The sequence below is a fragment of the Halomonas litopenaei genome, from assembly GCF_017303055.1.
GTDB lineage: Bacteria > Pseudomonadota > Gammaproteobacteria > Pseudomonadales > Halomonadaceae > Halomonas > Halomonas litopenaei_A.
The window spans coordinates 338,529-396,199 of sequence record NZ_JAEKJT010000001.1; the positions used below are offsets into that span (position 1 = coordinate 338,529).

Below are 57,671 nucleotides of genomic sequence, written 5' to 3' on the forward strand. Positions count from 1 at the left end.
CGTGTAAGGGACGCCCTGCTCGGTGGCATAGTCGCCGAGATCATTGGTCAGATAGGTGCCGATGCCAAAAAAGGTCTGGGTCCTGCCCTGGAAGTGTTGGGCGATGTCGAGCGCTCTATCGAAGGTCAGGGAGTCGCTGAAGGTCAGCGTTCGCTCCATCGGATCGATACCAAGTCGCTCGAAGTGAGAGATGAATTTTTCGCCCCAGCGTATCGGGTCGCCGCTGTCGTGGCGCACTCCCTGGTACTGCTGGCTGCGTCTGGCGTCGAAGTCCTTCAGGAAGGCATCGGATGAGATGGTATCGGTCAGCGCCACGGCAAATTGGCCGCGATAGACATCGCTCCATACATCGAGGGCGCGTCTCTGGCTTTCCTGCGCGGGCACCAGTGCCTGGTGCGCCATGATGAATTCGTGGGCCATGGTGCCGATGGCCGGCAGCTGAAACTCCCGGGCCAGATGGTAGTTCGAGGTGCCCGCGAAGTGCTCGGGAATCTCGTTGACCATGTATTCGACGACTTCACGTTGGATGGCATAGGAGAAGCGTCGACGCGTACCAAAGTCGGCGAAACGGAACTCGGTCAGACCCCTTCGCTGCACTTCCGTCTTGAGCCGCTCGACCTTGTGGCGCAGGGTGCGTCCGATCGCCTCCTCAGGGACCTCTCCAAAGCGCCGACGGTTGCGTATCTCGCTGACGATGGCCAGGACCGGTATCTCATAAAGAATGGTGTCTAGCCAGGGCCCCTCGACCTCGATCGCCAGTTGGCCGGCGTCGATGGCTACTGTGACGTGTCGCGCCGGGTCGAAGCGGAAGCGCTTGAGGTAGTCGACAAAGGCAGGCTTGATCTCGCCGCGTGTGCGCAGGTAACGCAGTTGGTCATCGCTGAAGCGAAGTCGCTGGAGCTTGAGGATCGCCTGTCTGACGTCGTCGGCGTAGGCGGCCAGGTTTTCCTGGCTGCGGCAGTGAAAGCGGTACTTGACCCAGGCAGTGGGGTAGCGCTCGAAGACCACCTGCATCATGTGGATCTTGTAGGCGTCTGTGTCCAGTAGGCTGGTGATCAGCTCGTCGCGGAACAGCGAGCGATTGACGCCGGCAACCATCGGGTTGCGCTTTCCAGCAGGGAACCTGGGCAGGCCGTTCATGGGGGCGCTCCATACTGTCAAGTATTTTGACTAAATGCAGTCTGCGTGCTGCATGTTCTTTTGTCAAACAGTTTGACTGTAGTCCGGTGTCCTTTACACTGGCGGCACAGCATCTGCCTTGAGGTACGCCATGATCGTCACCCTGGATTTCGTCTGCATCCGGCTCCATCCAGAGTCTCGGGCACCGGAAGTGCTGTTGCGAAAGCGGGAGACGTCACCCGAACCTGGGAGCTATGGCCTGGTCGGCGGCTGGATCCGCGAGCAGTCCCAAGGACCGATCCAGCCACAGACCCAGGAGCGGACCCAGAAGCCAGGCGAAGGAGGAGACAGCTGTCTCGATGATGCTGTGCATCGTATCTTGCGCGACAAGGTGGGGCTAGCGCCCAGCTATCTGGAACAGGTCAGGGCCCAGGGCAGTCTCTACCGCGACATAGCGCGAGGATGGTCCGTCACCATTCCTCATCTTTGCCTGTTCAATCGCACCGACAACGATCGTCTTGCCCTCCAGGATCACCTGCGTTGGGCCTCGCTGTGGGACCTGTTGGACAGCAGGGTGCCTCTGCCGTTTGACCACCTGACGCTGGTCAGCAGTGCGTATCAGGCCTTCGTCAACAAGATCAAGTACTCGTCGTTGTTGCTCTACCTGCTGCCGTCGGAGGTAACCATCGGTGAGATCGTCGATGCCTACGCCACCTTCGGTATCGAGGTGAAGAAGCAAACCGTCATCAACCGCTGGATCAAGGCAGGCCTGCTCGAGGAAACCGGCACCACCCGAGCGGTCAGCAGCAAGGGGCCACCTGCGCGCCTGTTTCGCCTGACGGAACCCTCCCTCAGCTACTTCGAGAGCGCCATTGGTAAAAGCCTGCCCGCCGCCCCAGCTACCATTGCCTAGGTAGCGCTGCCGGGACGGTAGTGAAGAGAGCTCTCCTGTCAGCAGGGGAGAATAGCGATGTCGTCGCTCCGCCATTGGGGACAATAGGGCGCTGTCTTTGCCGTCATCTGGCTGGCGCGTTCTATTGCTTGGGTTTCACATTGTCCGCTATGTATGCACTGCCGCGACGATCTTAAAAAGAGGTGTGCATGATATCTATGCTTCCAGGAGCAGATATTCGGCCAGTCATAAAAGACTGATCCCTTGAAATTGGAACAAACCTTTGAGGTGAAGTCTGTTATCGCGCCACCTTCACTCGGGCATTAGCGTGTCGGTGCATCGGAGTAGAGATTTGATGGGCTTGGCATGAAAAATATTAGCGTGGTGATCGACTAGCAAAGTGTGCTGAAGTGAAGAATTATTCCCTCGTGCGGGTTCAATAGGACAATGCTGAAATTCTCATCATCGCATACGCTTGAGTATGGCCGGAACTAGTGGGTAGGCCATAGTACCTGGTGGCTCTTCTTGAGGCGGATATGAACGGTGAGGATACGATGTCACAGACTTCAGTGAATGTTGGTGCGCGATCTGTACCTGACAGCAATGGGGCGTTTAGTGAATATCGAGTGTTGAGTGAATATGACGTCTATAGTCCTAATGGGCATGATTACTACCCATATCCAGAAAGTAGTTATTATCATGGATATCTGAATTATAGTTTCGGTGCGCTCAGGCCCGCGACGGAGGGAGCTTTTCGCTGGTCGACGGAGAGTTTGCCCACATTGACGTCACTCGGCGAGGTACTGTCCTACGTAGTATCGGAAGATGGCTTAACACTCACCGCAGAAACAGCAGACCGCATTCCGGTCTTTCGACTCGTGGTAGAAGATGTGCTGGCAGGCCGCTATAAGGCTTTTCTATACGAAGCACTGGATCATGCCAACCCTACGTCACAGAGCGGGTTTTCGTTTGATGGTGGCAACTCACTTATTATCGATGTGGAGTACATCCTGACCGACAGCGAGGGCAATACGGCATCCAGTGCCTTACGTTTACAGGTTAACGACAGTCGTCCTCTTGCACGCAGTGATCACGTTGATGCTGAAAAGGGAGCGTTATCGGTATCGAGGAATGTGCTTGAGAATGACATAGATCGGGTGGACGGCTTGGCTCTTTATAGAGCAGAGGTGGAGGGGGGAGATGCGGTTGGCCAGGTCAGTTTTACCACTGAGGGAGAGATCACCTTTACTCCGAATAGCGATTTTGGGGGGCTTGCGACGATTCTATATGACGCGATAGACGGTGACGGAGATATAGCCAGGGAGGTATTCACGGTCTTTGTTCCTGGAGACCGGCCAGTGACGCCTGATTCCGATTTCGGCAACAGTAGCTTAAGCCCCATGGTGACCATGCGCGAATCGCGTATTGCCAGGGGGGAGGTTGAGAAGGGATTATTGGGCTACGACGTCGGCCTCGATGGAGCGGGCCGCTTCACCTGGCATCTGCCCGACCTTCCTGGCCTGACAACGGAAAGTGGGAGTTCGGTGAGTTGGTCGATTTCGCGTGCAGGACGTCAATTGGAGGGCCGTGATGAGAATGGTGACCGCGTCATCTTGGTTCAGAATGGTGATTTAGAGCAGGGCGCTTATACAGTGGCCCTGTTCCAGCCTCTGGATCATGACAGTGTGGGAAAGGAGTATTTAAGCAGGCCCTGGCTGTTAGATTTGGATATTGGCTATACGATCACCGATAGCTTCGCAACTGACGGAAGCGAAGGAGATAGCGCATCCGGCGTGCTTCATATTGATATCCTGGATGACCCTACCGTGACGTCTGCGCGGGCATATCGCACAGATGACGACGTAACTGCAGAGCCCTCTGTCGCTACCTCTGACGTTAGTGCGCTCGTCGCTCCTGTGGCCAGTGCATCCGCTTCCCCCGACGCCAGTGTTCTCGCTTCTGCTGTTGAGGTGGAGTCAGATCGACAGATCGAGAGCAGTTCCAGCTTTCAGGGCGGCTACAGCTTCAATGCCAGCTTTGATGCCGGCACCAGTGCAGGCTACTTCTTGAATATGGGTTCCGGCTTTGATGCCAGTTCCACTATCAGCTGGGAGGGGCGCTTTGGTGACAAGGTCGTCACGTTTGATCTGGATGCCGAGCGAGTGGCCGAGGTAGGGGAGGGTACGCTGACAAGCAGCGGTTCGGTTGAGGTAGCGCTCAGCATTAGCGATCTATTGGATGACTCCGACGAGGGCGATGTAGTGTTTGCCATGGAGGCAACACTGGATAGTCATGTGCCGGCGAGCAGCGGTCAAGGGGCCGATTCCACCTCCAGTATCGACGCCCAAGCTAGTAGCAGTGTCCAGGCGCCGGGTCTTGCCTGGGCCTCTGGCTTCCAGTGGGGCAGTGACAACCCTCTCGGCCAATGGCTTGGGGAGAGCAACCTTTTCCACGAATGATGACGGGCGATACGCACCCTGCCACGGCAGGGTGCGTTGTCCTGTTCTAGGAGGCTTGTTCAAGGTGTCGTGGCAAAGATGGTGTCCCAGTAAGAGGTCAGGACACTGGGGTAGCCATCACTCGACCAGCAATGGGAACAAGGGGTGATCCATGGGGCTTCCTGCCGGCAGCTGTTCATCCAGGCCTGGAAAAGGAGGAGAGGTCGTCCAGCGTCGCGGGGCGTGGACCATGTCATCGCCGAGCAGCCGGACGGAGAAGGCGCGGCGACGTTGCGGCCCCCTGACCCCACCTGCCGCATGCAGCGTCAGCATATTGAAGAACACGGCGTCGCCGGGCTCCAGCGCCCAGCCCACAATGGGGTAACGCTCGCGGTGAGCCTCGATGTCAGGCAGGTCGGCAAGACTGCCTTCAGGGAACCACTTCGCTTCATTGTCCATAAAGGTGCGGGGCATCAGCCACGGCCCCTTGTGCGACCCCGCCACGAATTCAAGGGTTGAGGCCCGCGGTACCGGGTCGACCGGCAGCCACATGCTCAGGTTCTGATGACCCTCAACGTTGTAGTAGGGCTGATCCTGGTGCCAGGGCGTGCGCTGTCGTGTACCCGGCTCCTTGACCAGCACATGGTCATGGTAGAGGCGTACCTGGCGCGAGCCCATCAGTCGCTGGCCGATCAACCCCAAGGGCGAGTCAAAGATAAAGTGACGATAGGCCGGGTTGTCTTGCCAGTTGCAGAAATCCTCGAAGAACCAGCCTGGATCGTCTGGACGACTGGCCACCTTGGCGCGAGGGCTCGGGTGCCGGATGTTGTGCTCGATGCCATCTGCCAGTCGGGCGAGTTCTTTTGGACAGAAGATGCCCCGTAGGCAGATGGCGCCGTCTCGCTGAAAGTCTGCCACAACGTCGTCATTGACGATGGTGTCAGGATGTATACGTAGGTTCATGTGCACTCCGCTTCAGCTGAGCCAGGAATCGGGAAGGCGAGCGCTGCCAATAGACGGGTGAAGAACTGCTCGCACTGAATGACCTGCTCAAAGGTGATGTATTCATCGGGCCGGTGGGCCTGGTGGATGCTGCCGGGGCCACAGATGACCGTCGGCGCACCCAACTGGGCAAACAGCCCGCCCTCACAGCCGAACCCCAGCGCCATAGGCTGGGCGGGGCTGCCGGCCAGGTCGGCGATCCAGCGGGGGAACTCGCGGCGCCGCTCATCAAGTGCCGGATAGTGCCCCAGGCTTTCGAGCTTCAGGGCTCCGCGCTGAGTTCGGCCGGCCTGCGTTGTGTCTGTTGCCGACCCAGCGGGGGACGGTGGTTCAATAGGAAATGAGGCGCAGGCCCCGGGCAAAGAGGCCGTGCTGTGAGAGCCCGTGTCGTGAGAGTCCGTGCTCAGGCATCCATGAGGTCGGGATGCATCGATCTTGGATTCCAGCGGGTCACCAACTGCGGAAGGCGGATAGAGCCTTTGCAGGTACTCGCGCAGTTCCTCGACACGCTGATCGGGCAGGCAGCGCATCTCGATATCCATCTCGCAGCGTTCCGGGATGCGGTTAAGGACGGTGCCGCCGTGAATGGTGCCGACGTGCACGGTGGACCAGGGAGGGTCGAACCGAATGTCGTGCAGGGCCTGCTGGCGTTTTTCCTGAGCCAGCTGGCGCAGATCAAGTAGCACATCGGCGGCCAGGTCGATGGCATTGATGCCGCGTTCTGGATAGCCGGAATGGCCACCGACGCCGTTCAGGACAGCGCGAAGACCCACGTGGCCCTTGTGAGCAGTGGCAACGCGCATCTCGGTGGGTTCGCCGATGATGACGCCTCTTAGTCGCTCCTGTTGCCTGGCCAGCACTGGCAGCATCAGCGGGGCGCCCTGGCAGCCCACCTCTTCATCGAAGGACAGGGCCAGGATGACCCCATGGCGTGAGCGATGTCGCTGGTGCCAGGCCGTCAGTCGGGTCAGCGCGACGCCAACAAATCCTTTCATGTCAGCGGTGCCGCGGCCGTAAAGCCGGCTCCGGTGTCGACGCGGAGTAAAGGGTGGGGTGATCTGCCAGTTTTGGCCGTCCGCGGGCACCACATCGGAGTGTCCCGAGACGATGATCGCCGGCGCCTCCCTGGGTCCAAATTCGGCGATAAGGTTGGCCTTGTCGCCCGTGCCGTTACGACACAGCGTGACGGTCACGCCTCGCCGTTCCAGCCAGCCTGCGATGAACTCGATCATCGGCAGATTCGAGTGTCGACTCGTGGTATCAAAAGCCACCAGGCGTTCGATCATGGGCACGCTGGCAGGTAACGCGATATCGGCCAACCCTTGTCTCCTCGCAGGTGTCAGGCAGCAGGCCACACGACCGTGGTGGCCAGCAGGACCAGTAGCGCGCCCAGTCCATACAGCAGCGCGATCAAAGGCAGCATGAAACGAATCCAGCGGGTCCAGGGAATGCCCGCGATGGTCAGGCCAGCCATCAGCCAGCCTGCTGTCGGGGTGAACGCATTGGAGATGCCGTCGCCAAACTGGAATGCCAGCACGGCCACCTGCCGATTGACCTCGGCCAGGTCGGCCAGCGGCGTCATGATGGGCATGGTCAGGGCGGCCTGGCCGCTGCCGGAGGTAACGATGAAGTTCATCGCGCTCTGCATCGCAAACATGCCCAGGGCAGCGGCGCTGGAGGAGGTGTCGCCGATGATGGACGACAGGGCGTGGATGATGGTGTCGATGGTATCGCTTTGCTGGACGATAACGACGATGGTGAAGGCCATTCCTACCGCCAGCGCACCGTCCACCATGTCCTTGCACCCGGTGGAAAACGAGGCTGCCAGGCGGTTGGCGCCCATGCCGGCAACTCCGCCGGTAACGATGCCGAGCACCAGGAAGACCCCGGCCATTTCCTTGAGGTACCAGCCGAAGGCACTGACACCGGCGATGATGGCAATCAATGCCAGTGCAAAGGCGCCCAGGATGATCAGGTGACGAGGGGTCAAGTGGATGTGTTCGGCACTGACTTCGCTGGCCTCGGGTGGTGCCAGGCCATAGACCACGCTGCGATCCGGCGAGGCTTGAACACGGCGCGCATAGAGCATGACGTAGCCGATGCTGACGGCGACAAAGGCCAGCCAGCAGATGATGCGGTAGCCCATGCCGGAAAACAGTGGCAGTTCAGCAATGCTCTGGGCAACACCGACATTGAAGGGATTGAGGAAGGAGCCGGTGTAGCCGATGGCGGTTCCAATCAACGGGATGGCGGCGGCGACCACGGCGTCGTAGCCCACCCGGCGTGCCAGGGGCAGCAGGATGAAAATGTAGACAATGCTGCCTTCGATCATGCCGTAGGTCCCGGAGCACACGGCGAAGAAGGTCATCATCAGTGGGATGATCAGAATCTCCCGGCCCTTCAGGCGCTCCAGCAGAAAGTTGACCAGCCCCTCCACGGCACGGGATTGGCGCAAGACGCCAAAGGTGCCGCCGACAATAATCAGAAAGAAGATGATGGAGGAACCACTTTTCATGCCTTCGAAGAAGGCATTGAAGAAGTCGAAAGGACCGATGCCGTGATTGTCGATCAGCCGGTAGGTGCCTTCCACGATAACGGAACGGCCCTGAGCGTTGGTGGCGCGCTCATAGCTGCCACTGGGGATGAACCAGGTCACCACGGCGGCCAGCACCGCCAGCAGAAACAGGATGACAAAGGCGTGGGGGAGCGTCTGATTGGCATTCATGCTCGGCCGGGCGGCCGCATTTCCCTGCGGGTCTTGGGTCATCGCTGATATCTCGCTGGCTAGAATGTCGGTAGACGCGGGCCCGCCTTGTTGTGTACTGCCTTGTCGTTCTCTGTCGCTCCTTGTTTTTCCTTATCGCCCCCTGTCGCTCCTGTTAGGGCCCTAGAGTCAGTCTGTCCGAGTTAGCTCACCGAGATGCGGTTACGATGCGGTTACATAGCAGCCAGGAAACCCCCAAGGACGCTCTGCCAAGGACGGGGCCGTGGTGTTGCTACGGGGCATCCTTCAATCAGCATCTTCAACGAGATAGGTCGACTCATAAGCCCTGACTAAACGTGAATGGCATGAACGGCAGGCAGGGCAAGAGGGTATGGTCGGTATCATTCTTAGGGTTTAGCTCGCCGTGGCACGCTGTGTCGAGCCATCAGGCTCGACTGGGCAGAATGGCGCCTGATATCAGCTGAGAAAGCGCACCACGATCAAGCAACTCGATGGCGACCTGTATGTCGGGGGCGAAGTACCGGTCGTGATCGTAGTGCGCCACGTGCTGGCGCAGGCTTTGTCTGGCCTGCTCCAGCAGCGGCGTCGTGGTGAGTCCATCGCGCATGTCCAACCCTTGGCAGGCGGCCAACCACTCGATGGCCAGCACGCCTCTCACGTTGGCTGCCATGTCCCCGAGTCGGCGCGCCGCGGCAGGAGCCATCGAGACATGGTCTTCCTGGTTGGCAGAGGTCGGCAGGCTGTCGACGCAATGAGGATGAGCCAGTGCCTTGTTCTCGCTGGCCAGTGCGGCGGCGGACACCTGCGCGATCATGAAGCCGGAGTTGATACCTCCGTTGTCGACCAGAAAAGGCGGCAGCCGCGACATATGAGTATCCATCATCAGTGAAATCCGGCGCTCGGACAGGGCACCGATCTCCGCCAGTGCCAGGGCCAGGTTGTCGGCGACCATGGCGACAGGTTCGGCGTGGAAGTTGCCGCCCGACAGAATGTCGCCGCTGTCGGCAAACACCAGAGGGTTGTCGCTGACGGCGTTGGCTTCGATATCGAGGATGCGGGCGGCGTGGCGCAGCTGATCCAGTACCGCCCCCATGACCTGTGGCTGGCAGCGCAGCGAGTAGGGGTCCTGGACCCGGTCGCAATTGGCGTGGGAGTTGCCCACGGCGCTCTGATCCTCAAGCAGTTCGCGGAAGACCCGTGCCACGTCGATCTGGCCTTGCTGGCCGCGTAGCTCGTGAATACGCGCGTCGAAAGGCACCCGTGACGCCAGGCTGGCCTCGACGCTCAGCGCACCGCAGACCAGCGCACTTGCCAGCAGGTCTTCCGCCTCGAACAACCCCTTGAGCGCCAGCGCGGTAGAGACCTGGGTGCCGTTGAGCAGCGCCAGCCCCTCCTTGGGGGCCAGGGTCAGCGGGGAAAGGCCAGCAAGGTCCAGCGCGTCCCGTCCACTTAGCACCTCACCGCGATGGCGGGCCTGGCCCTCACCCAGCAGCACCAGGCTCATATGCGCCAGGGGCGCCAGGTCGCCAGAGGCGCCGATGGAGCCCTTGGCCGGAATCAGCGGTGTCACCTGGGCGTTGACCAAGGTGATCAAGGCCTCGATCACCTCCCGACGTATTCCGGAAAAGCCCCTGGCCAGGCTGTTGACCTTGAGGGTCATGATCAGCCGCACCAGAGCGTCGTCCAGCGGCTCGCCAACGCCGGTGGCATGGGACAGCACCAGCGAGCGCTGCAGGTCGTTCAGGCGGTGTCGATCGATACGGGTGTGGGCCAGCAGGCCGAAACCGGTGTTGATGCCATAGGCGGTGCGATCTTCGCGTATCACCGCATTGACCGCCTCGACCGAGGCATCGATGGCGGCCTTGGCGGTAGGCGGCAGGGCGATGGCGAGGGGGCTCTCCAGCTGGCGCCGTGCGTCCTCCAGGCGAAGTTGACCGGGGGTGATGACGAGGGTGGGCATGCTGATGAACTCCCTGTGAGGTGACGCGATGAGCGGGCGTTACCTCGAGTCTAATGTATATACATTAGACGCTCCATGCTTTGCGCTGGAGGTGTCTGCTCCAGCACGACATGGCCGCAGTTCTACGCTGCAACGGCAGCTGACTGGACGGCAGCCGCTTTGGCGAAAGACTTGGCTACAGGGTGGCCCAGGGACTGGTGTTGCCCTCGTCAAGCACCCGCCGCAACGTCGTCAGTGCCGTTGTCAGCCGTGCTCTGCTGGTGGCTGCGCCGACACACAGACGGATGGCCTGTGGTGCGGGGTCGCTGCCGCTGCAGAAGGGCTCAGGTGTCGCGACCAGCACTCCTTCGCGTTGCAACAGCGTCTGTACTTCGCTGGCGCGACGGCCCTCTGGCAGCGGCAGCCAGAAGTTGGCGCCATAGGGCAGACTGCGCGGTTCCAGGTCGGCCAAGGTGCTCTGAGCCAGCCGCTGGCGAGCGGCCAGTTCCTGCTCCTGCCAGGCCAGCAAAGTGGTATAGCGAGGTGAGTCGATCCAGCGACAGGCGACTTCGGCCATCAGCGGTGGACACATCCAGCTCTGGGCGCGCATCAGGCTGCCGATGCGCTCGCGCAGCGTGGCTGGCATCTGCAGAGTGCCGACTCGCAGCCCGCCGGAGAGAATCTTGGAGGTGCTGAATATCTGTAGCGTGCGATGGGGGACCAGGCTGACCAGTGAAGGGCCCCGCTGCGCTGCCGGCACATATTGCACCGCATCTTCCACCACCCAGAAATCGTAGCGTTCGGCCAGCTCGGCGAGATGCTGACGTCGTTCGCTCGACATCACCGCGCTGGTGGGATTGTTCTGATCCGGTGTGACGTAGATCAGTCGGGGCACCTGTCGCCTGCAGCGCTGCTCCAGCGCATCGGTGTCCAGACCATGCTCATCCAGCGGAATGGCCATGGGCCGCAGGTGAGCATGGCGGCTAGCGGCATTGAAGCCAGGATAGGTGAGGGCATCCGCGGCAACATGGTCGCCAGGGCGGGTTAAGGCTCTTAGACACAGGTCAAGGCCGTGCTGTCCTCCCTGGGTGACCGCGAGCACCTCGTGCAGCGGGAAGCCTAGGGCCGCCAACCATTGGCTGAGGGCCTGGCGATGGGCCGTCGTGCCGATATCCGGCTGGTAGGCAGCCGCCATGGCAATAGCGGCGGGATCCTGGCTGACCTCCACCAAGGCGTCGCGCAGGCACTCGTCGCGCCATGGATGGGGGGGCGCAAAGCTCAAGCTCAGGTCAATCACGTCGGACTGATCATCCGCGACGTGAACGCTGAAAGGCGGCTCGTGAGAGGCCGTATCACGGACATAGGTGCCACTTCCCACCCGTGACATCACCCAGCCCCGCTGCTGCGCCTCGGCGTAGGCGCGGGTAATGGTGCCCACGGTGACGCCCAGCGCGTCGGCCAGGGTCCGTTGCGGGGGCAGTCGATCGCCGGCGGCGAGTTGGCCTTGGTCGATGGCATCACCGATGGCCGCGGCGATCTGGCGATAGCGGGCCGATCGGGAGTCGAGCTCGAGGGAGGGGATCCAGATTGTCATGGTGACAATAAACCCTTTGACGCCAATTGTGGCCTGAGTATGCTTTCTTTCATGGGGGCAATTTGCCGTGATTCACACCATAATGCAAAAAATGTAGGGGTACAATTGTGGAAGAGACCGTTAGCCAGCTCGCCTACCTGCTACCCGCGGCGCTGTTCATGGTGTCCATGACCATCACGCCAGGTCCCAATAATGTGATGCTGACCGCCTCCGGCGCCAACTACGGCTTCCTGCGTACCCTGCCGCACCTGTTCGGTATCCTGGGCGGCTGTTTTGTGCTGTTCGCCTCGATTGCGCTCGGGCTCGGGGTGGTGTTCGAGCGCTATCCGGTGGTGCAGGGCGGGCTCAAGCTGATTGGCAGCCTGTACCTGTTGTACCTGGCCTGGAAGATCGCAACGGCCCCGCCGCCGGACCTGCGCGTGGGCGATGCCCGTCCGTTGACCTTCACGCAGGCGGCGGCATTCCAGTTTGCCAACCCCAAGGCGTGGGTCATGGGCATTGCGTTGATGGCCGGGTTTCTGCCTGACGGTGGCAACCCCTGGGTCAACGCCCTGTTGCTCGCGGGCGTGGCGGAACTGGTGGGGCTGCCTTGCATCGCTCTTTGGGCAGGGTTTGGCACCGCCATCGGCCGCCTGTTGAAGAGCGACCGATCCTGGCGGGTGTTCAATGGGGTGATGGGCGCTCTGACCGCAGCTTGTGTAGTGATGATCCTGCGCTGAGGGTCAGGCCGGGGAGCGTCACCTGCCCCGGCAAGATCGACAGTGCTGGCAAGCCAAGCGGTTCTAGCAAGCCAAGCAGTTGGAGCAAGCCAAGCAGTTGTAAAAAGCCCAGCCGTAGGCGAATGAAGGGGCTTAACCGCTGACTTCGCAGTTGACCGGCATGCGCCTGCCAATTGTCCAGGTGGCTTCATTACCCTTGCCGCGGAACACATGCTGGCCATTTTCCGAGGCGTAGCTCATGCCCGAAGCGACAGGCTGACGCTCAAGAGGATAGCGATCGCCGTGCATCCGGACTTCCGCCGAATCGGGACTGTCGAAGACAATCGTGAACTGGCTGCCATCCTGGCAGATGTAATCGGCGGAGGGTGAAGCTGCCTCATCTGCCGGGGGCTCATTTCCTTGCTGTCCTGTGCCAGCGCAGCCGGCTACCAGCAGGGCGAGGGCAGCAGCGGGAATCCAGCAAACCTTCATGACGTTTCTCCTTGTCGAAAGTCCTGTCGCAGAGGGTGGCGGCCATCGCTGGCCGCCTAAGCTTGGTGTGCTCGCGGAACGTTAAGTTCCGCGGCGGCGCTGTCCATGATGAGCCGTCCCGGCCGCTGGCGCCAGGGTGTGATGGCACCTGGCGGGGCCATCAGGACCCTGAGTCGGAGTCTGGAGCCTCGCCGTCATCGCCGACGCTTCTCTCGTCCCTGGTGTCGGCTGACGGCTGAGCCGAGGCGCGCTGTTGCCTGGTGCGCTGGCGCTGGGCCTTGTCTTCATGGGTGTCGTCGGGCACCAGGGCGAGCAAGGTTTCGCCGGTGTCCGCATCGAAGCTCTCGTCCTTGTGCATGACCCTGACGTCGCCGTCTTCGGCATAGGCGGAGATCACCCGAGCATCCGGGTTGTCTCGGCGATAGTCGTCGAATGAGTAGCTGTCGCTAAGGCGTGTCAGGCGCACGCACCAGCCTTGGCGAATCCGTGAATTGGCCTCTTCATAGTCGAGCTCCTTGGCGAAGAAACGCCCTCCCAGCGTCTGTTCGAGCTGGTCGCCGCCGACGCCTCCGCCGGGAGCAAAGCGATAGACCCGGTGATGTCCGAACTCCGGAGCGTAGTGCATGCACAGCAGCGCGTTGTAGTCATCGTTGTCGGTCAGCGCAACCATACTGTCGAAGCGATTGAGCTCCAGCGTCAGCTCGGCTTCCTCGGTGAGCACTTCGCCGTAGTAGGTCGGGATATCGCGTCCTCTGACCTGGCGCAGGTGATTGTAGTTGCGGTCCGCGATCAGCACCGGTCTTCCCTGGGCCTGAATTGCCTCGGCCAGGGCCGCGGTAAAGGGATTGGCGCCGACGATCAGCAGCCCCTTGGTATCGGTGGACTGCAACTTGAGCCGGCGTGCCAAGGGCTGCAGCGAAAAGCCATGCAGCAGGACGGTCACGGCGACAATGGCAAACGCCAATGGCGAGAGCAGGGCGGCGTCCTCGACGCCAACATCGCTGAGGCGGGCGCCAAACAACCCGGCGATGGCTACCGCCACCACGCCTCTCGGGCCGATCCAACCCACGATCAGCTTTTCCGAGAAGGGCAGGTCGACCCGGATCAAGGCCAGGAATACCGCCACTGGCCTGACCAGCAGCAGCACGACGGCGACGAACACATACTCGCGCATGCTCAGGGTGGCCAGGGTCCCAAGATCCACCTGGGCAGCCAGCAGGATAAACACGCCCGACACCAGCAGGACGGTGATGTTCTCCTTGAAGCGTCGAATCTCGTCCAGGGACGACAGCGACGAATTGCCGATCACTACCCCCATCACCGTGACCGCCAGCAGCCCGCTTTCATGGAGCAGGGCATTGGGCAGCGTGTAGGTCGCCATGACCAGAAAGATCATGACCGGGACTTTCAGGAATTCGGGAATCTGTCCGGCCTTGATCGCGCGTATCAAGCCCCAGGCCGTGGCCAGTCCGACCGCGGTGGCGACGACAATGCCCAGCAGCATATGGCCCAGAGTCACCGACAGGTCGTGGGATGAATACATCACGATGGTGATCTCGAAGGCCAGCACCGCTGCCAGAGCACCGACCGGATCGTTGAGAATGGCCTCCCAGCGCAGGATCTCACCGGGACGCCGCTTGAGACTGGCCTGGCGCAGCAGCGGGATGATGACGGTGGGGCCGGTCACGATCAGGATGCCGCCCAGCACCGATGCCGAGGCCCAGGACAGACCGCCGATGTAGTGTCCCGACAGCGTGGCCAGGCCCCAGACCAGCGGCCCGCCGAGGAACACCAGACGCTTGACGGCGAGTTCAGCTCCTCTCAGACGGGTCAGGTTGAGGGTTAGACCGCCCTCGAACAGAATCATGGCCACGGCAACGGCGACCAGGGGTTCCAGCAGGTCGCCGAAGACGGCGTGGGGGGCGAGCACCCCACTGACCGGGCCGATGAGCACACCGCTAAGCAGCAGCAGGACAATGGCGGGCACTTTCCAGCGCCACGCCAGCCACTGCGCACCGATACCGAGCGCCGCTATCAAGCTGAAGGCGAGAACCGGGGACATGGTGACTTCCTTGTTGTGAAAATTGTGGTGAAAATTGTGGTGAAAACAGAGACCTTTGATCCACACGCTAGGCGGCTGCAAGGCGAATCACAAGGCGAGGTGTAAACGCTTGCCTGGGGTAGGTGAAGCCAGGTCGTCGCGACACTGGATCAGCGAATGGTGCGGCGGGAGCTCGTGACTGGCGTGTCGCTGATATCGCTGGGGGGAAGCAGTCGAGGGTAGGGACGACTGGGAAAGGTAAAGCCCGAAATAGAGATGATCTTGTCTCGTGTCAGCGACAGGGTATTGGTCGGTAGCGGGGCGGCCAGGTCAAAGTCATGTCCGCCGGTAATGACGATACGACGCCTTTTGTCTCGATATCCCGACCGTACCGGAATCACACCAATGCCTCGGGAAATCACGCTCTCTTCATCTGGCTCCGGTAGCAGGGTAGGTAGTCCGATGTAGACTTTGTCGTTCTCGAGGCTAATTAGAGCGTAGGTGACCTGTCGATACGTTAGCTGTTTCAGTATCGCGGCCAGTGCCGCCCTGTCCTCCGGGTCATGTCGCTTGATCTTTCCGCAGCGTAGATGGGACAAGACGTCTCGTCTGGCACGGTAGATCGCGGCATTGTGGGCGAAGTCAATCTTGGCCTGTGTCTTGATGGTGATGAGCTGGTGTTCGATGGGGGCCTTATCTTCGAGCAGCAGCTCCACTTGTCGCTTTCTGGCCCGACGAAGCTTCTGGGCACCTAGCCAGTTGACCCGTTGGCAGGTGAAAGCGGTCAGCCAGGTCAGCACGATGGAGCAGAAGGACAGGGACGCCAACTGCAACGATGCCAGGGTGGACGGATCGAGCTGTCGACCCGGGTACAGGCCCGACCCCATCAGGTTTGCCAGGTACAGAAACAGGTGGGTGTCAGGTAGAAGGGTAATGCCTGTCCAGTGCCCGATGGACGTGCCAATGGCTGGGAGCAGATAGCCAAAAAGTGCCGCAACGAAGGCAACGATCAGAATACCGAACTTGGCAGCCCGGATGTACAACAGCCAGCCATGATAGAGGCTGATGCGAATCTGCTCTCTGGGGCTTTCGGTGATGTAGATGTAGCCGCAGACCAATACGGGAAAGATCAGCAGGCCGATCATGGTCAGCGACTGGCGCTAGAGAATATCGTGATCAAGCCGCTGCCGCTCCAGTTCAGCGGCGTCCTTGCTGGCGTACTTGCGGACCACGATGGTACCCGATGGCGTCACCTCGACGTCATCCCAGCCGACCGTTTCCGCAGCCTCGATGGAGGTCGTCAGCTGCTGTTGAATCTGTTCCAGTACGAGCTGCCCTTCGCTACTCATGGCAATGCCTCTTTCTTCGCGCACCTTGGATAGTAGCATGTCCGCGGCGCCGCATAGCGAGCAAAACACCGCGAGCAGGGCGTCCAGGGCAGGGCGCCTAGGGCAAGGTCAGGGAAGCGGGAATCAGCGATCAGCGGCCCCTGACGGCGCCGCCGATCGCTCAGGTGTTCGTTAGCCCTTGGCGACCATCGCCACCCCCGCCTTGGAGCGATTCGGGCGGCCGATGGTGCGGGTGATCCAGTCACCGACGGCGGCGATACGTGCGAGATCGACCCCGCAGCCGATGCCGAGTCCTTCCAGCAGATACACCACGTCTTCGGTGGCGACGTTGCCGCTGGCGCCCTTGGCGTAGGGACAGCCCCCAAGGCCGGCCACCGAGCTGTCGATGACCTGGACACCGTCTTCGAGCACCGCCACCAGATTGGCCAGGGCCTGGCCATAGGTATCATGGAAGTGGGCCGCAAGTCGGGTGACCGGCACATCCCGAGCGACGGCTTCGAGCATGCGCCGGGCTTTCAGCGGCGTGCCGGTGCCGATGGTATCGCCCAGTGATACCTCGTAGCAGCCCATCTCATCCAGCGCTCGTGCCACCTTGGCCACCTGCCCAGGCGCGATGTCACCCTCATAGGGACAGCCCAGGACACAGGACACATACCCCCGTACCTGGATGCCCTCGGCCTTGGCACGTTCGACCACCGGGGCAAAGCGCTCGAGTGATTCGGCGATGGAGCAGTTGATGTTCTTCTGCGAGAACGATTCAGAGGCCGCGCCGAACACCGCGACTTCCTGCACGCCACATTCGATGGCGGCCTCCAGCCCCTTGAGGTTTGGCGTCAACGCCGAATAACGCCGTCCGGGCTGTGCTGCTCCCTCCTGCATCAGGGCCCGCATGACCTCGCGATGATCGGCCATCTGCGGCACCCACTTGGGGGAGACGAAGCTGGCCGCCTCGATATGGCAGTGTCCCGCCTTGGCCAGACGCTCGATCAGTTCGAGCTTGGTTGCCGTGGTGATCGGGTCCGGCTCGTTCTGCAGGCCGTCCCGCGGGCCCACCTCGACAATCCGCACCCTGTCGGGAAAGGCCATCAGAGAGCCTCCTTGTCATGCACGCTGTCGGCGGACTGGGCAGTGAAGTCGAGCAGCACATCGCCCTGGCCGACGGTGTCGCCAGCGGCGTAGCGAAAGGCCTCGACCGAACCGTCGGCAGGCGCGGTCAGCGTGTGCTCCATCTTCATGGCTTCCATGACCATCAGCGCGTCGCCCTTGCTGACCGCGGCGCCAGGCGCCACCAGCAGTGCCACGACGGTGCCATGCATCGGCGCGGTGAGCGTCGATTCCACCTCGTGCTGGCCATGATCGATGGCATCAATGCGACGCCAGCAGAGGCGCACTTCACCCTCAGGGCTGGACAGCACAATGGTATTTCGCTGCTGGCCTTGCCCCAGCAGGCGAGCCTGCAGCCGGCGGCGATGACCGTCCAGGGTGATCGCCACCGCGTCGCCGGGCAGCTCAGTCAGACTGGCAGATACCTCGGCACGAGATTCCCCGGGACCCCGGATGCTGAGCTGCCATGCCTGATCGCTGGCGGCGTGCCGTCCCTCCACCACGCACAGGCTGGATGGCTCGGCCTCAGCGGCCTCCCGTGGATCGCATAGCGCGATGCGGATTTGACGGGGGCCATTGACGCGAAAGCCATCGTGACGATCCCAGGGTGAGTCACTTTCCGACTCCCGGGACAATTGATGCAGTGCCACCAGGGCCGCGCTGGCCAGGCTCTGCTGGTCCAGCCCGCGGCTGGCAAACAGGCTTTCCTCATGGCGCTCGATAAAGCGGGTGTCGAGATGGGCGGCCTGAAAGTCCGGGTGGTTCGTCAGCCGCTGCAGGAAGCCTCGGTTGGTGATCACTCCCTGCACGTCCAGGGCGGCCAGCGCGCGATTGAGGCTGGCCAGGGCAGAGGCACGATCCGGGCCGTGGGTGATCAGCTTGGCCAGCATCGGATCATAGTGCATCGATACCGTGTCGCCAGTGGCCACCCCGCTATCCAGGCGCACCTGAGCGGAGCTCAGGTCGGCCCCGACCAGATCCAGCGCGAAGCGATCGAGCACGCCGGTGGCAGGCAGAAAGTCCTGGTCGGCATCCTCAGCGTACAGGCGCGCCTCAAAGCTATGGCCATCGATGGACAGCTGGTCCTGGCGCAACGGCAGCGGCTCATTCATCGCCACCCGCAGCTGCCATTCCACCAGGTCCTGGCCAGTGATCATCTCGGTCACCGGGTGCTCGACCTGCAGCCGCGTGTTCATTTCCATGAAATAGAAGGCGCCGTCCTGCTGTTGCGAAGCGCCGGGCGTCGCGTCGAGCAGGAATTCCACGGTGCCCGCGCCGACGTAACCGATCTCCTGGGCGGCGCGAACCGCGGCATCGCCCATGGCACGTCGTAGCGCTGCCGTCATGCCGGGGGCGGGCGCTTCCTCCAGTACCTTCTGGTGACGGCGCTGGACACTGCAGTCCCGTTCGAACAGGTACACCCCATTGCCGTGGCGGTCGCAGAACACCTGTACCTCAACGTGGCGGGGTTGGGTCAGGTACTTCTCGATCAGCATGCGATCGTCATTGAAAGCGGCTCTGGATTCCCGGCGGCAGCCTTCCAGCGCCGCCTGAAATTCGCTGCCGCTTTCGACCACGCGCATACCCTTGCCGCCGCCGCCAGCGCTGGCCTTGAGCAACACGGGGTAGCCGATGGCGTCCGCCTCGCGCTTGAGCAGAGCGTCGTCCTGGTCATCGCCGTGGTAGCCCGGTACCAACGGCACGCCGGCATCCATCATGCGTGCCTTGGCGGCGGACTTGTCGCCCATCGCCTTGATGCTGGCGGCGGGAGGGCCGACGAAGACAATGCCGGCGTCCTCGCAGGCCCGCACAAAGGCCTCGTTTTCCGACAGGAAACCATAGCCCGGATGAATGGCGCCGGCGCCGCTGCGGCGAGCAGCGTCGATCACCTTGGCGATATCCAGGTAGCTTTCCCGGGCGGCCGCCGGGCCGATATGGATGGCTTCGTCGGCTTCGCGCACGTGGCGGGCGTCGGCGTCCGCATCTGAATAGACGGCGATGGTCTTCAGGCCCATGGCGCGTGCGGTACGCATCACGCGGCAGGCGATCTCACCGCGATTGGCCACCAGCAGGGTGTCGAAGCGCAGCTGGTCAGCAGTGGGGGTCGAGCTCATGAGGCGCTCCCGCTATGGTTGGAGGTGCCCGCCCAGGCAGGGCGGCGCTTTTCGAGGAAGCTGGAAAGCCCTTCCTGGCCTTCGTCGCTGACGCGCAGGCGGCTGATGACCAGGCAGGTTCGCTCCCGCGTGGCCTGTTCGTCCGGCGCTCGAGCGACCTCAGCGAGCAAGGCCTTGGTCGCTCGACTGGCCTGGGGAGAGGTGGCCAGCAGGGTCTCGAGCATGCTCTCTACCGCGTGGTCCAGGGCCTCGGGTTCAACGACCGTGTGCACCAGATCCAGTGCCTGCGCTGTCGTGGCGTCCATCACCTCTGCGCTGAGCGCATAGCGGCGCATCTGGCGGCTGCCGATGGCGCGCAGCACGTAAGGGCTGATGACAGCCGGCGACAGGCCAATCTTGACCTCGGACAGGCAGAACTTGGCGCGCTGGGACGCCAACACGATATCGCAGCAGGCGGCGAGGCCCACGGCTCCGCCAAAGGCGGCACCTTGTACCCGGCACAAAGTGACGCAGGGCAGGGTGTCCAGTCCGTGCATTAGGCGCGACAGCTCGCGGGAATCGGCCAGGTTGTCGTCGACGCTGTAGTCGACCATGCGCTTCATCCAGTTGAGGTCGGCGCCGGCGGAGAAGCTCTTGCCCTCCGAGCCGAGCACCATGACCCGGACCTCGCCGCGCTCTGCGGCGGCGCGAACTCGGTCCAGGTGGCGATTGAGCTCGCCGATCAAGGCATCATCGAAGGCGTTATGGACCTCCGGACGCGTCAGCGTCAGCCAGGCCACCCCCCTGGCATCAATGTCTAGTGTCGATGTCTGAGACATGTCTGCATCCTCGGTTACATGCGGAAGACGCCGAAGCGCGTCTCTTCGATCTCGGCATTCATCGCGGCGGCCAGTGACAGCCCAAGCACGTCGCGGGTCTGGGCAGGGTCGATGACGCCGTCATCCCAAAGCCGCGCGCTGGCGTAGTAGGGGTGGCCCTGGTGCTCGTACTGCTCTCGGGTCGGCTGCTTGAAGGCCTCTTCCTGCTCTGCTGTCCAGGACTCCCCGGCGCGTTCCAGCTGCTCGCGCTTGACCTGTGACAGCACCCCGGCCGCCTGCTCGCCCCCCATCACCGAGATTCTGGCGTTGGGCCACATGAACAGCAGGTTGGGCTCGAAGGCGCGGCCGCACATGCCGTAGTTGCCGGCACCGAAACTGCCGCCGATCAGCACCGTGAACTTGGGCACGCGGGCACAGGCCACCGCAGTGACCAGCTTGGCGCCGTGCTTGGCAATGCCTTCATGCTCGTACTTCGAACCGACCATAAAGCCGGTGATGTTCTGCAGGAACACCAGGGGAATGCCGCGCTGGGCGCACAGCTCGATAAAGTGGGCGCCCTTGACCGCGCTTTCCGAGAACAGCACGCCGTTGTTGGCCACGATGCCAACGGGGTGGCCGTGGATATGGGCGAAGCCGGTGACCAGCGTATCGCCGTAGTAGCGCTTGAACTCGTCGAAGTCGGAACCGTCGACAATGCGGGCGATGACCTCACGTACGTCGAACGGCTTCTTCAGGTCGGTGCCGACGATACCGTACAGCTCGGCCGGATCGAGGGCGGGAGGACGCGGGGGCTGCATCGCCAGTCGGCCACGCTTCTGCCAGTTCAGTCGGGCGACACAGCGCCGGGCGAGCTGCAGGGCATGGGCATCATTGTCGGCGTAGTGGTCGGCAACGCCGCTGATCTTGGCGTGGACATCGGCGCCGCCAAGATCCTCGGCGCTGATGGTTTCACCGGTGGCAGCCTTGACCAGGGGCGGACCGCCAAGAAAGATGGTGCCCTGTTCGCGCACGATGATGGACTCGTCCGCCATGGCGGGCACGTAGGCTCCCCCGGCAGTGCAGGAGCCCATGACCACGGCGATCTGGGGAATACCCTCGGCCGATAGGGTGGCCTGGTTATAGAAGATGCGGCCGAAGTGGTCTCTGTCGGGGAACACCTCGTCCTGGCGTGGCAGAAAGGCACCGCCGGAATCGACCAGGTACACGCAGGGCAAGCGATGCTTGCGGGCGACTTCCTGGGCACGCAGATGCTTCTTCACCGTCAGCGGGAAGTAGGTGCCGCCCTTCACGGTGGCATCGTTGGCCACGATCACACACTCGACGCCGCTGATGCGACCGATCCCGGTAACCAGGCCTGCCGCCGGCACATCGCTGTCGTACACGCCGTGGGCGGCCAGGGCCGACAGCTCCAGAAAGGGCGACCCCTCGTCGATCAAGTGATCGATGCGGTCGCGTACAAACAGCTTGCCGCGGGATTCGTGGCGACTGCGTGCCTTGTCACCGCCGCCGCGACGAATGGCGTCGGTCAGTTCGTTCAGCTTGCCGACCTCGGCACGCATGGCCGCATCCCGAGCCACAAAGTCTTCGGAACGCGGATTGATTGCGGTATCCAACATGGCCATCTGGTGGCTCCGTAGGCAAAAGAGGGGCGACGTACGCCAGCATTCACAAGGCGCTCAACGCGCTCTGCTCCGGGGTCAACGTCCGCTTCAGGCGGACTCGTTGAACAGCTCGCGGCCGATCAGCATGCGCCGGATCTCACTGGTGCCCGCGCCGATCTCGTACAGCTTGGCGTCGCGCAGCAGGCGACCCGTCGGGTACTCGTTGATGTAGCCATTGCCGCCCAGCAGCTGAATGGCATCCAGCGCCACCTGGGTAGCCTTCTCGGCGCAGTAGAGAATGACCCCGGCGGCGTCCTTGCGTGACGTCTGACCCCGATCGCAGGCCGCGGCCACCGCATAAAGGTAGGCGCGGCAGGCGTTCAGTGTGGTGTACATGTCGGCCATCTTGCCCTGCACCAGCTGGAATTCGCCGATGGACTGGTTGAACTGCTTGCGTTCGTGGATGTAAGGCACGACCACATCCATGGCGGCCTGCATGATGCCGATAGGGCCCGCCGCCAGCACGGTGCGCTCGTAGTCGAGGCCGCTCATCAGCACGCGCACACCCTTGCCGACTTCGCCCAGCACGTTCTCCGCGGGGACCGCGCAGTCCTCGAACACCAGTTCACAGGTGTTGGAACCCCGCATCCCCAGCTTGTCGAGCTTCTGGGCGGTCGAGAAACCGTCGAATCCTTTCTCGATGATGAAGGCGGTGATGCCCTTGGACCCGGCGTCCGGGTCGGTCTTGGCATAGACCACCAGCACATCGGCGTCAGGGCCATTGGTGATCCACATCTTGTTGCCGTTAAGGATGTAGCGATCGCCTTCCTTGCGCGCGCGCAGCGACATGGACACCACATCGGACCCGGCTCCCGGCTCGGACATGGCCAGTGCGCCCACATGCTCGCCGGATATCAGCTTGGGCAGGTACTTGGCCTTCTGTTCGGCGTTGGCGTTGATCTTCAGCTGATTGACGCACAGGTTGGAATGGGCGCCGTAGGACAGTCCGACGGATGCGCTGGCGCGGGAGATTTCCTCCATGGCGATGCAGTGGGCCAGGTAGCCCATGCCGCTGCCGCCATCTTCGTCGGGAACGGTGATGCCCAGCAGGCCCATGTCACCGAACTTCTGCCACAGATCAGCGGGAAATTCGTTGCGCTCGTCGATCTCGGCGGCGCGAGGGGCGATCTCGTCGCGGGCAAAGGCATTCACCTGATCGCGAAGCATGACCAGGGTTTCATCGAGGCCAAAATCGAGCGGGGTATAGGGGCTGAACATGGCGGGCTCCAAAGCGTCTTGAATGGTCGTTGCGGTGGCGGTCAAGACCACGACCATCGGCGGTGATGTAGGGCTGAAAAAGCCGATCAGCGGCCGTCGAGGCAGCGGCTGGCGGAATGCTAAGAAGACTAGGCAAAGTTGACGTTAACGTAAAGTGCAGCTTCTGCCGCTTGCGACCAAAGTGGGGGGCGACATCGTCTGCAGGGGGGAATCGATGGACCTGGGGGGAGCCATGGGCAGAGTAGCAGTCGGCGCAATGATCAAGCTGCCCTTAGAGGACTCTTGGCGTTGGGCTAAGGCCCCTCGGCTTTGGGCTAATTGGGCTAAACCCCTGGCGAAGCCGGCCAGGTCGGCTGATGGTCAGCCGGCTCAGCCAGCGTCAGTCCTCGCCCTGCCAGTAGTCCACGGTATCCTTGCGCAGGCCGGTGTGCTCGAAGCCGCGGCTGGCCTTGTCGCCCCCCGGGGCCGAGCCGGTGACGACCTGGAACTTGCCAGAGTCCGAATACTCCGTCACGTCCGGGGCATTCATGCTGCTGATGCATAGATAGGTGAGAGGCTCGTCGGAGTCGTTGATGATCTGATGGGCGCAGTCGGGGTCTGCGGCAGGTGCCGCGATCAACTCGCCTTCGACGATCGGATAGCGCTTGTCGCCCAGGCGCACGCTGCCTTTGCCCTTCAGCACCACAAACATCTCGTCGTTGTTGTGATGGAAATGAAAGGGCCAGGCGTGGCAGCCCGGCGCCAGGGTGACCCGGCGACAACCAAGATCGCGCATGCCCAGCACCGGCGTCAGGTTGATGATGCTGGCGTCGACCTTGTCGCCGTGCTGGTGGTGTTCTCGGGCAATCGGGCAATGGCAGAGAGAGAGGATGCGTGCGCGCATTGAGGGTCCTTGTGTGTGCAGCGGACGGACGAGCAGCCCGCAAGTGGAGCGTCGTCCGTCCTGCGTCGGTCCTCATTGCAGCCTAGACGCCGGAGCCATGCAGCGCTATCTCGACAGGGCTCGCGGCGTCGATCAGGATAGGCTTAGTGGGCGTCAGCGTTGGGGAAGAACAGCTGCTGACCCTTGACCTCGAAGTCACCGATCGCCTGCTGGCCTTGTTCGGACAGCAGCCAGTCATGCCACTGGTCAGCCAGGTCATGCTTCAGCTCCGGGTGACGCTCCCGCGACAGCTTGAGGCTGCCGTACTGGTTGAACAGGACGTCATCGCCTTCGAACAACAGCTCAAGGTTCTGGCGGTTATCAAAGGCGACCCAGGTCGCGCGGTCGGACATGACGTAGGCATCCATACCCGCGGCAGTGTTGAGGGTCGCGCCCATGCCGCTCCCCAGCTCGCGATACCAGTCACTGCCAGGCTCAACGCCAGCGGCATCCCACAGGCGCAATTCAGCCCGATTGGTGCCGCTGTCGTCGCCGCGAGAGGTGAAGGGGGCTCCACTCTCTGCGATCAAGCCAAAGGCAGTGGCTGCACTGTCGGCGTCGCGGATGCCGGCCGGATCGTCGGACGGTCCGATTAGTACAAAGTCGTTGTACATGACGTCATCGCGCTGACTGGCGTAGCCGTCCGCCACGAAGGCTTCCTCGCCGGCAGTGTCGTGTACCAGCAGGCTATCAGCGTCACCGCGACGGGCGATTTCGAAGGCCTGGCCGGTGCCCACCGCGACCACGTGCACGTCGATGCCGGTGCTGTCGGTGAAGGTCGGAATAATGGCGTCAAACAGTCCAGAGTTCTGGGTGGATGTGGTCGATGCGAGGGTGATGAAGGGGGCCGCGTCCTGGGCCAGTGCGCTGCTGGCACCGAGCATCAGCGCGCACGCCGCGGCAGCGCTGGTGGCCGCACGACGAACCTGCATGGAAGACAGCCTGCGCGACGATGGGGTATGGCGATGTGACATGGTGCAGTTCCTTGCGTAGATCGCACGACGGGTGTCGTGCGGTGGATGAATGGGCCTGAGGCGTGGTCACCACCGTGGCCTCTATCTAGTCCAGTAGCTCTCCTGCGATAAAAGCGCTGGCTTCCTGGGTGACGGGGCGGCTGAAGAACAGGTTGGCCGGGCTTTGTTCGACCAGTCGGCCCCGGTGCAGCAGGATGACGTCGTCGGCCAGACGGCGCGCCTGGTGCATGTCGTGACTGGACATGACAATCCGCACGCCTTGCTGATGGAAGGTCTCGATGGCACTCTCCACCGCCCGAATGGCGGCGGGGTCAAGCGCTGAGGTCGGTTCGTCAAGGAACAGCACCTCGGGCTCCAGCAGCCAGGCCCGGGCCAGTGCCAGACGCTGCTGCTCACCACCTGACAGCACGCGAGCCGGGCGTTTGGCCAGGCTTTCCAAGCCAAAGCGCTCGAGGGCGGCGATGGCGCGCTGGCGCCGCTGTCGGCGTGGCACATGATTCACCGCCAACGCATACTCGAGGTTGGCCAGGGCGCTACGTCTGAGCAGAACCGGACGCTGAAATACCATGGCCTGGCGGGGAGCCGAACCTTCCCATTGCAGCTGTCCCTGGGTGGGCGAGAGCAGGCCATGGGCAAGACGCATCAAGAGGCTCTTGCCCGCGCCATTGGGGCCCATGATCAGGGTGCGCCGATGACCGTCGAGAGTCAGTGACAGGGGGCCCAGCAGGCGCTGACCAGCGGTCGAGAAGCCGACCCGGTCGAGGGTGAGGCGAGGGGCCGAGGCTGGCGCCGACAGCGTCATCGTGGTCATCCCAGCTGCCTCCTGGTGGACTCGCCGATCAGGTGGGCGAGGGCGTTGATCAGCCCTACCAGGGCCAACAGCACGATGCCCAGACCCAGCGCCAGGGGCAGGTTGCCCTTGCTGGTCTCGAGCACGATGGCGGTGGTCATCACCCGGGTGACGCCGTCGATGTTGCCGCCGACGATCATCACGGCGCCCACCTCGGCGCTGGCTCGTCCAAAGCCCGCCAGCATGACCGTAATCAACGCGAGACGGGCGTCCCACAGCAGCGTCGGGATACGGCGTACACGGGAAATCCCCATGGATGCCAGCTGCTCGGCGTATTCGCCATGCAGCTCCTCGACCTTCTGCCGGGTCAGCGAGGCCAGAATCGGCAGGACCAGAATGACCTGTGCCACTACCATGGCGGTGGGGGTAAACAGCAGGCCCAGGGAGCCAAGGGGCCCAGCCCGGGACAGCAGCAGATAGACGCTGAGGCCCGCCACCACCGGTGGCAGGCCCATCAGCGCGTTAAGGGCGATGATCAGCGGGGCTCGACCGGGGAAACGGTACAGTGCCAGCGCCGCGCCAAGGGGCAACGCCAGCGCGGCAGCGATGGCGACCGCCGTCAGCGAGATGCGCAGGGACAGGCTGACGATGGCCAGCAGGTCGGGATCCAGTCCAACAATCAGGTCCAGGGCGGTGGCAAAGGCGGAGTCGGTCATCACGGCTCGGGTCAGGTAGGGTCAGAACGGCGCCGCGGTCGCGGGATGCCCTTGATATACCAGCATAATGTGATGAAACGTCGGCATGCGCATCCGTGCACTGAAATTTATGCAGCCTGAAACATCTTCGTGCATAGTTACTGGCTACATCTTTCGGCTAGTGGCTCGTTCTGAATCAGTGAACCAGCGCTTCGAGACAGACGACCAGCCCAGTAGAGCAAAAGGGAGGCAGGACCATGGATGACGCAGCGTTCCCGACCTATCTGACCACCTCGGAAGTGGCGGATTATCTGCGCCTGAAACCGCGCAAGGTGTATGACCTGGTGCGCCAGGGGCAGATTCCGTGCAGCCGGGCCACCGGCAAGCTGCTGTTCCCGCGGCAGGCGGTGGATCTGTGGGTCATGAATCACCTGGAGGGGGATCAGGCGGCCAGCGTGGGACCTCAGGAAGTCCTCGGTGGCAGTCAGGATCCGCTGCTCGACTGGGCCATGCGCGAGAGCGGCTGTGGCCTGGCCAGCCTGTGCCAGGGCAGCGGTGACGGCATCCAGCGACTGCTGGCCGGCAAGGCGAGCGTGGTCGGCGCGCACCTGCTGGATGCCGATGGCGGCTATAACAATCCTGCGCAGCTGGGACTGGGAGGCATGCGTGACCTGGTCGTTGTCCACTGGGCACGTCGCCAGCAGGGGTTGATGCTGGCGGCGGACAATCCGCTGGGTATCTCGGGACTTGGTGACCTGACCCGGGGCGACGTCCGGGTGGCACGTCGACCGCAGGGCGCAGGGGCCCATCGCCTGCTGCAAGGACTGCTGGATCGGCAGGGTATCTCGATGGACGCCCTTGGCCTGCTGGAGCAACCCGCCATGAGCGAGGATGATCTTGCCCTGTCGATTGCCCAGGGCAGGGCAGACGCGGGCCTTGGTGTCGAAGCGGCGGCGCGACGTCAGGGACTCGCCTTCCTGCCGCTGCAGCAGGAGTCCTTTGATCTGCTGCTGCGCCGCAGGAGTTACTTCGAGCCGCCGTTGCAACGGCTGCTGGCGTTCGCACGGCAACCCCGCCTGCGTGAGCAGGCCGAACAGTTCGGCGGTTACGACGTCTCTGACCTGGGAGCCGTTCGCTTCAACGCCTGATAGCGGTGTGACGCCGTCCCGCGAGTGCAGGGCAGGCTAAAGCGTGGCTCAAGGCTGTCGGTCCGTTGTGCGATGAATGATCTGTGGTACCAGCCGCTCCGAGAACCCCGCGGCAAAGGACCAGAAGATCAGTTTGGCGACGTCCTCTCCCTGGGCGGGATAGGTTCGCGAGAGAAAGTGAAGAATGTCATCCGTGGTAGGCGGTTCGGGGAAGGCGGCGATGTGATAGCTGGGGAACAGGTGCCCTTCGATCAGGCCGGCCAGGGTAAGCGCGTAGAACACCAGCGCAAAGGTGCCTCCGTAGATGGGCACCACCAGCACGGTCGCCCAGGACTGGGTGAGCAGTCGCAGTTCGGTCGACGAGATGTGCTTCAAGCGTTGCTGAATACTGACAAAGCCTCCGACGATGCCGCATTCGAACACCAGCCAGGAAATCATCAGGCGCTGCTGAAACCACAGCGTTGCCGCGAACAGGGCAGCCGTGGCCAGCAGGCTGATAATGATGAACACCAGCAGTCGTCTCGACACCACCAGCAGCATCTTGGTGCGATTGTCGTACACGTGCCGAACCCCGCAATGTGGCATCGCCGTACCAGCGTCTCTACCTCACTATAGACCCAGGACAGACCCAGGACAGACGCAGAACAGACGCTGGCTACGGCGGCAGGGGGTGTAGGCTGAACCGCTTCCCATTCGGCGCAGGATCGTCGTCTTTACTCCTCGCGCATGGCTCTTGCCAGCATGTCGGTGACCGGTTTGGCCACGTAGCTGGCGAAGCTGCGCTCGCTGGTGCGGATCATCACCTCCGCTGGCATGCCGGCCATCAGGCGCATGTTGTCGGTCATGTTGGCCTCGCCCTGTTGCGTGACCTGGATGCGCACCTTGTAGTAGCGCTCTCGGGTGGCTTCGTCCTCGAAACTGTTGGCGCTGACGTGGACCACCTCGCCATCGATGACGTTGGACAGGCGCTGGTTGAAGGCGCTGAAGCGAATCTCCGCCGGCTGTCCCAGGTAAAGATGGTCCACGTCGTGGTTGGCTACCCTGGCCTCGACGATAAAACCATCGCCCATTGGCACCAGATCCATCAGCGGATCGCCTCCGCGGATGACCGCTCCCAGGGTATGGACCTTCAGTCCCACCACGGTGCCGGCCACCGGCGCGGTAATGGCCGTGCGTCGCAGGGTATCGGTCAGGGCTACCAGGCGCTCCTCCGCATCGGCCACTTCCGACTGCACCTGACGCAGGGCCTCGCCGACCTGTTGCTGGAATTCCTGCAGGCGAATCTGCTTGTTCAACACGTTCTCGCTGATCTGCGCGCGCAGTCGGGCTACCTCGGCCAGATGACGCGCATTGTCGCTCTGGTACTCGAGGCTCTCCCTCTCCATTTCGCGCATCCGCTGACTGCTGATCAGTCCATCCCGGAACAGCTTGCGGTGATTGGCCACCTCACCATTGAGCGAGTCGATCCTTCGCTGAGTGATCTGGCGGGTGGCCTCGAGCCCGGTGATCTGCTCGTCCAGCTGCAGAATCTGCTGATCAAGTGCCGCCAGGGTGCCGTCCAGAGACTCTCGACGGACCTCGAACAGGCGCTGCTGAACCCCCAGCACCGCCTGGACGCGGCCATTGTCGGACTGACGCAGAGCGTCGGGAAACACCAGCTGGTCCGCTCCTGCCTGCTCGGCCAGTAGCCGTACCTCGCTGGCCCTGGCGATCAGATAGTCCGCCTCGACGATACGGCTCTGGGCCCTGGCTTGGGTGTCATCCAGCGTGATCAGCACGTCGCCGGCATCGACCTGACTGCCGTCTTCCACATGGATACGCTCGACGATACCGCCCTCCAGGTGTTGCACCGTCTTGGTGAAGCTTTCCACCGAGACGGAGCCGGGGGCAACAACGGAAACCGCCAGACTGGCCATCACCGACCAGCTGCCGAAGCCGCCCAGCGCCACCAGCAGGATGAGCAGCCCAAGGCGGCGGTAACGTTGATCTTGCAACGGCAATTCTTGTTGAGGGGCACCTGCGGGATTCATGATCAGGTCTCCTTGCTGTCGGGACGGACAGTGGACGCCGTGGATACCGGCGACGCCGATTCAGCGGGCACGGCCGCGCTTCTGCCACGTGCGCTGGGGCGCAGGGTGGTGACGGGGGAGACCCGTCTTGCCCCCGCCGCCACGGCGGAGACCGGCTCTCGGCGCCCCGGTGGCGTGAGCGATGCCACGCGTCCCTCCTTGAGCACGAGAATGCGGTCCACATTGGCCAGCAGGCGCTGACGATGGGTGATGATCAGTGCAGTGGTGCCCTGCTGGCGCAATTCGATCAGGCATTGGGCCAGGGCCGCTTCGCCGGCATCGTCCAGGTTGGCATCGGGTTCATCCAGCACGATCAGGGCAGGGTTGCCGTACAGCGCTCGGGCCAGGCCGATACGCTGGCGCTGACCAGCGGACAGCGCGCTGCCGCCGTGATCCAGCCAGGTGTCATAGCCGTCCGGAAGCTTGAGCACCAGTTCGTGCACACCGGCGCGGCGGGCGGCCCGCACCACCTGTTCCGGGTCCACGTCCTGAAAGCGCGCAATGTTCTCGGCGACGCTGCCATCAAACAGCTCGATGTCCTGGGGCAGGTAGCCCAGATGCGGCCCCAGCGCCGTGCGTTCCCATTTATTGATGTCGGCGCCGTCCAGGCGCACGCAGCCCAGCTGGGTGGGCCACAACCCGAGCACCACCCGAGCCAGCGTGGACTTGCCTGCCGCGCTGGGCCCCACCACCGCAATGTGTTCGCCCTTGGCCATGCGCAGGTCGATATTGGTGATGGTGGGCAGCTTGACGCCGGGAGGCGCTGCGCTGACGTCGTCCAGCGTCAGCTGTCCTCGCGGGCTTGGCAGCGGCATCGCCGGCGGTTCGGCAGGAACCTCGTCCAGCAGGGCTTCCAGCCGCCCCTTGGCGGTACGCGCGCCAGAGAATCCCTTCCAGCCATTGATCATCTGGTCGATAGGGGCCAGCGCCCGGCCCATGAGAATGGAGCCGGCGATCATCATGCCCGGGGTCAACTCACCGCGCAGAACCAGAAAGGCACCGACTCCAAGAATCAAGGACTGAAACATCAGCCGCAGCACCTTGGAGGTGTTGGTCAGCAGGCCTGAGCGGTCGCTGGCCATGGACTGCAGCACCAGGTATTCGCGATGACGTGCTGCCCAACGCCCCTGGATGCCTGGCAGCATGCCCATGGCATGCAGTACCTCGGCATTGCGCAGGTTGCTGTTGGCCAGATCCTGTGACTGCACGTGGCGACCGTTGGCCTCTGTCAGCAGCGGTTTGGTCAGTCGTTCATTGATCACGGCAATGGTCGCGAGGATGATCCCGGCCACCAGAGCGAACAGCCCAAACCAGGGATGGAAGAGGGCCAGCACGCCGATGTAGATCGGCACCCAGGGAGCGTCGAAGAAGGCAAACAACCCGTTGCCCGACAGGAACTGGCGCAGGCTGGTCAGGTCGTTGAGCGGCTGGGCGGAGGGTTTGCCGGGGCTCGCCAGGCTGCGCTTGAACATGGCGGCGTAGAGGCGTGGGCTGATCAAGGTGTCCAGTCGGTTACCCACCCTGACCAGGATTCTCGAGCGCATCAGCTCAAGTCCCCCCATCACCATAAAGAGAAACACCACCACCAGTGTCATCATCCACAGAGTTTCCTGGCTGCGGGTGGTCAGCACGCGGTCGTAGACCTGCAGCATATATAGCGGTGGTACCAACATCAGCAGGTTGATAAACATGCTGAACAGCGCCACATAGCCGAAGCTTCTTCGACAGAAGGCGAGGACCTTACGCAGGTCATTCTTCTCTGCAGCCATGATGGTTCCCCCTGACATCACCCCTCTTGTGGTGATGGTGTTGTTGTCGTTATCCGTGGTTTTCTTTTTTTTGTGATGTGTGGCGCATCTTCGATCTATTGATGTTCTCTTGAGTGTTCTCCTGAAGACCCTCGGAAGTGTTCCGAGATATTGGTTCGTCCGGGTGATGTGATGATGGTGAAAAAGAGCCATGAAACGGAAATGGGTCTCGATGGGATAGTAGCGAAAATATGGCCAACCACAATAGCGATGAAGGCAATGAGGCCAATGTTTTCTTCGACTTTTGCAGAGAGGAAAGAATGCGATGGTATCCCTGAATAAAGGGTGTTGGAGAAAAGTGGAGGTTAGTCTGCTTTTTTACACTTTAAGTCTCATCGTTGGGTTGGTTACTGCTGGTGCTGTCAGTGCTATTTAACTGAATTTTTTAAAATATGAAGTCTAGTATTTTTAGTTTAGATAACTAAAAAAGTCAATTTTTACAATGGCTTGAACGTTACATATCTTCCTTTATTGAAGGCTAAGTGGCGTTAGCGTTAGCGCTGTCAAAAAAATCTTGCTGTATGTCGATGGGGTTATAGAATCAGTGAAGGTGGGCTACATCTTATGAGTTTTGCTGTTTCGAGCACGGTGGCTAGTGGAGCATAGAGGCTAGTGGAGCTTGGCTAGTGGAACAGAGTGGCGAGTGACAGCTTTTCTCCATGGGGTGGGTTCCAAGGGTGTGGTCGGCAAGGGTAAGACCGGAAGAGCATCAGAAAGAGGAAAGGATGTTTTCGCGAATCGCGGAAACATTCGTTACCTCAGTAATGCAAGGGTAGTCGTAAATAAGACCAAGCTTTGGCAGTGGATGCCGACAATAAAATGTGGTTCGTCAAGGACTGATCATCCGATATCATTGTCAGGGGATAGCTCATGTTTTCCATGTCATTTGTTGGTCGCGGTCGCAAGTCCTTTCAAAAACGCCTGGAAGACAAGGCGCATTTCCTAAATAAAGATTTCGAGTTGCATGACGTGGTGGTGGCGCCCCATCCCGGGCGCTGGCAAGAGGCTGTCGCGGCCGTGCGCATGACATGGGAAGACGCGTCAGGAGCGAGAAGCGTCTTCGAGAAATTCGAAAGACCCTTCGTGTTCGAGCAGTTGCCGACGCCCCCCATTGGCAAGCTGGGAATGATGATCGAGGCGCTCGACGCCAGAGGAGCGCTGCTCCCCGGTGTTGCCGCCCTGCGTGAAGTGCTGGTGCAGGACGCCGAGGCCGATGCCGATGATGGAGCAGAGCAAGGCTCCACGGATCCTGTGGCAAGCAACCCTGAGCCAATCGACCCAGCCGTGGGCGACGGCCCGGGATCGTCAGCGCAGGATGTCGACGGCCCGCAGGCGGGCGCCAGCGATGGTGACGGGGGAGGCGACGGCGCTGATATGGACAGCGCGTCAGGGGCCGCGGGTTCTGCCGCAGCGTCCTCAGGGCCTGCTTCAGGTGCCTCTCAAGACGCTTCTCCAGACGCTTCTCAAGACAGCCTTCCAGACAGCTCGTCAGCCCCCTCGTCAGACACCCCGCCTGCAGCGGCTGCGGCCCCGGCAATAGTGGCCCTGGCGGCCCCCGTGGGCTTTTCGCTACGCATCCAGGCCGAAGACGATGATGCCAGCGACGGCGCATCGGCCAGTATCACCGGAGATACCGGCATCGCGGTGGTGGATGATCCGGCCAACCCGGACGCGGCGGACGCCGAGGGCAATGCCTACGTGGACTATGGCAATGGGGTGGCCGGCGGCGAGAGCCTGACCTTTACCTTCGACGTGCCCGAGGCCGGTGAATACGACCTGGTGCTGCGCTACGCCATGGGCGCCGGTAATCGCCCGCTGCGCCTGGACGTCAACGGTGAGCTGTTCGACCGCATGTTCGACCTGACCTCCACCGGCGATGATTTCACCAACTTCGAGCTGACCCAGCCGGTACGACTGACCCTGGAGCAGGGCACCAATACCATTACCTTGACCTCCAACGGCGCCAGCGGGCCGAACATCGACTATCTCGAGATCACCGCACCGGACCCTGACCGTTACGTGATTCAGGGCGAAGATATGCAGCTGTCTCCGGCGGAAGACGCGCAAGACAGCGGTACCAACCGGGTGGCCACCCTCGACACCATCGCCGGCTTCACTAATGGCAACGAGACCTTCCGGGTCGGTGCCGAGGGCGCAAGCTACCTGGATTGGGCCTTTGGCAACGCCAACGCCACTGCCGACGTTACCCTGAACATCGCCACCGCTGGCACCTACGCCATCAGCATCACCTACGCCACCTCCAGCGCCCGCCCGCTGGACCTGATGCTGGTCGACGGCGGTAGCACCACCACCCTGGCCACCTTTGACTTTGCGCCGACCCTGGAGCCGGTCTACTACCCGGACGATACCGAAGCGGATATCGCCGCGGCCAACCGCCCAAGTCTGAGCGGCGGCAACCTGCAGAGCCAGTGGGAAGGCTGGACGGTCGAGACGGTGGAGGTCGAGCTGGCCGCCGGCAGCAACACCCTGCGCCTGGGCGGCTACACCAATGGTCCCAATATCGACAAGATGGAGCTGGTGCTGGTCAGCGCCGCGGTCACCGGGCCCGATATTGCGCCCCAGGTGGTCCAGGCGGAAGACGCCGAGCTTGGCGCCGCCAACGATGCGGGCACCCTGGTGCGTGACCCGGCCAACCCCGAGGACGGGACCGGCTTCCAGGGCCTGCGTCCTGACTATTCCGGGACCGGCTATGTGGACTTCGGCAGCGTGCCCGGCGACAGCCTGACCTTTACCGTGAACGTGGCCGAGGCGGGGCAGTACGACCTCAACTTCCGCTATGCCAGCAACGGCGACCGGCCCATGGACATGGCGGTCAACGGTGGTATCGCCAGCGCCCTGGCCTTCGTCACTACCGACCCCAATGCCACCAATGAAGCGCCGGAAGGCTTTGATGTGTGGTCCTATCAGACCCAGACGGTGGCATTGCAGGCGGGCGACAACACCATCACCCTGGCGATTCCCAGCGGCGCCGGCAGCGGCCCCAATATCGACCGGCTTGAGCTGACCACGGCGGGCTCCGGCCCGGTGGGCGATGTGGAAGGGGACGAGGGCGATGACCTGGCCTTTACCACGCCTGACAGTGTGGTCAACGCCGCAACCGTCGACGCTGTGTCCTTTACCGTCGCGGGGCTTGATGACGATATCGTCTACGTGGGCTTGAGCTTCGATGACGGCGCGAATGTAGAGGAGGTCACTCCGGACGCCAGCGGTGCCTTCAGCCTGGACCTTTCCGGTCAGGCCGACGGTCCGCTGTCGGCCACCCTGTTTGTCATGGACGCCTATGGCAACCGTGGGACTCGCGAGCTGGCCCTGACCCTGGATACCACCGCCGACGAAGGCGGCGATCTGACGCTGGCCGGCCCGGCAGACCCGGTGGCCCAGGCGGATAGTGCCGCCGTGACCTTTACCCTGGCTGGGCTGGATGCTGACGCCGACAGCGTCGAGGTCAGCCTGGATGGCGGCGCCACGCGCATCCCGGTCGGGGTCGATGGCGACAGCCTGCAGCTTGACCTGTCCGGTCTGGGCGGCGGCAGTCATCCCATTGTGCTGTACGTGACCGACGTGGCCGGCAACGAAGCCACTACCTCGACCCAGGTGACCCTGGAAGACGACAGCGATGCTCCGCTGACGCTGGACTTTGCCGCGGGGCCGATCACGTCCTACGGCGGCAATCAGGACAACCCCAGCCAAGGCACTGGCGCAGCGTCGGAAGATGCAGGGGCGACCCTGGCCTTGACCGACAACGTATGGAAGCGGGTGGCCCTGGGCGAAAACTACCAGATTACTGCGGATACACGGCTGACCCTGGAACTGGATGCCTCGAGCTCCCCGGTATCGGAGATCATCGCCGTCGGTATCGACCCGGACGACAACCCCTTCGGTGGTGGCGGCAGCCTGTTCCAGCTGGGCGGCACCCAGACCCAGCAGGGCTTTATCGACCTGCGGGGACAAGGCACCGATGATGATGGCGATGGCGTCCTGACCTTTACCATCGACCTGTCGTCCCTGGCCGGCTCGACCATCGACTCCCTGGTATTCGTCAACGACGATGACCTTGGCGCCAAGGGCAGTGCGCGTTTTTCCAATGTGACGCTTAGCGAAGCCACCACCGTGGACACCAATCAGGCCCCGGTGGTGGTCGGAGGCGGCGTCGCTGACCTGGTGCTGGACGAGGGCGCAACGCTGGAGGTGGACCTGCCCTTCGAAGACGCCGATGGCGACGACCTGAGCTATCGCTTCGAGGTGGCCGACAGCGACGGCGCGCCCGTCAGTGCCGTTGGCCTTGCCATCGATGGCAGCGTGCTGGGCGGCAGCCTGGATGACCTGGTACCGGGGATTTATACCGTTACCTTGTTCGCCGACGACGGGGAGTTCGAGACCTCCGATAGCTTTGTGCTGACCATCGAGAACGTCAACGACGCGCCGGTGGCCGAGCCCGCCGCGCTGGAGCCATTCTTCGGCGAGGTGGGCGAAAGCTTCGTCCAGATTACCCTGGCGGATTACGCTGTGCTGTTCTCTGATCCCGACGGTGACGACCTGACGCTGAGCGTCGAGGACCTACCCCCGGGTCTTGAGCTGGTCAATGGCGTGATCCAGGGCACCCCGACCGAGGGTGGGGCCTTCAGCGTGACGCTGCGGGCCACCGATCCGGGCGGCCTGTCGGCCATCCAGGTGCTCGACTTCCAGATCGCCGGTACCGATATCGGTGATGTGGTGACCATCGAGGCGGAAGCCTTCAGTGACCTGGATGCCGCCAACCTGATCGTCACCGCCAATACCAGTGCCTCTAACGACCAGCTGATTCGCCTGACCAGCACCGCGCCTGCCGCCATCGGCACCGACCTGGCGGCGGCCGGGGTCGAGCCAGGCTGGTATCGGGTCACCCTGTACGTCTTCGATGAAACCGACGGGGAGGGCGAGCTGACGCTGTCCATCGATGGAACGGCGCTCGAGGCTCGCCATCTGTCGAGTGACAGCCTGACCTCCGACGTGGTGCTCAGCGACGACTTCGGCACCCTGGTGGGCAGTGGTGCCAGGGGCAACGCCGGCCAGAGTGGTAACCGCAAGGCGATCGTGTTCGAGACAGCGGTCGAGATCACCGCCGACTCGCAGCTCGGGCTTGAATTGCGTGGCCAGGGCGGCGAGCTGATGCGTATCGACTCGGTGGCGTTCGAGCGCATTGAAGAGCCGGTCAACAACGCGCCCACCATCACCGGGCTCGGCGCTAGTGTCAGCGTCGACGAGAACTCAAGCGCGGTCGCGACGCTCACCCTGGACGACCTGGATGGTGACACCCTGAGCGTGACCCTGGAAGGCGTCGACGCGCCGCTGTTCAGTTTCGATGCGGCCACCGGCGTACTCAGCTTCGTCAACCCGCCCGATGCGGAACTGGCGGTCGACGCCGATGAAGACGGCGTCTACGAAGTCACCGTGGTCGTCAGCGACGGGGAAGACAGCGTGTCCCAGGCGACCCTGATCACGGTCAACGACCTCAACGAAAGCCTGTCCATCGCACAGACGGCGCTCGACGTGGACGAGAACCTGACCGAGATCGGCGCCATCGCGGTACTCGATGAAGACGGTCAGCCTGCCGCGCTGAGCGCACCGGTGTTCGCCATCACCGGTGGCATCGACGCACCGCTGTTTACCATCGATCCCGATACCGGGGTGCTCAGCTTCACTTCGGCCCGTGACTTCGAGCTGGCGGTGGACGCCAACGAGGACAACGTCTACGAGGTCGAGGTCAGCGTCACCGACGATGGCCTGACGACCAGCGAGCTAGTGTCGGTGAGCGTCAATGATGTGGACGAAGCGCCTTTCTCGCCGCTATCGCTGCAGGCCGAGGATGGTGCGGTAGAAAGCTTCGACGTGGATGCCAACGACGCTGATACCCAGATTCGCGATCCCAGCAACCCGGAGCCCAACCAGCCCACCGGTTTGCGTCCGGGATTCTCCGGCAGCGGCTACCTGGACTTTGGCGACACCCCCGGAGACAACATCAGCTGGCAGGTTGATGTGGCCCAGGCCGGGCAATATGACATCAACGTGCGCTACGCCACCAATACCGATCGTCCGCTGGATCTGGTGATCAACGGTGGTGATCCGCTGGTGCTTGCCATGGCCAGCACCGACCCGGATGGCACGGGCCCGGAAGAAGGCTTCGACCACTGGGCCTTCGAGACCATCACGGTGACCCTGGAGGCGGGCAGCAACACCATTGCCCTGGCGATCCCGGCAGGTGCCAACACCGGCCCCAACATTGACCGCATCGAGGTTACCGAGGGCGGTAGTGGGCCCATCGTGATCGATGACAGCGCCGATGACGACGGCGATCTGGCCCTCGTGGCCGCCGACGACAGCCTGGATGATAGCCAGCTGGCGACGGCGGTGTTCAATGTGTCCGGTGTCGATGACGACGTCACCACCGTCGAGGTGTCTTACGACGGCGGCGCCACTCGCACCGAGGTGACGCCGGATGCCTCGGGCAACATCACCCTGGACCTCAGCGGTCTGCTGGATGACCAAAGTGGCGATCTCACGGTGACGCTGATTGTCACCGACGCAGCAGGTAACGAAGCCAGCGTCGATGAGGTCGTCAGCTACGACGATGGCGCTGTGGTGGTGGCGCCGATCACTCTGCAGGCAGAGGACGCGGATATCGTCGACGTCGGTGGCACCGCCCAGGGTGAAGTGACCCGGGTGGTCGACTCGGCCAACCCTGATGACTTTGGCAATTACCGCCCTGGCGCGGTGGGCGAGGCCTATCTCGACTTTGGTACCAACCCCGGTGACCAGATCACCTTCAACGTCAACGCGGTGGAGGCGGGCAGCTATACCGCCACCATTCGTTTCGCCAACGGCGGTGACGCCCCACGGCCACTGGATCTGACCGTCAACGGCAGCGACCAGGGCCAGCTAGGCTTCCCCAATGCCACCGGTGTCACCGAGCCCTGGGAAGAGTGGCAGACCCTCGAGGTCACGGTGGAGCTGGTGGAGGGCGCCAACACCTTCACCCTGACCATTCCCGCTGGCGCGGTGAACGGCCCGAACATCGACCAGGTGGTATTCGACTTCAACGACGGCGTGACCCAGCCACCGTTCAGCTTCAGCATCGAAGGCGAGGCGCTGGATATCGTCGACGCCGATGGCGATACCCAGGTGCGCGACCCGAGCAACCCCGAGACCAACGCCGCGGCAGGCGCGGACGGACTGTGGGATGGCTTCAGCGGTGCCGGATATCTGGACATGGGCGGCGACGTGGGCGACGCCGCGGAATTTCAGGTCAGCGTGGACCTGGCTGGGACCTACACCCTGGAAGTGCGCTACGCCAACGGCGCGGGCAATGGCGCTGACCGTCCGATGACGGTGCTGGTCGACGGGGCGAGCCAGGGCAGCCTGGCCTTCGCTTCCACCGGCGGCGACCCGGTGGGCTGGGAGAACTGGACCACCACCACCATCGAGGTGGAGCTTGCGGCCGGCGATAACACCATTCGCCTGGCCAATCAGGGCACCGCGGGCCCCAACATTGACCTGGTCACCGTCAGCCGTGACGGCGTAGCGCCGCCACGCCCGGTGGAGCCAGGCGACCGCTTCTCGGTGAAGATCAACTTCCAGCCCGAAGGCACCGCGGTGCCCGATGGTTACATTGCCGACAACGGCAAGGCCTTTGGCACCCAGTCGGTGACGGTGGATGGCCAGGTGCACCAGTACGGCTGGGTCACCGAAGAGTCGATCTACGATAGTGACCCAGGCACCGAGCCGCTGGATATCAGCTCGCTGACCAGCGTGGCGGTGAACGACCGCACCGACGATATCGCTGGACTCGACCCGCGCCAGGGCACCTACGCGCACTTTGACCAGCCCGGCAACTATGTGCGCGCCGGCTGGGAGATCGAGCTCGACGATGGCTACTACGAGGTCACCATCTCCATCGGCGATACCAGTGGGCCTTACGACAGCAACAATGTGCTCAATGCCGAAGGACAGCTGTTCAACGACCCCTTCACCCCGTTCCGCCCGGACGACTTCCCGGCGGACGGCAATCCTGCCGATGACACCGAGGGCGTGCGCTCCGACCTGGTGACCCGCATCGTTCAGGTCACCGACGGTCGCCTGACCCTGGACTCCATGGGACTCGACAACGAGAACACCGAGATCCAGTACATCGAGATCCAGGCGTTGCCGGATCTGACGCCAGGAGATGGACGCGAGGCGGTCGAGGACTACGCCTTCTTCACCGACGCCCGAGCCATCGCCGGGGTGGGGCAAAACGAAGTGGAGGTGGATCTCGACCCGGACGACGGCAGCATCCCCACCGGTGTAGACCCGACCTCTGACATCTTCGTCGGCATCTCGGTGGTGGACGGCCGCGGCGGGGCATTGCTGGAAAGCCTGGCCGATGGCTCCATCCGCCTGTTCGAAACCGTGACCGGCCAGGAGGTCACGTTCAATGCCAACACCACCGGTGGTTTCGACTCCCTGACCATCTCGCCGAGCCAGTCGCTCAAGCCTTTCACCAGCTACACCCTGGTGATCGATGGCTTCCAGGATCGCGGCCCCAACGATGATGCCAGCGCGCCGACCCGGGAGTTCCAGAAGTACACCAACACCTTCGTCACCGGCCCTGAGCCGGAGATCGTGGCCCGTGATGTGGCGTTCAATGATGTGGTCGAGCTCAACGGCGCTGCCGATGGGGCCTTTGGCTTCACCTCGCTGGAGATGAGCCCCGACGGCGCCTTCATGTACATCGCCACCATCAGTGGCCAGCTGCTGCGCTACGACGTGGACCCCATCGATGGTTCACTGTCCAACCGGCTGGAGCTGAGCCTGCCCAACGACTACTTCGATCAACCGGGAGAAACCCAGCAGCGGGGCATCATTGGCCTGGTGGTCGATCCCACCGACCCCAATGTGCTGTGGATCACCGATAACTACCCGATCCCGCTGTCCGGACGTGACAACGGGGTGCCGGACTTCAGTGGTCGCATCACCAAGATCACCCTGGACGATGGACCCGGCTTCTCCGGCACCGCCGAGGCCTACATCACCGGCCTTCCGCGCTCCAACGGTGACCACGTCACCAACAGCCTGGAGTTCCGGGTGAACCCGGACTACGACGCGGACACCAACCCGGATGTGCCGACCCACTTGCTGTACCTGATCCAGGGCTCCAACTCGGCCATGGGGGAACCGGACAGTGCCTGGGGCAACCGCCCGGAGCGGCTGTTGAATGCGGCGGTGATGGAGATCGATCCGACCCGCGATGTGTCGAATGGCCCCTTCGATGTGACCACCGAGCCGCTGCCCGACAACGGGCTCAACCAGCGCTTCGATGATCCGGACGGCCATCCCAAGGACGACCCCATTCCCATGGGCAATGGCGAGTTCCTGGTGTTTGATGATCGCGGCGTCGCCACGGTGCAGGATGCCGACGGCAATGTGCTCGAATCCTACTACGACCCCTATGCGCCCGATGCGGTGCTGACCATCTTCGCCACCGGGGCGCGTAACGCCTACGACCTGGTGTGGCACTCCAACGGCTACCTGTACGTGCCGACCAACGGCTCGGCCGCCGGCGGCAACGTGCCGGATGATCCGAATACGCCGGAGGACGAGCGCTACACCAACGTCGAGAAGCAGGATGACTACCTGTTCCGCATCGAGGAGGGCGGCTACTACGGCCATCCCAACCCGCTGCGTGACGAATACATCTTGAACGGTGGCAACCCCACCGGTGGCAATGATCCCAATCAGGTCGACAAGTACCCGACGGGCACCAACCCCGAGGGCACCTATGACATCGCCGGGGTCTATTCGCTGGGCGAGAACCGTTCGCCCAACGGTGCGGTGGAATACACCAGCGGTGTGTTCGGCGGCAACCTGCAGGGCAACGTGTTGTTCACCGAGTACTCCGGCGGTGACGACGTACGCTCCATCACCCTGGACGCCAACGGCAACGTCATCGGTGACGACGTGCTGCGCGATCCCGACGGCAACGTCATCACCTACGTCGATCCGCTGGATATCATCGAGAACCCGGCTACCGGCCAGCTGTATCTGCTGACCCTGAACCGAGGCAACGGCCAGAGCCAGATCATCCGTCTTGATCCGGTGCCGGGCGGCACCACCGATCCCGGCGATCCGGACCCGGACGACGACCTGATCACCGTCCTGACCATCCAGGCCGAGGATGTGACGCCGAACGATGGCACCTCGGTGACCATCGCCACCGGCGCCGATGCGGAGATCGAAATCCGCGATATCAACAATCCGGAGACCAACCAGAACCTGCCCAATGGCCTGCGTCCCGGCGCCTTTGGCCTGGATGGCAACACCGTGGATGACGATGGCGTGCCGGGGGGCTATGCCGACTTCGGCAGCACCAACGTCGACTTCATCACCTTCAGCTTCGAACTGGATCCCGCTCAGGCCGGTGAGTCGGTGCTGCGGGTGCGCTATGGCAATGGCTCGGACATCGATCGCCCGCTGGAGGTCTTCGTCAACAACGTCTCGGTGGGGGTGGTGTCCTTCCCGCCGAGCCAGGATTCCAGCATCACCGATCCTGACGCGCGCTGGTCCGACTGGCTGACGGTGGACATCACCGCAGACCTGGCCGCCGGCCTCAATACCGTGCGCTTCCAGGCGACCCAGGACACCGGACCCAACATCGACCAACTCGAGATCCTGCGTGAGGAGGACACCACGCCGGGCTTCACCGTCTACGAGGCCGAAGACGCCGTGCTGGGCGGCGCCGTGTTCGTGCCGGAGAGTCAGGATGACCGCAACGCCTCCGGCGATGGCTTCGTCGACTTCGATGGCAGCGGCGATCAGACGATTACCTGGACGGTGGATGTCGCCGAAGACGGCAGCTACGAGATCGGTTTCCGCTATGCGCTTGCCGCCAGCAAGGCCGACCGACCGCTGGGACTGACCATTAATGGCACCGACCTGGGCCAGCTCAACTTCGTCGGCCAGAGCAATGACGACGAGGATGACTGGTTCTTCCAGGAGGTGCTGGTCAATCTGCAGGCGGGCAGCAACACCATCACCCTGACCGCGCCGGGTGCCGTGGGGCCGAATATCGACCTGCTGCGGGTGCCGGACAATGGCGGCGATGTGTTCATCCCGGTCTACGCCGACGTGTCCGACGGCGCGCGGATCGAGCTTGAGGATGGCGCCAGCGCCCGCACCGTCAACGAACTGACCGCGGACTTCTACTTCACCGTAGACAGCGATGGCCTCTATCGTCTGGACCTGGCGGCCAACGCCGGTGGCGATAATGGCGGGTCGCTGGCGCTGACACTCAACGGTCAGGCCGTCGACAGTCTGGCCTATCCGGGGTTGGGCGATGCCGGCGAAGAGGGCGTCTATGTCGAGCTCGAGGCCGGCGTCGAGTACAACCTGCGTGCGGTGTCTGCCGTGGACGGTGCGGATGACCTGGACTACCTGGATGTCACGCCGCTGGCGGGTAACGCCAACGCCGACATCGAGGTGCAAAGTGGCGACGCGGCCTTCTATGCCAACCGGCTGCACTTCAGTTATCTGGAGAACAACGGTGCCTCCAACCCGGACCGCGAGTTCAAGGACAGCGCCACGGTCACCATCAGCAACAGTGGCAGTGAACCGCTCGATATCCTCGAGGCACAGATCGACGGGCCCTTCGTGTTGGCCGATCCGGGCGCGTTCGACGGCCTGACCCTGGCCCCCGGGCAGTCGCTGACGGTCACGGTACTGTTCGACCGCGACGCCTACACGCCGCCTGCCAATGACGCCGGTGACGGGGTGTTTGAAGGCCGCATTCGGCTGGTCACCAACGACGCCGACTCGCCGGTGGCCGAGATCGCCATGGCCGGCTTCTGGCAGGCCCGTGACGAGGGCGGCTGGGAGCCCAACGTCAACGAGATCTGGGAGGTATTCGGCTTCGGCAACCGCATCGCTGGACTGACCACCGTGGGCGGTGGCGAGAACTCGGTGCTCAACGACTTCGACCTGTACCGGCCGGTGAACGACGACGAGGTGCTGTCGCGTTACTGGTCCCTGGCCGATGGCGTGGACCAGGCCAAGATCACCCAGCTGGCGGCCTTCCATGGCAACGGTGGGGCGACGCTGGGCATTCATGCGCCGGGCAACAAGGGCCAGGACATCATCTTCTCCAACCATCAGGGAGACAATAATCAGACCCTGCTGCCGCTGGTGAACAACGGCAACTTCGCCACCGCGACCTTCGGCAGAGGGACCATCCCCGATGGCTGGGCCGGCGATGAGGTGTTCGGTATCGAGGTGGCGGGACTGTCCACCGACCCGTCGCTCAACCCCTCCGGGGGCGGCACGCCGCCGGCGGATGCCGATGGCATCGAGCGGGGCTATACGGTGCGCATGTTCCGGGCCCTGGACGAAGATGGCAACGTGATTCCCAATACCTACCTGGGGATCATGGACTACACCGGCATCAACTATGACTACAACGACAACGTGTTCGTGATCGAAGGCGTCAAGCCGGTCTCCGGCGGCTCGCTCACGGTCACCAACAACGATGGCGTGCCGTCCAACGATCGCCTGGTGATGTCGCGTATCGAGAACCCCGTCAATGCGGCCCAGGAAGTGCATGACGAGGTCACCATCACGCTCTCCAATGACGGCTTCGATGCGCTGACCATCAACGCTGTGGCGGTCAGTGACCCCAGCCTGTTCGAGCTGACCCAGGCCTTCAGTGCCGTGGTGCTGGAGCCCGGTGAGTCGGTGGAGGTCACGGTGCGCTTTATCGCCGATGACCCCAATGACGGTTCGCTGTACGAGGCCAGTCTGATCATCAGCTCGAGCGACGCCGATGAGGCCGAGAAGGTGATCGAGCTGGCCGGTATCAGCCAGAACCAGTCCGAGAGTGGCCAGGAGCCGACGGTGCAGGAGATCGTCAATGCCTTTGGCTACACCACCGACGTCGCCGAGGGGCAGATGAACCAGGGTGGCCTGGTGGAAGCCAACGGCGACGAGATCCTGGCGCCGTTCTTCCAGCGCGCCGACGGAGCCTCGCCGATCACCATCACCCAGCTCGCGGCCTACCATGGCCAGGGCGACATCGCCCGACTGTTCATCCATGACGTGGACAGCCGCGACATCAGCGAGATCATCGCCCACGACGAGGCCGACGGTCAGACCCTGCTGCCGCGCACCCTCAATAATGGCGACAATCTGGCGGTGGCGACCCTGGATCGGGATGATCCGTTCGGCTTCTATGCCGAGATCTCCGATCGTCCTGGGTACATCTCCTGGTCGGATCCCGACGCCAACCTGTACGAGGACACCATCGATGCCATCGGCATTCCCGGCGCCAACCTTAACTGGGACGAGAACGACGGACACCTGATCCGGGTGTACGTGGCCAAGGACGCCGACGGCAACGTGATTCCGGACACGTACATCGTGATCCAGGACTACGCGGGGGTGAACTACGACTACAACGACAACATCTTCCTGGTGCAGAACGTCACGCCGTACGATCCGACCGGCGTCGAGGACGCCGACGGTAACGGCCGGGTGGATCTGTACGACGATGATGACGGTGACGGGACGCCGAACTTCCTTGATGACCCGACGCCGGTCGCGCAGACCGCCTTCAATGACACCCAGACCGCCTGGGCGGTGGGCGCCGATGGCCTGGATCTGGAGGCGCGCTTCTACGACAACGGCGGCCAGGGGGTGGCCTACAACGACTCGGACACCGCCCATAGCGGCAATGCCTTCCGCTCCGACGAGGCGGTGGACATCTCGACCCCGTCGCTGGCCATCGGTTTTGTCGCCGACGGCGAGTGGGTGGAATACACCCTGAACGTGGAGACCGCGGGCACCTATGTGCTCAACTTCTCGACCTCGGCGGTGGCCGGTGGCAAGACCATCACCGCGGCGTTCGAGCAGGATGGCGCCTTCTACACGGGAAATCAGTCGGTGGCGCTGCCCAATACCGGCAGCTTCACCACCTTCACCGACGTCGGGCCCTTGAGCTTTGACCTGGAAGAGGGTGAACAAGTCCTGCGCCTGACCTTCAATGGCGGTCAGCTCGACCTGGCTTCCTTCAGCCTGGACCTGGTGGAGCCGGTTGACGATGGCCAGTCGGCGTTTACCGATGATGGTACGCCCTGGCAGGTGGGGTCGGATTTCAACCTGGAGGCGGTCAACTACGACGAAGGCGGTCAGGGAGTCGCCTACAACGACTCAAGTCAGGCACAGCTGGGTACCAATCCCCGTGGCGATGGGGTGGACCTGGCGGGTGGTGGCAGCGTCATCGGCTGGATCGAGAACGGCGAGTGGGTCGAGTACACCCTGAACGTGGAGCAGGCAGGCACCTATGATCTCGCCTTCCTGGCTTCCCTCGGCACCACGGCCGGCGGCCAACGCAGCATCACCGCTAGCTTCACCAAGGGCGATGGCACGCCTTACGCGACGGCAGGGGCGGTAGAGGTGGATCCCACCGGAAGCTGGACCAACTTTGTCGAGACCGCGTCGACCCAGGTTACGCTGGAGGCCGGCGAGCAGGTGCTGCGCCTGACCTTCAACGGCGGGTCCATGGACCTGCAGGGCTTCTCGCTGTCCAAGGACGGCCAACAGGCCTTCAATGCAGGAGGTAACGCCTGGCTGGTGGACGCTGACGATGGCCTGTCACTCGACGCCGTACTGTTCGACGAGGGTGAGCAGGGTGAAGCCTACAACGAGCTGACCCCGCAGCAGTTCGGCAGCAACTTCCGCGATACGCCGGTGGATATCGTGGGGCAGGGCGACGCTGTGGGCTGGATCGATAACGGCGAGTGGCTTGAGTACACCATCAACGTGGAGCAAGCGGGCAGCCACACCCTGTCCTTCGTGACCTCGGGCCCCAATGGCGGGCGCAGCATCACCGCTTCGCTGGAACAGGACGGTAGCGTCTACGAGCAGGGCAGCGTGGCCACGCCGGTGACCAGTGACTGGGGCGTCTACGTCGATACGGCGGCGATGACCCTGGACCTGGAGGCAGGCGTGCAGGTGCTCAGACTGACCTTCAACGGCGGTTCCCAGGATCTGGCCTCGTTCCAGCTCACCCGGGATCCCGACGTGGCGGCGGCCAGCCTGTCTACCAGCAGCCTGTTGCTGGCAGCGGACGACCCTGTTGTCGATGTCTCCAACGACGATGTGGATGACCTGCCGATGAGTGACGACGTGGGCGTGCAGGGCGTGCAGGACGATGCCGGCCTGTAAGCCAGCGACGACCGGTGACGCCCGCGGTGGGTGAGGCGGGCGTCACCGAATGACGTAAAACGACCAGATGCATGGTCTAAGGGAGGTACCCCTTAGGGAAACGCAGCAGCTTCCCTCAGGGTGGTGTCATCGGCGGAGGCTATCAGGGAGGCTTCTGTCGGACATGTCATGGTGTCCCGTGCCGGCAGGGAGCTGGCCCTGCGCGGATCGTCCCCCTGAACCTTGATCCGCGCAGTTTTTTTTGCCTTTCTCATGGTGGTTGGGTGGCGGCGCTATTGCTTGCGCAGGCTTCATTCCTCGCGCATGGCCCTGGCTAGCATGTCATTAAGCGGTTTTAGCATGTAGCTGGCAAAGCTGCGCTCTCCGGTACGAATCATGACCTCTGCGGGCATGCCCGCGACGAGCGTCATGCCCTCAGGCAATACGCTAGTGACCGGGTCTGTCACCTGGACGATGACCTTGTAGTAGCGCTGCCGACTCGTTTCATCGTCAAAGCTGTTGGCGCTGACATGGCCGATGGTGCCCGCGACCACCTTGGTCAAACGCTGATTGAAGGCACTGAAGCGGATGTCGGCGTGCTGGCCGACATGCAGATGATCTACGTCTTGGTTGGGGACCCGTGCTTCGACCACGAAGCGGTCGTTGGACGGAACCAGCTCCAGCAGGATATCGCCACCGCGGACCACCGCGCCGATCGTGTGCACGTCGAGTCCGACCACCGTGCCGGACACCGGCGCCACAATGCGCGTGCGCGTCAGCCGATGATTGAGCGCGACCAGGCGCTCTTCGGCGTCGGCCACCTCGGCCTGAACCCGCCGCAGGTCCTCGCCCACCTGTTGCTGAAATTCCTGTCGCCGCACCTGCTTGTTCAGTACCAGCTCGCTGATCTGAGCCTGCAGCCTGGCAATGTCCGCTGCATGCCTGGCGTTGTCGCTCTGGTACTCAAGGCTCTCGCGCTCCAGCTCGCGCAGCCGCTGACTGCTGATCAGGCCATCGTCAAACAGGCGGCGATGGCTGGCGATGTCCCGCTCCAGGGAGTCGATACGCAGGTCGGTAATCCCCCGGGTACGCGCGAGCCCCTGGATCTGCTCCTCCAGTTGGATCACCTGTTGATCCAGGGCAGCCAGGGTGTCCGCAAGGGCCTGGCGACGTACCTCAAAGAGGTGTTGCTGCACCGCCAGCACCTCACGCACGCGCTGTAGCCGGGCAGCCGTCAATTCATCGGGAAAGGTCAGCACAGCGGCATTTGCCTGCTCTGCCAGCAGGCGAATCTCACTGGCACGCGCGATCAGGTAATCGCTGTCGGCAATGCGGCGTTCTGCCCGTGCCAGGGTGTCATCGAGGCGGAGCAACAGCTCACCATGCTGCACCTGATCCCCATCCCTCACGAGAATGTCGGCGACGATGCCCCCCTCCAGATGCTGAACACGCTTGGTGAAGCTTTCCACCGATACCGCTCCGGGCGCGACCACGGCCACCGCCAGCTGAGCCGTGGTTGCCCACAGCACAAAGCCGCCCAGGGCGATCATCAGCAGCGCAAAGCCCATGCGGCGATAGACATGCAGCGCTGTCGGCGGCTGGGCTGGCGAAAGGCCCGCCGGTGGGACCACGGGAGAGCCGCCGGCGTCTAAAGAGGCCGGGGTCTTAGCGGACGCCTCGGTGGATGAGCCAGGCGAAGGCAAGGTCATGACGGGCCTCCTGCCGATGCCGGTCGGTGTGGTGTCACCCGTTTGATCACCTTGCCGGGCAAGGTCTTGGCCCCGACCGGGCCGTCGTCGGCGCTGCGGCGGGCGCGCTGCGCGGCCACCTGACCGTCGCGAAGCGTCAGGATACGGTCTACCCGATCCAGCAGGCACTGACGGTGGGTGATCACCAGAGTGGTCGTCCCCTGGCGGCGCAGCCCATCGAGTGCCTGCCCCAAGGCGCGTTCGCCAGCGTCATCGAGGCTGGCGTCAGGTTCATCCAGCACGACCAGGCAGGGATGGCCGTAAAGCGCCCGCGCCAGTCCGATACGCTGACGCTGACCGGCAGAAAGGCCTAGGCCCTGTGGGCCGATGACGGTGTCGTAGCCGTCATCGAGGGACAGAATGAGCTCGTGCACGCCGGCCAGGGTCGCGGCCTTGACCACGGCCTCGGCATCGACGGCGGCAAAGCGCGCAATGTTGTCGGCAATGGTCCCCGCCAGCAGCTCGACGTCCTGGGGCAGATAGCCCAGGTGAGGCCCCAGGGCGTGACGCTGCCAGCCGAGAATGTCGGCGCCGTCGAGGCGCACGCAGCCATCCAGGCGGGGCCAGATGCCCAGCACGACCCGCGCCAGGGTCGACTTGCCTGAACCGCTGGGACCCACCACGGCCAGTTGCTCCCCGGGCGAGAGCGTGAGGCTGATGGCCTTCAAGGTGATGTCCTGGGAACCCGGTGGAGCGGCGCTGACGTTCTCCAGGGTCAGCGAGCCCCGGGGACAGGGCAACGCCATGGGCTCACCTGCCGTTGCCGCGCCAAGCAACAGATTCAGGCGCTCTGATGCATTGCGCGCTGCGATGAAGGACTTCCAGCCGTTGATCAGCTGATCCAGTGGCGCCAGCGCGCGGCCGAGCAGAATCGAGCCGGCGATCATCATCCCTGGGGTCAACTCTGCGACCAGGACCAGCCAGGCGCCGAGCCCCAGGATCAAGGACTGGGACAGCAGCCTCAGCGCTTTCGACAGATGGGTCAGGGTGCCTGCGCGGTCGCTGGCCAGGGACTGCAGGGTGAGGCCTACCCGATGTATCGCCTGCCAGCGATGCTGGATGCTTTCGACCATGCCAAGGGCATGCAGCACCTCGCTGTTGCGCAGGTTGGCCGCGGTGGTATCTCGATTGGACACCTGTCTGGCCCCGGCCTGCTTAAGCAGTTCCCGGGTCCTGGACTCGTTCAGCACCGCCAGGGCCAGTAGCAGCGCTCCGGCACACAGGGCGAAGAGCCCGTAGTACGGATGAAACAGCGTCAGGATACCCAGATAGACGGGTATCCAGGGGGTGTCGAGGAACGCCGGGACCGCTGGGCTCGAAAAGAACTGACGTAGCGTGGCAAGGTCATCCAGCCCCTGGATGGAGGCAGAGCTGGGATTGGTGAGTGCCTGCCGATAAAGCGATTGATGAAGCCGCTGCTGGAGCTGTTCATCGAAACGATTGCCCAGCCTCACCAGCAGGCGCGAGCGCACCCAGTCCAGGCCGGCCATGATCGCAAACAGGAAGATCACGACAAGCGTCAGCATGATCAAGGTATCGACGCTGCGACTGGCGAGCACCCGGTCATAGACCTGCATCATGTAAAAAGAGGGGACCAGCATCAGCAGATTGATGGCAACGCTGAAGATGGCCACATCCACGAGCCCCCTGCGACAGCCGCGCAGCGCTGCGGCAACGGCAGACGCCTCGCGGGATAGAGCATTGTCCTGAGACGGGGGGAAGCGCATGGCGGTGAGCTCTTGGCAGCGTGAATGGAGGCGCTGGCGAGAAGCCTGGTGGCTCTCGATGGTAGGGCCTGGTTCGTCGGTCCGGTTCGTCGGTTTGGCTCGTCGTTCTGGTTCGTTCTGGTTCGGCAGGTTGATTCAGTCCGTTCGCTCGGCAGAGCTTTAGTCGAACGACAACGGAGCTCTGGCAGGGCTCTGGCAGAGCGACAGTAGAGCCCCTGCAGCATGACAACAGAGCTTTCGCACAATGACGCACACAGCAAGGTACTGTGTTCCAGAAAAGGCAGTTCTGACGTCGTTGTCTACCCGCCAGTATTATGTAGACATATTTGAGTAAGAATCTAGCGATTCTTTGTCGTAAGCCTGGTTCAATTTTTCTTTCATATATGACTTTTTAAGCACAAACATCTCGATCAAAGGTGATAAATTATTCTGTTTTTTCTCTTCGATTTTTCTCAGTTCTGAAGATTAGAAAGTATCAATCTCACGAACCATTTTTCTCATCTTGTTGTTTTATAAGAATAAATTTTTCTGTGGTGTAGGTGTTTCTCGACATGTCTTTATGCCTTTAGGCGCATTGTTTTTTTGATTGCCTGTTGGTGTAAAAAAAGTAGTTTCCAAAGAGTATTTTTCGTAGTCGATGTAAGAATATTGCTATTTATTTTTCTGTATAAATTGCGCTTTATTGTGCCCATTGCGAAACTTATTGATGGGGAGGGCGGGGTGTGAGCGATGAAATCCGTACAAACGATGTAAGCGGCAGGAATGATGTCGACGGTGTCAGCGATGTAAAGGATGTCAACGAGGTAAGTCGCGAAAACGCGGTTAACGATGTCGATCACCTGGGGCAGGCCTTGCCGCCGTCCTCGGCGGTGGCGGCCCCAACGGTGATCAGCGAGCGGAGCGTATGGCGCATCAACTTTCAACCTGAAGCCTCTGCGGCAGTGGACGGTTATGCCGTAGACAGCGGCAAGGCGTTTGGCGAACAGGCGATTGAGGTCGGGGGCGTGTCCCACCAGTATGGCTGGGTCAGCGGCGCCAGCATTGCCGACGGCGTCGACAACGGCACCACTCCCCTGTCGCTGGTCGATGTGGATGCGTCCTTGCTGGTTGACCGCTCGGAGAACTTTGACGGGTTGGACCCTCGCCAGGCCAGCTACGCCCAGATGACGCGTGATGTTGGTGTCGACGTCAATGCGGGATGGGAGATCGAGCTGGCGCCGGGCTTCTATGAGGTTACCCTGGCGGTGGGGGATGTCTCCGGCCGTTTTGATGCCTTCTATCAGGTCAACGCAGAGGGCGCTTCGCTCATCGATGGGTTTGTGCCCGCGCGGCCCGGCGACTTCCCGTTGGATGCCAACGTTACCGACGACACCGATGGCTTTCGCACGACGCTGGTGACCAGGGTGGTCGAGGTCAACGACGGACGCTTGACCCTGGACGCACTGGGCGCGGATGCCCGCAACGTCAAGCTGCAATATGTCGAGATTCAGTCGTTGCCGGACCCCACCCCAGGTGATGATCGTGATGCCGTCGATGACTATGCCCGGTTTGTCGGTGCCAGAGCCGTGGCGGGCGTCGGCAGCCAGGCAGTGGAGGTGGCGCTGGATCGGGACGATGGCGGTTTGCCTACCGGGGTGGATCCGGCCTCGGACATCTTCGTGGGCGTTCAGGTGGTGGAAGGCAGGGGAGGTGTGCTGCTGGAAAGCCTGGCGGATGGATCTGTGCGCCTGTTCGAGACGGTCACCGGCGTCGAGGTGAACTTCGACATCAACACCACCGGTGGTTTCGACTCCCTGACTCTATCCCCGGTTGACCCACTCAAGCCCTACACCAGCTATACCCTGGTCATCGATGGTTTCCAGGATCGCGGTGACAACAGCGATATCGATGCGCCAACCCGTGACTTCCTCAAATACACCAACACCTTTGTCACTGGACCGGTGACCGAGAGAGACGCGGACGTCGACGTTGCCTTCGAGGGCACCGTCGAGCTCGACGGTGCTGCAGATGATGCTGTTGCCTTTACCTCACTGACACTTAATGGGGCAGGCGACACCCTGTATGTGGTCAGCATGGGCGGTCAGATTCGACGCTACGGATTAGACCCGGAAGATGGCTCGCTGGGACCAGGTGAAGTGCTGGACCTGGGATGGGATCCATTCGCGCAGCCTGATTCGGTGACGGACAATGTGCGCCGGGCCATTATCGGCGTGGCAGAAGACCCCACCGATCCCCAGGTGCTGTGGGTGACCGACAACTATCCGGTGCCGCTGCTGGGACAGGTGCGCAGGGTGCCAGACTTCAGTGGTCGGCTGTTGAAGATCACCCTGGACGAGGATGGTAGCTTCAGCGGGCAGGTCGAGGTGTATCTGACCGGCCTGCCACGCTCTGCGGCGGATCATGTCAGCAACAGCATCGAGTTTCGCAAGAACCCTGAGTATGACCCGGAATCCCCCGACGCCGGCCCCGAGTATCTGTTGTACCTGACCCAGGGGTCCAACACGGGTACCGGCGGCGTCGACAGCGCCTGGGCCAACCGGCCCGAGCGCCTGCTGTCTGCCACGGTGCTGGAAATTGATCCGAGCCGAACGCCTCCCGAGGGCGGATTTGACGTCACGACCGAGCCCCTGCCCGAGGATCAGACCCGCTTTCGCGACGACGATAACAACCTGAAGGATGATCCCATTTCCATGGGAAACGGGCGGTATCTGGTCTTCGACGAGCGCGGCGTCGCCAGCGTCCAGAACGTCGATGGTAACGTCCTGTCGACGTTCTACGATCCTTTCGCAGAGGACGCGGTGGCCAAGATCTTTGCCACCGGTATCCGTAACGCCTATGACCTGGTGTGGCACTCGGATGGCCGGCTGTACGTGCCTACCAACGGGGGCGCCGCAGGAGGCGTGGTGCCGGACGACCCGGCGACACCACAGGATGAGTCGCTGATCAGCGTGGGGCTCCAGGACGATTTTCTGTTTACTGTCGATCAGGGGGGCTATTACGGCCACGGCAATCCGTTGCGGGATGAGTACATACTGGATGGTGGCAACCCTACCCGCTTTGAAGACGCCAACGAGGTGTCGACCTACGCGCCCGGCACCCAGCCGGATCCCAACTATCGGGTGGAAGATACCTACGCTCTGGGACCCAACCGCTCACCCAATGGGGCCACAGAATTCACCAGCGACATCTTTGGCGATGCCCTGAAAGGCAGCCTGCTGTTCACCGAGTTTTCCGGCGGTAATGATATTCGCTGGATACGCCTGGACGATGACGGCAAGGTCATCAGCGACGATGTGCTGCGTGACAGTGACGGCGGCGTCATCCGTTACAACAGCCCCCTGGATATCATCGAAAACCCGGCCACCGGGCAGCTGTATCTATTGACCTTGAATCGGCGTACCGGCGAAAGCCAACTGGTCCGTCTGGATCCGGTATTGCCAGAACCGCCTGAGCCGCCGGAGCAGCCTGTGAAGCTGGCTACCATCCAGGCCGAGGACGATACCCCGAACGACGGTACCAGCGCCACGCTGTCAATGACCGGCGATGTCGCGATTTTTCAGGGCATAGCAGAGGGCACGCCAGGCCTGCGACCGGGCAGCTACGGCAACGATGGCAATCTCGATGATCGCGACGGTGTCGGTGGCGGCTATGCCGACTTTGGCGTCAGCGCCCAGGATTGGATCACCTTTGGCTTCACCCTGGCGCCGGAGGAAGCAGGCTACAACGTGCTGCGCATCCGCTATGCCAATGGCGGCGGCAAGGAACGCCCACTGGAGATATTCATCAACGGCGAAAGCCATGGGCTGGTGAGCTTTCCGGCTGCCCCGAGCCTTCCCAGCCTGGATGAAAGGTGGAACCTGTGGATGACCCAGGATGTACAGATCGACCTGCCGGCGGGGGAGGTCGAGGTTCGCCTGCAATCCCTAGGCAGGGCGGGCCCGAACATTGACCAGCTCGAGGTGTGGCAGGGCGATGCCTTTGGTCATATGGGCTATGAGGCAGAAGAAGCGATGCTTCAGGGTGTGGTGCCAACGTCCGATGACAGTGGTCGTGATGCTTCTGGCGAGGCCTATGTCGCGCTGTCCGACGCCCAGGAACAACGTATCACCTGGGCGATTCGGGTCGAGCAGGACGGACACTACGAGCTGGGGTTTCGCTACTACCTTCCCGCGGATGGCGAGCCGCGTCAGCTGCCGTTCTCGCTCGATGGCGTCGAGCTGGCGCCGCTGCAGCTTGCGGCGGACAGCGAGACAGCCGATGACTGGGTGTACGTGAACGTGGAGGTATTCCTGGAGGCGGGAAGCCATGCGCTGGCGTTGGCCTCAGTGGGGGGGAGTGCGGTCGACGTCGACCTGCTATGGGTGCCGGACCTGTCACGGGAAGCCATCCGTGAGGCTATCAACCACCCAGCAGACGCCACCGATGGCATGCGTATCGCGCTGGATGACGGCGTGTCTGGCCTGGTCTCCAGTCCGCGCGCTGCCGATGCGTTTTTCACGGTCAGCGAGTCAGGCCTATACCGACTGGACCTGACGGTAGGCGAACCGGGGGACGAGATTGACGTCACCCTCAATGGGGAGCCATTGCCGCCCCCGTTGCAGGCCGACGATGGCGCTGGCGGGGTGTTCTGGTACGTCGAGCTTGAGGCCGGCACCGAGTATCGCTGGCACCTGATATCGGATGATGACAGCAGCTCCCGGGTCGAGGCGGTGGAGGTGGCGCCGGTCGCTGTGGCAGAGGGGGCCGACGTGAGCCTGGTGAACGCCGAGAGCCAGTTCTTCCACGACCGTCTGTTGTTCAACTATTTAGATATCAATGACTTTGCGGCCCCTGATCGGGATTTCAGGGAAACCGGCCTGGCGCGCATTACCAATGAAGGCAGCGAACCCCTGCAGATTCTGAATGCGATGCTCGATGGACCCTTTAGGCTGGCCGATGCCGACGCGCTGCAAGGGCGCGTGCTGGCAGCAGGCGAGTCCATCGACATCACGGTCATGTTCGATCGTGACAGTTACCAGGCGCCCGAGCGCAATGACGATGATGGACGTTTCTTTGGCCGGCTGACGCTGTTGACCAACGACGCCGACTCGCCGGTGACGTCCCTTGAGCTGGCGGGCTTCTGGCAGGCTCAGGACGAGGGCGGTTGGGAACCCACCGTGGATGAGATCTGGAGCGTGGCCGGGCTTGGCAACCGCATCGGCGGGCTGCCCCTCGCCGGTGGCGGCGGTGGGCCTGGCTCCCCCCTGTACGACTTTGGCTACTATCGTCCTGTCACTGACGAGGAGGTGCTGTCGCGTTACTGGACCTTTGCCGACGGTGTCGACAGCGTGCGCATCACCCAGCTCGCGTCCATGCAGAATCCCGGTGGGGCAGCGTTAGGGGTACATGCCTTCCAGGATACCTCCCAGGATCTCAGCCTGCTGCCCCACGGCCCGGACCAGAACCAGTCGCTGCTGCCACGCACCTTTGGGCGTGGTGAGTTTCCGGAGGTCACCTTGCAGCGCTCTGACATACCGGAAGACTGGACCGGGGACGCGCTGTTTGGCTTCGAGATCGCGAGGCTGTCGTCAGATCCGTCCCTCAATCCCACTGGCCAGGGCACGCCCCCAGCCAATGGCCCTGATCTGGAGCGAGGCTACTTCATTCGTCTGTTCCAGGCCCTGGACGAGGAGGGCAACGACATCCCGGATACCTACCTGGTCATCCAGGATTTCAATGGCGGTAATTTCGATTACAACGACAACATGTACGTGATCGAAGGCATCAAGCCGATGTACGACGGCGATGGCGTGGTCCCGACGGCCCTAATGACTGGACAAAGGCCCGACCAGCAACTCGACCAGCAGCCCGTTGCGGACGTCACCATGTGGTCAGAGGAGGCGCCGCAGCCAGACGTGGCGCCACAGCCAGACGTGTCGCCACAGGGGGATCTTCGCCCGTGGCTTCTGCGGCAAGAATCAAGACAGCAGGAGGCTGAGCAGCAACGCCAGGCACCACCGCCCTCTGACGATATCGCGGAGGTGCAGGGCCTGCCCGATTCCGGGAGCGATATCTGGTGAAGGCGGGAGTGATCGAAGTTATAGCGTCTTGATTTGGCGACACTTGGTGTGGTTGCCCGGCGACAGAGGTGGTTGTACGAACTTTGCGATACCCTACGACGATATCGCCTCTATGGGTTGTCACAGTGAATCGATAACCAGAGGCAAGAGTATCAGGGTCAATAGGGGATCAAGAGTATGCCGATGGTAACTTCTGCTGCGAAATGGCTGATGCCGCTTCTGCTGATCATGACCGTTGCGGGCTGTAGCTACGAACCGGCGCGCATCTCGTCTGAGCCGTTGATCATCCTTGACGATGATCATCGTGACCACGGCGGCCATCACGGCGGCGACTTCTGTCCGCCGGGGCAAGCCAAGAAAGGCCGTTGCTAGGCTCTACTGCCAGCAAGGCACCAGTGTCAGCCAGGCGCGGTGGCTAGCCGCCGCACCGACGGCTGGCAACTGCCTTGGGATGGATGTCAAAGGTTGACCGACGTCAATTAAACGGGTGGCCTGCTGGTGGTGGCAAAAACGCCAGGTCAGGCCACGCCAAGCTGGCCTGCTACGGCCAGCTTGGCGGTGATGATGGTCCCGGGAGTGGTATCAAGGTCGGGTTTTCCGGCACTATCATGGGGTAGACTCGCTCAGGAGCAGGCTTGGCTTGCTATGGCCCGAGCTGCTGTGGCCTGAACTGCTGTGGCCTGAACTGCTGTGGCCAGGGATAGACTCGCTCAGGTACCGTTTCGTGGAGACGGTACTGAAGTGGTGCCCCAGGGTACGCAAGACACGGGGAGCGAGGTCGCGTCATCACCGGAGACCGATGTAGATGAAACTGTTTTACCATCCTGACCAGGAACGTCACGCACCCCCTCAGTTCTTGAAGCGAGGCGTGTTGAGCGATTCGCCCGAAGGGCCGCGTCGGTCAGAGTTGCTGAGCGAAGGTCTCGCCGAGGTCGGCCTGGCGCTGACCGCACCCGCCGAAGTCGACAGTCCCAAGTTGAGGGAGCGGCTCAAGGAGATCCATACCGAGCGTTACCTGGATTTTCTCGAGACGATTCATTCCCGTTGGCAAACGCTGCCCGATGCCACCGACTTCGTGACGCCCAACGTGCATCCCTGCGGTGGTGGCAAGCATTATCCGCGACATCCGGTGGGTCAGGCTGGCTGGCATCTACACGACATGGCCTGCCCGCTGACCGCCACAAGCTTTCAGGGCATTCTGGCCAGCGCCGCGACGGCTCAGGCTGCCGCTGAAAGCATCGTGTCGGGCGCAGGTACGGCGTATGCACTGTGTCGTCCGCCGGGGCATCACGCTGGGCCAGA

General features: G+C 62.6%; 32 protein-coding genes (2 of these 32 cut by a window edge). 8 read left to right on the plus strand and 24 right to left on the minus strand.

Annotated features, from left to right (window positions below):
* Nucleotides 1-1,140, minus strand: partial view of a nicotinate phosphoribosyltransferase gene (pncB, locus tag JF545_RS01635; RefSeq protein ID WP_206937830.1) — the 5' portion only. Its footprint begins 135 nt before the window's first position; only the first 1,140 of its 1,275 coding nucleotides appear in the window; it begins with the start codon at nucleotides 1,138-1,140; its stop codon lies beyond the left edge, outside the window.
* Between the two features lie 130 nt (nucleotides 1,141-1,270).
* Here pncB and JF545_RS01640 point away from each other — a divergent pair, with 130 nt between their 5' ends.
* Nucleotides 1,271-2,032, plus strand: a complete 762-nt coding sequence (locus tag JF545_RS01640; protein ID WP_206937832.1) for an NUDIX hydrolase — start codon at nucleotides 1,271-1,273, stop codon at nucleotides 2,030-2,032.
* A gap of 515 nt (nucleotides 2,033-2,547) precedes the next feature.
* On the plus strand, nucleotides 2,548-4,470 hold the full coding sequence (locus JF545_RS01645; RefSeq protein WP_206937834.1) for an Ig-like domain-containing protein: 1,923 nt from the start codon (nucleotides 2,548-2,550) through the stop codon (nucleotides 4,468-4,470).
* Between the two features lie 117 nt (nucleotides 4,471-4,587).
* Here JF545_RS01645 and JF545_RS01650 read toward each other — a convergent pair whose 3' ends face one another.
* The 5 genes from JF545_RS01650 to JF545_RS01670 all read right to left on the minus strand — a co-directional run bounded on the left by JF545_RS01650 (nucleotide 4,588) and on the right by JF545_RS01670 (nucleotide 11,709).
* Nucleotides 4,588-5,412 carry a phytanoyl-CoA dioxygenase family protein gene (locus tag JF545_RS01650; RefSeq protein ID WP_206937843.1) on the minus strand — a complete coding sequence of 275 codons (825 nt, stop codon included), beginning with the start codon at nucleotides 5,410-5,412 and terminating at the stop codon, nucleotides 4,588-4,590.
* Nucleotides 5,409-6,770, minus strand: a complete 1,362-nt coding sequence (locus JF545_RS01655) for a M20/M25/M40 family metallo-hydrolase (RefSeq protein ID WP_206937845.1) — start codon at nucleotides 6,768-6,770, stop codon at nucleotides 5,409-5,411. The genes JF545_RS01650 and JF545_RS01655 overlap by 4 nt, the downstream gene beginning before the upstream one ends.
* A gap of 20 nt (nucleotides 6,771-6,790) precedes the next feature.
* Nucleotides 6,791-8,218 carry a YfcC family protein gene (locus JF545_RS01660; RefSeq protein ID WP_206937847.1) on the minus strand — a complete coding sequence of 476 codons (1,428 nt, stop codon included), beginning with the start codon at nucleotides 8,216-8,218 and terminating at the stop codon, nucleotides 6,791-6,793.
* A gap of 382 nt (nucleotides 8,219-8,600) precedes the next feature.
* Nucleotides 8,601-10,136 carry a histidine ammonia-lyase gene (gene hutH / locus JF545_RS01665; RefSeq protein ID WP_206937849.1) on the minus strand — a complete coding sequence of 512 codons (1,536 nt, stop codon included), beginning with the start codon at nucleotides 10,134-10,136 and terminating at the stop codon, nucleotides 8,601-8,603.
* Between the two features lie 175 nt (nucleotides 10,137-10,311).
* A complete protein-coding gene (locus tag JF545_RS01670) occupies nucleotides 10,312-11,709 on the minus strand; it encodes a PLP-dependent aminotransferase family protein (RefSeq protein WP_206937851.1) in 1,398 nt (465 codons plus the stop codon).
* Nucleotides 11,710-11,867: 158 nt separating this feature from the next.
* Here JF545_RS01670 and JF545_RS01675 point away from each other — a divergent pair, with 158 nt between their 5' ends.
* Nucleotides 11,868-12,428, plus strand: a complete 561-nt coding sequence (locus tag JF545_RS01675) for a LysE family translocator (protein ID WP_206939153.1) — start codon at nucleotides 11,868-11,870, stop codon at nucleotides 12,426-12,428.
* Nucleotides 12,429-12,560: 132 nt separating this feature from the next.
* On the opposite strand, the gene JF545_RS01680 is transcribed toward JF545_RS01675, so the two are convergent.
* From JF545_RS01680 to JF545_RS01740, 13 genes are all read right to left on the minus strand, one after another.
* Entirely contained in the window at nucleotides 12,561-12,899 is a 339-nt protein-coding gene (locus JF545_RS01680) for an MliC family protein (RefSeq protein ID WP_206937853.1), read from the minus strand.
* Nucleotides 12,900-13,059: 160 nt separating this feature from the next.
* Entirely contained in the window at nucleotides 13,060-14,961 is a 1,902-nt protein-coding gene (locus JF545_RS01685; protein WP_206937855.1) for a cation:proton antiporter, read from the minus strand.
* Nucleotides 14,962-15,110: 149 nt separating this feature from the next.
* Entirely contained in the window at nucleotides 15,111-16,085 is a 975-nt protein-coding gene (locus tag JF545_RS01690; protein ID WP_206937858.1) for a hypothetical protein, read from the minus strand.
* Between the two features lie 15 nt (nucleotides 16,086-16,100).
* On the minus strand, nucleotides 16,101-16,289 hold the full coding sequence (locus tag JF545_RS01695; protein ID WP_206937860.1) for a hypothetical protein: 189 nt from the start codon (nucleotides 16,287-16,289) through the stop codon (nucleotides 16,101-16,103).
* Nucleotides 16,290-16,460: 171 nt separating this feature from the next.
* Nucleotides 16,461-17,375 (minus strand): hydroxymethylglutaryl-CoA lyase, encoded by a 915-nt coding sequence (locus JF545_RS01700; protein WP_206937861.1) that lies wholly within the window; start codon nucleotides 17,373-17,375, stop codon nucleotides 16,461-16,463.
* Complete coding sequence (locus tag JF545_RS01705; RefSeq protein WP_206937870.1) at nucleotides 17,375-19,507, minus strand: acetyl/propionyl/methylcrotonyl-CoA carboxylase subunit alpha; 2,133 nt, start codon at nucleotides 19,505-19,507, stop codon at nucleotides 17,375-17,377. The genes JF545_RS01700 and JF545_RS01705 overlap by 1 nt, the downstream gene beginning before the upstream one ends.
* On the minus strand, nucleotides 19,504-20,325 hold the full coding sequence (locus tag JF545_RS01710; RefSeq protein WP_206937872.1) for an enoyl-CoA hydratase-related protein: 822 nt from the start codon (nucleotides 20,323-20,325) through the stop codon (nucleotides 19,504-19,506). Before JF545_RS01710 ends, JF545_RS01705 begins: the two co-directional genes overlap by 4 nt.
* A gap of 14 nt (nucleotides 20,326-20,339) precedes the next feature.
* Complete coding sequence (locus tag JF545_RS01715; protein ID WP_206937874.1) at nucleotides 20,340-21,947, minus strand: carboxyl transferase domain-containing protein; 1,608 nt, start codon at nucleotides 21,945-21,947, stop codon at nucleotides 20,340-20,342.
* A gap of 87 nt (nucleotides 21,948-22,034) precedes the next feature.
* On the minus strand, nucleotides 22,035-23,204 hold the full coding sequence (locus JF545_RS01720; RefSeq protein ID WP_206937876.1) for an isovaleryl-CoA dehydrogenase: 1,170 nt from the start codon (nucleotides 23,202-23,204) through the stop codon (nucleotides 22,035-22,037).
* A gap of 379 nt (nucleotides 23,205-23,583) precedes the next feature.
* Nucleotides 23,584-24,087 carry a cupin domain-containing protein gene (locus JF545_RS01725; protein ID WP_206937878.1) on the minus strand — a complete coding sequence of 168 codons (504 nt, stop codon included), beginning with the start codon at nucleotides 24,085-24,087 and terminating at the stop codon, nucleotides 23,584-23,586.
* A 143-nt stretch (nucleotides 24,088-24,230) separates the two neighbouring features.
* A complete protein-coding gene (locus tag JF545_RS01730; protein WP_431606253.1) occupies nucleotides 24,231-25,100 on the minus strand; it encodes a substrate-binding domain-containing protein in 870 nt (289 codons plus the stop codon).
* 85 nt (nucleotides 25,101-25,185) lie between these two features.
* Complete coding sequence (locus JF545_RS01735) at nucleotides 25,186-25,911, minus strand: ABC transporter ATP-binding protein (RefSeq protein WP_224852028.1); 726 nt, start codon at nucleotides 25,909-25,911, stop codon at nucleotides 25,186-25,188.
* Complete coding sequence (locus JF545_RS01740) at nucleotides 25,908-26,606, minus strand: ABC transporter permease (protein ID WP_206937880.1); 699 nt, start codon at nucleotides 26,604-26,606, stop codon at nucleotides 25,908-25,910. Before JF545_RS01740 ends, JF545_RS01735 begins: the two co-directional genes overlap by 4 nt.
* 236 nt (nucleotides 26,607-26,842) lie before the next feature.
* Between JF545_RS01740 and JF545_RS01745 the strand changes: the two genes are divergently transcribed.
* Nucleotides 26,843-27,733, plus strand: coding sequence for a helix-turn-helix transcriptional regulator (locus tag JF545_RS01745; protein ID WP_206937882.1), 891 nt, complete (start codon nucleotides 26,843-26,845; stop codon nucleotides 27,731-27,733).
* A 48-nt stretch (nucleotides 27,734-27,781) separates the two neighbouring features.
* On the opposite strand, the gene JF545_RS01750 is transcribed toward JF545_RS01745, so the two are convergent.
* The 3 genes from JF545_RS01750 to JF545_RS01760 all read right to left on the minus strand — a co-directional run bounded on the left by JF545_RS01750 (nucleotide 27,782) and on the right by JF545_RS01760 (nucleotide 31,571).
* Nucleotides 27,782-28,294: a hypothetical protein gene (locus tag JF545_RS01750; protein ID WP_206937883.1), complete on the minus strand. Its 513-nt coding sequence runs from the start codon at nucleotides 28,292-28,294 to the stop codon at nucleotides 27,782-27,784.
* Nucleotides 28,295-28,446: 152 nt separating this feature from the next.
* Nucleotides 28,447-29,763: an HlyD family type I secretion periplasmic adaptor subunit gene (locus JF545_RS01755; protein WP_206937885.1), complete on the minus strand. Its 1,317-nt coding sequence runs from the start codon at nucleotides 29,761-29,763 to the stop codon at nucleotides 28,447-28,449.
* A gap of 2 nt (nucleotides 29,764-29,765) precedes the next feature.
* Nucleotides 29,766-31,571 carry a type I secretion system permease/ATPase gene (locus JF545_RS01760; protein ID WP_206937887.1) on the minus strand — a complete coding sequence of 602 codons (1,806 nt, stop codon included), beginning with the start codon at nucleotides 31,569-31,571 and terminating at the stop codon, nucleotides 29,766-29,768.
* Between the two features lie 909 nt (nucleotides 31,572-32,480).
* On the opposite strand from JF545_RS01760, the gene JF545_RS01765 reads away from it, so the two are divergent.
* Complete coding sequence (locus JF545_RS01765; protein ID WP_206937898.1) at nucleotides 32,481-46,856, plus strand: carbohydrate-binding protein; 14,376 nt, start codon at nucleotides 32,481-32,483, stop codon at nucleotides 46,854-46,856.
* 290 nt (nucleotides 46,857-47,146) lie between these two features.
* Here the strand turns inward: JF545_RS01765 and JF545_RS01770 are convergent, their stop codons facing one another.
* Both JF545_RS01770 and JF545_RS01775 read right to left on the minus strand, forming a co-directional pair.
* Nucleotides 47,147-48,544 (minus strand): HlyD family type I secretion periplasmic adaptor subunit, encoded by a 1,398-nt coding sequence (locus JF545_RS01770; RefSeq protein ID WP_242520557.1) that lies wholly within the window; start codon nucleotides 48,542-48,544, stop codon nucleotides 47,147-47,149.
* A complete protein-coding gene (locus JF545_RS01775) occupies nucleotides 48,541-50,310 on the minus strand; it encodes a type I secretion system permease/ATPase (protein ID WP_206937900.1) in 1,770 nt (589 codons plus the stop codon). Before JF545_RS01775 ends, JF545_RS01770 begins: the two co-directional genes overlap by 4 nt.
* A gap of 722 nt (nucleotides 50,311-51,032) precedes the next feature.
* Between JF545_RS01775 and JF545_RS01780 the strand changes: the two genes are divergently transcribed.
* The 3 genes from JF545_RS01780 to JF545_RS01790 form a co-directional block, all read left to right on the plus strand.
* Nucleotides 51,033-56,369, plus strand: a complete 5,337-nt coding sequence (locus JF545_RS01780; RefSeq protein WP_206937902.1) for a hypothetical protein — start codon at nucleotides 51,033-51,035, stop codon at nucleotides 56,367-56,369.
* A gap of 183 nt (nucleotides 56,370-56,552) precedes the next feature.
* Entirely contained in the window at nucleotides 56,553-56,741 is a 189-nt protein-coding gene (locus JF545_RS01785) for a hypothetical protein (protein WP_206939279.1), read from the plus strand.
* Nucleotides 56,742-57,174: 433 nt separating this feature from the next.
* Nucleotides 57,175-57,671, plus strand: partial view of a histone deacetylase family protein gene (locus JF545_RS01790; protein WP_206937904.1) — the start only. Its footprint extends 538 nt past the window's final position; only the first 497 of its 1,035 coding nucleotides appear in the window; it begins with the start codon at nucleotides 57,175-57,177; its stop codon lies off the right edge, out of view.

Coding starts and splice junctions, on each gene's coding strand:
- JF545_RS01715 (WP_206937874.1), bottom strand. CDS start 21,947: ATGGCCATGTTGGATACCGCAATCAATCCGCGTTCCGAAGACTTTGTG.
- JF545_RS01765 (WP_206937898.1), top strand. CDS start 32,481: ATGTTTTCCATGTCATTTGTTGGTCGCGGTCGCAAGTCCTTTCAAAAA.
- JF545_RS01670 (WP_206937851.1), bottom strand. CDS start 11,709: ATGACAATCTGGATCCCCTCCCTCGAGCTCGACTCCCGATCGGCCCGC.
- JF545_RS01710 (WP_206937872.1), bottom strand. CDS start 20,325: ATGTCTCAGACATCGACACTAGACATTGATGCCAGGGGGGTGGCCTGG.
- JF545_RS01725 (WP_206937878.1), bottom strand. CDS start 24,087: ATGCGCGCACGCATCCTCTCTCTCTGCCATTGCCCGATTGCCCGAGAA.
- JF545_RS01695 (WP_206937860.1), bottom strand. CDS start 16,289: ATGAGTAGCGAAGGGCAGCTCGTACTGGAACAGATTCAACAGCAGCTG.
- JF545_RS01660 (WP_206937847.1), bottom strand. CDS start 8,218: ATGACCCAAGACCCGCAGGGAAATGCGGCCGCCCGGCCGAGCATGAAT.
- JF545_RS01690 (WP_206937858.1), bottom strand. CDS start 16,085: ATGATCGGCCTGCTGATCTTTCCCGTATTGGTCTGCGGCTACATCTAC.
- JF545_RS01650 (WP_206937843.1), bottom strand. CDS start 5,412: ATGAACCTACGTATACATCCTGACACCATCGTCAATGACGACGTTGTG.
- JF545_RS01775 (WP_206937900.1), bottom strand. CDS start 50,310: ATGCGCTTCCCCCCGTCTCAGGACAATGCTCTATCCCGCGAGGCGTCT.
- JF545_RS01745 (WP_206937882.1), top strand. CDS start 26,843: ATGGATGACGCAGCGTTCCCGACCTATCTGACCACCTCGGAAGTGGCG.
- JF545_RS01705 (WP_206937870.1), bottom strand. CDS start 19,507: ATGAGCTCGACCCCCACTGCTGACCAGCTGCGCTTCGACACCCTGCTG.
- JF545_RS01760 (WP_206937887.1), bottom strand. CDS start 31,571: ATGGCTGCAGAGAAGAATGACCTGCGTAAGGTCCTCGCCTTCTGTCGA.
- JF545_RS01700 (WP_206937861.1), bottom strand. CDS start 17,375: ATGGCCTTTCCCGACAGGGTGCGGATTGTCGAGGTGGGCCCGCGGGAC.
- JF545_RS01720 (WP_206937876.1), bottom strand. CDS start 23,204: ATGTTCAGCCCCTATACCCCGCTCGATTTTGGCCTCGATGAAACCCTG.
- JF545_RS01685 (WP_206937855.1), bottom strand. CDS start 14,961: ATGTCCCCGGTTCTCGCCTTCAGCTTGATAGCGGCGCTCGGTATCGGT.
- JF545_RS01770 (WP_242520557.1), bottom strand. CDS start 48,544: ATGACCTTGCCTTCGCCTGGCTCATCCACCGAGGCGTCCGCTAAGACC.
- JF545_RS01645 (WP_206937834.1), top strand. CDS start 2,548: ATGAACGGTGAGGATACGATGTCACAGACTTCAGTGAATGTTGGTGCG.
- JF545_RS01740 (WP_206937880.1), bottom strand. CDS start 26,606: ATGACCGACTCCGCCTTTGCCACCGCCCTGGACCTGATTGTTGGACTG.
- JF545_RS01680 (WP_206937853.1), bottom strand. CDS start 12,899: ATGAAGGTTTGCTGGATTCCCGCTGCTGCCCTCGCCCTGCTGGTAGCC.
- hutH (WP_206937849.1), bottom strand. CDS start 10,136: ATGCCCACCCTCGTCATCACCCCCGGTCAACTTCGCCTGGAGGACGCA.
- JF545_RS01735 (WP_224852028.1), bottom strand. CDS start 25,911: ATGACCACGATGACGCTGTCGGCGCCAGCCTCGGCCCCTCGCCTCACC.
- JF545_RS01730 (WP_431606253.1), bottom strand. CDS start 25,100: ATGTCACATCGCCATACCCCATCGTCGCGCAGGCTGTCTTCCATGCAG.
- JF545_RS01675 (WP_206939153.1), top strand. CDS start 11,868: ATGGTGTCCATGACCATCACGCCAGGTCCCAATAATGTGATGCTGACC.
- JF545_RS01640 (WP_206937832.1), top strand. CDS start 1,271: ATGATCGTCACCCTGGATTTCGTCTGCATCCGGCTCCATCCAGAGTCT.
- JF545_RS01785 (WP_206939279.1), top strand. CDS start 56,553: ATGGTAACTTCTGCTGCGAAATGGCTGATGCCGCTTCTGCTGATCATG.
- JF545_RS01755 (WP_206937885.1), bottom strand. CDS start 29,763: ATGAATCCCGCAGGTGCCCCTCAACAAGAATTGCCGTTGCAAGATCAA.